50 protein-coding genes and 1 tRNA gene (1 of these 51 running past the window's edge) are annotated in these 56,282 nt (G+C 70.0%); 27 read left to right on the forward strand and 24 right to left on the reverse strand.

Annotated elements, in window-relative coordinates; translation table 11 throughout:
• The 5 genes from BLT59_RS26180 to BLT59_RS26200 form a co-directional block, all read right to left on the reverse strand.
• A partial coding sequence (locus tag BLT59_RS26180) for a KUP/HAK/KT family potassium transporter (protein ID WP_244514158.1) occupies nt 1–482 on the reverse strand: 482 nt, incomplete at its 3' end.
• 268 nt (nt 483–750) lie between these two features.
• Nucleotides 751–1,623 carry a carboxylating nicotinate-nucleotide diphosphorylase gene (gene nadC, locus BLT59_RS26185; RefSeq protein WP_091787875.1) on the reverse strand — a complete coding sequence of 291 codons (873 nt, stop codon included), beginning with the start codon at nt 1,621–1,623 and terminating at the stop codon, nt 751–753.
• A complete protein-coding gene (locus BLT59_RS26190) occupies nt 1,620–3,143 on the reverse strand; it encodes an L-aspartate oxidase (RefSeq protein WP_091787878.1) in 1,524 nt (507 codons plus the stop codon). The genes nadC and BLT59_RS26190 overlap by 4 nt, the downstream gene beginning before the upstream one ends.
• On the reverse strand, nt 3,140–4,156 hold the full coding sequence (gene nadA / locus BLT59_RS26195) for a quinolinate synthase NadA (protein ID WP_091787996.1): 1,017 nt from the start codon (nt 4,154–4,156) through the stop codon (nt 3,140–3,142). Before nadA ends, BLT59_RS26190 begins: the two co-directional genes overlap by 4 nt.
• Nucleotides 4,157–4,293: 137 nt before the next feature.
• On the reverse strand, nt 4,294–5,118 hold the full coding sequence (locus BLT59_RS26200; RefSeq protein WP_091787881.1) for an aldo/keto reductase: 825 nt from the start codon (nt 5,116–5,118) through the stop codon (nt 4,294–4,296).
• Nucleotides 5,119–5,424: 306 nt separating this feature from the next.
• On the opposite strand from BLT59_RS26200, the gene paoA reads away from it, so the two are divergent.
• The 4 genes from paoA to BLT59_RS26220 all read left to right on the forward strand — a co-directional run bounded on the left by paoA (nt 5,425) and on the right by BLT59_RS26220 (nt 10,943).
• On the forward strand, nt 5,425–6,075 hold the full coding sequence (paoA, locus tag BLT59_RS26205) for an aldehyde dehydrogenase iron-sulfur subunit PaoA (RefSeq protein WP_091787884.1): 651 nt from the start codon (nt 5,425–5,427) through the stop codon (nt 6,073–6,075).
• Nucleotides 6,076–6,085: 10 nt separating this feature from the next.
• A complete protein-coding gene (locus BLT59_RS26210) occupies nt 6,086–7,060 on the forward strand; it encodes an FAD binding domain-containing protein (protein ID WP_091787886.1) in 975 nt (324 codons plus the stop codon).
• Between the two features lie 21 nt (nt 7,061–7,081).
• Entirely contained in the window at nt 7,082–9,304 is a 2,223-nt protein-coding gene (locus BLT59_RS26215; RefSeq protein ID WP_091787889.1) for a xanthine dehydrogenase family protein molybdopterin-binding subunit, read from the forward strand.
• Between the two features lie 97 nt (nt 9,305–9,401).
• Nucleotides 9,402–10,943, forward strand: coding sequence for an acetate--CoA ligase (locus BLT59_RS26220; RefSeq protein ID WP_091787891.1), 1,542 nt, complete (start codon nt 9,402–9,404; stop codon nt 10,941–10,943).
• Nucleotides 10,944–10,955: 12 nt separating this feature from the next.
• Here the strand turns inward: BLT59_RS26220 and mgtE are convergent, their stop codons facing one another.
• The gene (gene mgtE / locus BLT59_RS26225; protein WP_091787893.1) at nt 10,956–12,326 is read right to left on the reverse strand and encodes a magnesium transporter; all 1,371 of its coding nucleotides are present in this window, start codon (nt 12,324–12,326) and stop codon (nt 10,956–10,958) included.
• Nucleotides 12,327–12,761: 435 nt separating this feature from the next.
• Between mgtE and pqqA (BLT59_RS26230) the strand changes: the two genes are divergently transcribed.
• Both pqqA (BLT59_RS26230) and pqqA (BLT59_RS26235) read left to right on the forward strand, forming a co-directional pair.
• Complete coding sequence (gene pqqA, locus BLT59_RS26230; RefSeq protein ID WP_007559223.1) at nt 12,762–12,851, forward strand: pyrroloquinoline quinone precursor peptide PqqA; 90 nt, start codon at nt 12,762–12,764, stop codon at nt 12,849–12,851.
• 78 nt (nt 12,852–12,929) lie between these two features.
• Nucleotides 12,930–13,019 carry a pyrroloquinoline quinone precursor peptide PqqA gene (gene pqqA, locus BLT59_RS26235; protein WP_007559225.1) on the forward strand — a complete coding sequence of 30 codons (90 nt, stop codon included), beginning with the start codon at nt 12,930–12,932 and terminating at the stop codon, nt 13,017–13,019.
• A 418-nt stretch (nt 13,020–13,437) separates the two neighbouring features.
• Here pqqA (BLT59_RS26235) and BLT59_RS26245 read toward each other — a convergent pair whose 3' ends face one another.
• Entirely contained in the window at nt 13,438–14,685 is a 1,248-nt protein-coding gene (locus BLT59_RS26245; protein WP_091787899.1) for a NupC/NupG family nucleoside CNT transporter, read from the reverse strand.
• A gap of 57 nt (nt 14,686–14,742) precedes the next feature.
• Nucleotides 14,743–15,405, reverse strand: coding sequence for a TetR/AcrR family transcriptional regulator (locus tag BLT59_RS26250; protein ID WP_091787902.1), 663 nt, complete (start codon nt 15,403–15,405; stop codon nt 14,743–14,745).
• 102 nt (nt 15,406–15,507) lie between these two features.
• Between BLT59_RS26250 and BLT59_RS26255 the strand changes: the two genes are divergently transcribed.
• The 3 genes from BLT59_RS26255 to BLT59_RS26265 are packed head-to-tail and all read left to right on the forward strand — an operon-like array spanning nt 15,508 to nt 18,718.
• Nucleotides 15,508–16,353 (forward strand): SDR family NAD(P)-dependent oxidoreductase, encoded by an 846-nt coding sequence (locus tag BLT59_RS26255; protein WP_091787905.1) that lies wholly within the window; start codon nt 15,508–15,510, stop codon nt 16,351–16,353.
• A complete protein-coding gene (locus BLT59_RS26260) occupies nt 16,353–17,255 on the forward strand; it encodes an alpha/beta hydrolase (protein WP_091787908.1) in 903 nt (300 codons plus the stop codon). The genes BLT59_RS26255 and BLT59_RS26260 overlap by 1 nt, the downstream gene beginning before the upstream one ends.
• Nucleotides 17,252–18,718 carry a flavin-containing monooxygenase gene (locus tag BLT59_RS26265; RefSeq protein WP_091787911.1) on the forward strand — a complete coding sequence of 489 codons (1,467 nt, stop codon included), beginning with the start codon at nt 17,252–17,254 and terminating at the stop codon, nt 18,716–18,718. Before BLT59_RS26260 ends, BLT59_RS26265 begins: the two co-directional genes overlap by 4 nt.
• A 13-nt stretch (nt 18,719–18,731) precedes the next feature.
• On the opposite strand, the gene BLT59_RS26270 is transcribed toward BLT59_RS26265, so the two are convergent.
• Nucleotides 18,732–19,385, reverse strand: a complete 654-nt coding sequence (locus BLT59_RS26270) for a protein-L-isoaspartate O-methyltransferase family protein (protein WP_091787914.1) — start codon at nt 19,383–19,385, stop codon at nt 18,732–18,734.
• 398 nt (nt 19,386–19,783) lie between these two features.
• Here BLT59_RS26270 and BLT59_RS26275 point away from each other — a divergent pair, with 398 nt between their 5' ends.
• Both BLT59_RS26275 and BLT59_RS26280 read left to right on the forward strand, forming a co-directional pair.
• A complete protein-coding gene (locus BLT59_RS26275; protein ID WP_091787917.1) occupies nt 19,784–21,061 on the forward strand; it encodes a PQQ-dependent sugar dehydrogenase in 1,278 nt (425 codons plus the stop codon).
• The gene (locus BLT59_RS26280) at nt 21,061–21,648 is read left to right on the forward strand and encodes a c-type cytochrome (RefSeq protein WP_091787920.1); all 588 of its coding nucleotides are present in this window, start codon (nt 21,061–21,063) and stop codon (nt 21,646–21,648) included. The genes BLT59_RS26275 and BLT59_RS26280 overlap by 1 nt, the downstream gene beginning before the upstream one ends.
• 171 nt (nt 21,649–21,819) lie before the next feature.
• On the opposite strand, the gene BLT59_RS26285 is transcribed toward BLT59_RS26280, so the two are convergent.
• Nucleotides 21,820–22,587 (reverse strand): MOSC domain-containing protein, encoded by a 768-nt coding sequence (locus BLT59_RS26285; protein WP_175544136.1) that lies wholly within the window; start codon nt 22,585–22,587, stop codon nt 21,820–21,822.
• 198 nt (nt 22,588–22,785) lie between these two features.
• On the opposite strand from BLT59_RS26285, the gene clpB reads away from it, so the two are divergent.
• Nucleotides 22,786–25,410: an ATP-dependent chaperone ClpB gene (clpB, locus tag BLT59_RS26290; RefSeq protein ID WP_091787926.1), complete on the forward strand. Its 2,625-nt coding sequence runs from the start codon at nt 22,786–22,788 to the stop codon at nt 25,408–25,410.
• A 122-nt stretch (nt 25,411–25,532) separates the two neighbouring features.
• Here the strand turns inward: clpB and BLT59_RS26295 are convergent, their stop codons facing one another.
• The 4 genes from BLT59_RS26295 to BLT59_RS26310 form a co-directional block, all read right to left on the reverse strand.
• The gene (locus tag BLT59_RS26295; protein WP_091787929.1) at nt 25,533–26,441 is read right to left on the reverse strand and encodes an inositol monophosphatase family protein; all 909 of its coding nucleotides are present in this window, start codon (nt 26,439–26,441) and stop codon (nt 25,533–25,535) included.
• Nucleotides 26,438–27,013 (reverse strand): NUDIX domain-containing protein, encoded by a 576-nt coding sequence (locus tag BLT59_RS26300; RefSeq protein WP_091787931.1) that lies wholly within the window; start codon nt 27,011–27,013, stop codon nt 26,438–26,440. Before BLT59_RS26300 ends, BLT59_RS26295 begins: the two co-directional genes overlap by 4 nt.
• 7 nt (nt 27,014–27,020) lie before the next feature.
• Entirely contained in the window at nt 27,021–27,728 is a 708-nt protein-coding gene (locus tag BLT59_RS26305) for a glutathione binding-like protein (protein WP_091787934.1), read from the reverse strand.
• A 103-nt stretch (nt 27,729–27,831) separates the two neighbouring features.
• Nucleotides 27,832–28,782: an SMP-30/gluconolactonase/LRE family protein gene (locus tag BLT59_RS26310; RefSeq protein ID WP_175544137.1), complete on the reverse strand. Its 951-nt coding sequence runs from the start codon at nt 28,780–28,782 to the stop codon at nt 27,832–27,834.
• Between the two features lie 343 nt (nt 28,783–29,125).
• Between BLT59_RS26310 and BLT59_RS26315 the strand changes: the two genes are divergently transcribed.
• Nucleotides 29,126–29,202 (forward strand) — tRNA-Pro (locus BLT59_RS26315).
• A 25-nt stretch (nt 29,203–29,227) separates the two neighbouring features.
• Nucleotides 29,228–29,539, forward strand: coding sequence for an ETC complex I subunit (locus BLT59_RS26320; RefSeq protein WP_091787937.1), 312 nt, complete (start codon nt 29,228–29,230; stop codon nt 29,537–29,539).
• Between the two features lie 16 nt (nt 29,540–29,555).
• Here BLT59_RS26320 and BLT59_RS26325 read toward each other — a convergent pair whose 3' ends face one another.
• Together BLT59_RS26325 and BLT59_RS26330 are read right to left on the reverse strand one after the other, a co-directional pair.
• Nucleotides 29,556–30,014, reverse strand: coding sequence for a nucleoside deaminase (locus BLT59_RS26325; protein WP_091787939.1), 459 nt, complete (start codon nt 30,012–30,014; stop codon nt 29,556–29,558).
• A 64-nt stretch (nt 30,015–30,078) separates the two neighbouring features.
• Nucleotides 30,079–31,146, reverse strand: coding sequence for a spore photoproduct lyase family protein (locus BLT59_RS26330; protein WP_091787942.1), 1,068 nt, complete (start codon nt 31,144–31,146; stop codon nt 30,079–30,081).
• Nucleotides 31,147–31,452: 306 nt separating this feature from the next.
• Here BLT59_RS26330 and BLT59_RS26335 point away from each other — a divergent pair, with 306 nt between their 5' ends.
• Nucleotides 31,453–33,366 (forward strand): putative bifunctional diguanylate cyclase/phosphodiesterase, encoded by a 1,914-nt coding sequence (locus BLT59_RS26335; protein ID WP_244514155.1) that lies wholly within the window; start codon nt 31,453–31,455, stop codon nt 33,364–33,366.
• 42 nt (nt 33,367–33,408) lie between these two features.
• Here BLT59_RS26335 and BLT59_RS26340 read toward each other — a convergent pair whose 3' ends face one another.
• Nucleotides 33,409–33,645, reverse strand: a complete 237-nt coding sequence (locus BLT59_RS26340) for a hypothetical protein (protein WP_091788002.1) — start codon at nt 33,643–33,645, stop codon at nt 33,409–33,411.
• A 337-nt stretch (nt 33,646–33,982) separates the two neighbouring features.
• Between BLT59_RS26340 and BLT59_RS26345 the strand changes: the two genes are divergently transcribed.
• From BLT59_RS26345 to BLT59_RS26360, 4 genes are all read left to right on the forward strand, one after another.
• Nucleotides 33,983–34,747: a collagen-like protein gene (locus BLT59_RS26345; RefSeq protein ID WP_244514156.1), complete on the forward strand. Its 765-nt coding sequence runs from the start codon at nt 33,983–33,985 to the stop codon at nt 34,745–34,747.
• A 421-nt stretch (nt 34,748–35,168) separates the two neighbouring features.
• Nucleotides 35,169–36,779: a TolC family outer membrane protein gene (locus BLT59_RS26350; RefSeq protein ID WP_091787947.1), complete on the forward strand. Its 1,611-nt coding sequence runs from the start codon at nt 35,169–35,171 to the stop codon at nt 36,777–36,779.
• 197 nt (nt 36,780–36,976) lie between these two features.
• Complete coding sequence (locus tag BLT59_RS26355) at nt 36,977–37,522, forward strand: PopZ family protein (RefSeq protein WP_091788008.1); 546 nt, start codon at nt 36,977–36,979, stop codon at nt 37,520–37,522.
• 113 nt (nt 37,523–37,635) lie between these two features.
• Entirely contained in the window at nt 37,636–40,353 is a 2,718-nt protein-coding gene (locus BLT59_RS26360) for a valine--tRNA ligase (RefSeq protein WP_091787949.1), read from the forward strand.
• Between the two features lie 194 nt (nt 40,354–40,547).
• Here the strand turns inward: BLT59_RS26360 and BLT59_RS26365 are convergent, their stop codons facing one another.
• The gene (locus BLT59_RS26365) at nt 40,548–40,913 is read right to left on the reverse strand and encodes a hypothetical protein (protein ID WP_091787951.1); all 366 of its coding nucleotides are present in this window, start codon (nt 40,911–40,913) and stop codon (nt 40,548–40,550) included.
• A gap of 328 nt (nt 40,914–41,241) precedes the next feature.
• On the opposite strand from BLT59_RS26365, the gene BLT59_RS26370 reads away from it, so the two are divergent.
• Nucleotides 41,242–42,765: a Do family serine endopeptidase gene (locus BLT59_RS26370; RefSeq protein WP_091787953.1), complete on the forward strand. Its 1,524-nt coding sequence runs from the start codon at nt 41,242–41,244 to the stop codon at nt 42,763–42,765.
• A gap of 126 nt (nt 42,766–42,891) precedes the next feature.
• Here the strand turns inward: BLT59_RS26370 and BLT59_RS26375 are convergent, their stop codons facing one another.
• The 6 genes from BLT59_RS26375 to hpnA form a co-directional block, all read right to left on the reverse strand.
• Nucleotides 42,892–43,590, reverse strand: a complete 699-nt coding sequence (locus BLT59_RS26375; RefSeq protein WP_091788011.1) for a phosphorylase — start codon at nt 43,588–43,590, stop codon at nt 42,892–42,894.
• Nucleotides 43,591–43,823: 233 nt separating this feature from the next.
• Nucleotides 43,824–45,821, reverse strand: coding sequence for a squalene--hopene cyclase (gene shc / locus BLT59_RS26380; protein ID WP_091787955.1), 1,998 nt, complete (start codon nt 45,819–45,821; stop codon nt 43,824–43,826).
• Nucleotides 45,822–45,863: 42 nt separating this feature from the next.
• Nucleotides 45,864–47,165, reverse strand: a complete 1,302-nt coding sequence (hpnE, locus tag BLT59_RS26385) for a hydroxysqualene dehydroxylase HpnE (protein WP_091787957.1) — start codon at nt 47,163–47,165, stop codon at nt 45,864–45,866.
• Complete coding sequence (gene hpnD / locus BLT59_RS26390; protein WP_091787959.1) at nt 47,165–48,016, reverse strand: presqualene diphosphate synthase HpnD; 852 nt, start codon at nt 48,014–48,016, stop codon at nt 47,165–47,167. The genes hpnE and hpnD overlap by 1 nt, the downstream gene beginning before the upstream one ends.
• Nucleotides 48,013–48,909, reverse strand: a complete 897-nt coding sequence (gene hpnC, locus BLT59_RS26395; protein WP_091787961.1) for a squalene synthase HpnC — start codon at nt 48,907–48,909, stop codon at nt 48,013–48,015. Before hpnC ends, hpnD begins: the two co-directional genes overlap by 4 nt.
• On the reverse strand, nt 48,906–49,934 hold the full coding sequence (hpnA, locus tag BLT59_RS26400; RefSeq protein WP_091787964.1) for a hopanoid-associated sugar epimerase: 1,029 nt from the start codon (nt 49,932–49,934) through the stop codon (nt 48,906–48,908). The genes hpnC and hpnA overlap by 4 nt, the downstream gene beginning before the upstream one ends.
• Nucleotides 49,935–50,576: 642 nt before the next feature.
• Between hpnA and rpsF the strand changes: the two genes are divergently transcribed.
• From rpsF to BLT59_RS26435, 7 genes are all read left to right on the forward strand, one after another.
• Nucleotides 50,577–51,038 carry a 30S ribosomal protein S6 gene (gene rpsF / locus BLT59_RS26405; RefSeq protein ID WP_020090632.1) on the forward strand — a complete coding sequence of 154 codons (462 nt, stop codon included), beginning with the start codon at nt 50,577–50,579 and terminating at the stop codon, nt 51,036–51,038.
• Nucleotides 51,039–51,041: 3 nt separating this feature from the next.
• Nucleotides 51,042–51,293, forward strand: a complete 252-nt coding sequence (rpsR, locus tag BLT59_RS26410; protein WP_007561044.1) for a 30S ribosomal protein S18 — start codon at nt 51,042–51,044, stop codon at nt 51,291–51,293.
• Between the two features lie 128 nt (nt 51,294–51,421).
• A complete protein-coding gene (locus BLT59_RS26415) occupies nt 51,422–52,447 on the forward strand; it encodes a DUF2232 domain-containing protein (protein WP_091787967.1) in 1,026 nt (341 codons plus the stop codon).
• A gap of 42 nt (nt 52,448–52,489) precedes the next feature.
• Nucleotides 52,490–53,062 carry a 50S ribosomal protein L9 gene (gene rplI / locus BLT59_RS26420; RefSeq protein WP_091787970.1) on the forward strand — a complete coding sequence of 191 codons (573 nt, stop codon included), beginning with the start codon at nt 52,490–52,492 and terminating at the stop codon, nt 53,060–53,062.
• A 411-nt stretch (nt 53,063–53,473) separates the two neighbouring features.
• Nucleotides 53,474–54,961: a replicative DNA helicase gene (locus BLT59_RS26425; RefSeq protein ID WP_091787973.1), complete on the forward strand. Its 1,488-nt coding sequence runs from the start codon at nt 53,474–53,476 to the stop codon at nt 54,959–54,961.
• A 133-nt stretch (nt 54,962–55,094) separates the two neighbouring features.
• Nucleotides 55,095–55,544, forward strand: coding sequence for a cupin domain-containing protein (locus tag BLT59_RS26430; RefSeq protein WP_091787976.1), 450 nt, complete (start codon nt 55,095–55,097; stop codon nt 55,542–55,544).
• 10 nt (nt 55,545–55,554) lie between these two features.
• Nucleotides 55,555–56,282, forward strand: partial view of an SMP-30/gluconolactonase/LRE family protein gene (locus BLT59_RS26435; RefSeq protein WP_091787979.1) — the 5' portion only. Its footprint extends 175 nt past the window's final position; only the first 728 of its 903 coding nucleotides appear in the window; the start codon lies at nt 55,555–55,557; its stop codon lies off the right edge, out of view.

A 56,282-nucleotide genomic window follows, 5' to 3' on the forward strand; every position in this document is an offset into this window, starting at 1 on the left:
CCGAACACCCGGCCGATGGCAGCCACGCCCTTGTGCTGGACCAGGAACAGGCCGACCAGGATCACCAGCGTGATCGGCACGACGAACGGCCCGAGCGCCGGCGCGTCGACCTTCAGGCCCTCGATCGCCGACAGCACCGAGATCGCCGGCGTGATCGCCCCGTCGCCGTACAGCAGCGCCGCCCCCACCAGCCCGACCACCAGCAGCAGCGCCTTCCACGTGCCCGGCCGGGCATGCCGCGCGCCGAGCAGCGCCAGCATGGCGACGATGCCGCCCTCCCCGCGATTGTCCGCGCGCAGGATCAGCACCGCGTATTTCAGCGACACGATCAGGATCAGCGACCACAGGATCAGCGAGACCGCCCCCGTGGCCGCCGCCGGCACGGCCGCGCCGCCGGCCGTGGCCGCCTTCACAGCCTCCTTGAACGCGTAGAGCGGGCTCGTGCCAATGTCGCCGTACACAACACCCAGCGCGCCGAGCATCAGCGCCCCGCCGGGCCCGTGGCGGACCGCACCGGGCTTGCGCGCCACCGGAGCCGCCGGAAGATCGACCGCCGGGGCAGCCGTGGAATGCAGGGCTTGGCTCACGGGCAGATCCGATCGGTGGATTCGCGGTCCCGCGAAACCCTAGCAAGTCAGTCGCGCGGCGATAGACTCAGGACTTCTCCGATGCGACCACGACGAAGACCTGTCACCCGAACGTGATGACAGTGAAACGACGGCAGGCGCCGGTGAGCCCGGCGCCCGCCGGTCAGGCGGCGTCCAACCCCAGGTCGATGATCGCGGCCGAGTGGGTGATCCAGCCGCAGGAGATCAGGTCGACGCCCGACGCCGCGACCGCGCCCACCGTCTCGCGGGTGATCCGGCCCGAGGCCTCGGAGAGCGCGCGGCCGTCGATCATCGCCACCGCGCGGGTGAGCTGGTCGGGAGTCATGTTGTCGAGGAGCACGGCGTCGATCCCGACCGAGAGGGCCTCGTCCAGCTGCTCCAGGCTGTCGACCTCGCACTCGATCTTCACGAGATGGCCGGCCCTGGCCCGGGCGCGCGCGATCGCCGGCACGATCCCACCGGCCACCGCCACGTGGTTGTCCTTGATCAGCACCGCGTCGTCGAGGCCGAAGCGGTGGTTCGAGCCGCCCCCGGCCCGCACGGCGTGCTTCTCCAGGGCGCGCAGGCCCGGCGTGGTCTTTCGGGTGCAGACGATCGAGGCCTTGCCGTGCGGGCGGGCCGCCTCGACGAGGCCGTGCGTGGCGGTGGCGACGCCCGACATGCGGCAGAGCAGGTTCAGGGCCACGCGCTCGGCGGTGAGGATCGCCCGGGCCGGGCCTTCGAGGCGCAGCACCACGTCGCCCGGAGCGACGCGCGCGCCGTCGCCGCGCTCGACGGTGACGCTCACCGCCGGATCGACCAGCGCGAACGCGATGGCGGCGGCGTCGGTGCCCGAGATGACGCCGTCCTGGCGGGAGGCGATCACGCCGCGCATCCGCGCGCCCGGGGGCACGATGGCGTCGGTGGTGATGTCGCCCGCCCGGCCGAGATCCTCCAGCAGGGCGGCGCGCACCACCGGCTCGACCAGGAGCCGCGGCAGGGGCAGGATCTCGTCTGAGAGGACCGATCGGGTCATGGCGTCAGGGCCTCCTCGGCGGCCGCCCGGCCGCGCTCCGCCGCCCGGAGATCGGCCAGCGTGGTCTCGGTGTGGGTCGCGGCCACGAGATGCGGATGGTCGCTGCGCCAATGGGCGCCGCGGCTCTCCCGGCGCTCCAGCGCGCCGCGGGCGATCATCAGCGCCACCAGGGCCGCGTCGCACGCCTCCGCCTCGGGCGCGAGCGCGGCCACCGCCACCGCGAGACCGGCGGCATCGCGGACGACGCCGACTTGGCGCTCCATCAGGGTGCGGATCGCCGGCAGGTCGCCGGAGCTGCGGGCCTTCACGGCCTGGGGCACGATGGCCGCCGGCGGCGGCGCGTCGAGCCCGTCGGCGATGAAGCGCGCATAGGCGAGCCCCTCCAGCAGCGAGTTGCTGGCGAGCCGGTTGGCGCCGTGCAGGCCCGTGGAGGAGACCTCGCCGCAGGCGTAGAGGCCCGGCACCGAGGTGGCGCCGTGCGCGTCCACCTTCACGCCGCCCATGTGGTAATGCGCCGCCGGGCGGACCGGGATCGGCTGCACGGCCGGGTCGATCCCCGCAGCGGCGCAGAGACCCGCCACCGTCGGGAAGCGCGTCGGCATCGCGGCGCCGAGCGCACCCCGCGCGTCGAGATAGACGGTACGGCCCCGCTGCAGCGCCTGGAAGATGCCGCGGGCGACCACGTCGCGGGGGGCGAGGTCGCCGCCGCGGATTCCGGCCATCACGGGCGCGCCGGTCTCGTCGATCAGGCGGGCGCCCTCGCCGCGCAGGGCCTCGGTGGCGAGCGGCATCGGGTCGGCGCCGGCCGCGATGGCGGTGGGGTGGAACTGCACGAATTCCATGTCGCGCATCACCGCCCCGGCCCGGGCGGCGAGCGCCAGCCCGCGTCCGACCGCGCCCGGCGGGTTCGTGGTCGCCGCGTACAGGGCGCCGACGCCGCCGGTGGCCAGCACCACGGCGCGGGCCGGGATGCGGAACAGGGCGCCGTCGCGCTCGGCGACGACGCCCGCCACAGCCCCGTTCGAGTCCCGGAGCAGGTCGCAGGCGCGCGCCGTGACGATCTCGACGGAGGGTGCGGCCAGCACGGCCCTGACCAGCCCTTCGAGGACGCGCGCGCCGGTGGCATCACCGCCGGAGCGGACGATGCGGCGGCGGCCATGCGCGGCTTCGAGCCCGAGCGCGAGAGCGCCGTCGTCGGCCCGGTCGAACGGCACGCCGATCCGCACCAGCCAGTCGATCAGCGCGGGGCCCTCCTGGGCAACGCGGAGCGCGACGTCGGGCTCGGTCAGCCCGGCGCCGGCCGCCTCCGTGTCGGCGGCGTGCAGCTCGGCCGCGTCGTCAGCGCCGACCGCGGCGGCGATACCGCCCTGCGCCCAGCCGGTGGCGGTTCCGAGACCGAGGGGGGATGCGGTGACGAGCGTCACCGGGCGGGGGGCGAGGCGCAGCGCGACGCTGAGACCCGCGACGCCGCCGCCGACCACGACGACGCGGTCCGCAGTGTTCCGGGCAAAGGCGTTCATCGCGTGCGCACCTGGAGCATGCGCTCCACCGCCGCCCGGGCGCGGTCGGCGAGCGCCGGATCGACCGTGACCTCGTGGGTCATCGTCTCGAGCGACCGGCGGATGTTGCGCAGGCTCATCCGCTTCATGTGCGGGCACATGTTGCAGGGCTTGATGAACTCGATATCGGGATTCTGGGCCGCGATGTTGTCGGCCATCGAGCATTCGGTGACGAGCACCACCTGCTTCGGCCGCTTCTCGACGACGAAGTCCATCATCATCGCGGTGGAGCCGGAGAAGTCCGACTCGGCCACCACGTCCGGCGGGCATTCCGGGTGCGCGATGACGGTGACGCCGGGGTAGCTGTCGCGGACGTCGCGGATATCGGCCGGCGTGAAGCGCTCGTGGACCTCGCAGTGGCCGGCCCAGGTCAGGATCTCGACCTCGGGGATCTCGGCCTGGACATTCTGCGCCAGGAACTCGTCCGGGATCATCAGCACGCGGGGGGCGTTCAGCGACTTCACCACCGCGACGGCGTTCCCGGACGTGCAGCACAGGTCCGACTCGGCCTTCACGGCCGCCGAGGTGTTCACGTAGGTCACGATCGGCACGCCCGGGTACTTGGCGCGCAGGCCGCGCACGTCCGCGGCGGTAATCGAGTCGGCCAGCGAGCAGCCCGCACCCATGTCGGGGATCAGCACGGTCTTGCTCGGGTTCAGGAGCTTCGCCGTCTCGGCCATGAAGTGGACGCCCGCCAGCACGATCACGTCGGCATCGACGTTCACCGCCTCGCGGGCGAGCGCGAGGCTGTCGCCGACGATGTCGGCCACCGTGTGGAAGATCTCGGGCGCTTGATAGTTGTGCGCCAGGATCACGGCGTTGCGCTCGCGCTTCAGGCGCAGGATCGCCTCGATGTCCGGCGCCAGTGCCGGCCACTCGATCGCGGGAACGTGCCGGCTGACACGCGCGTAGAGGTCCGGAAGCGGCAGGCCCGGGATGGGCGTACGGGAGACGGGTGCAACGGTCGCCGCCATGGCGTCCTCCATTATGCTCAGTTTGAGCATTGTGCCGTCTAACTTATGAGGCCCGGGGACGCCTGTCTAGATATGCTAGCTGTGAGCATAAATCTTTTGCGGTGCGATGTTATGCTGCGCCGCCGAAGGCCGACCGGTCAGCAGAAGGTGGCGGGGTCGGGCCCGATCCGGCCGTCGGGCCGGTCAAGAGCAGCGATGTTCTCCATCTCGTCGGCGCCGAGCTCGAAATCGAACAGGTCGATGTTCTCGAGGATGCGCTCGGGCCGGGCGGTCTTCGGGATGGCCACGCAGCCGATCTGCACCTGCCAGCGCAGCACTACCTGGGCGGGGCTCTTGCCGTGGGCTTTGGCGATTGCACCGATCACCGGGTCATTCAGCTCCTTGCCCTGTCCCAGGGGACTCCAGGATTCGGTCACGATGCCGTGACGGGAATCGTCGGCGCGCGGCGCCTTACGCTGGAAGCGCGGGTGCAGCTCGATCTGGTTCACCGCGGGCGCCACCCCGGTCTCGCCGACGAGGGTGGCGATGTGCTCGGGCGTGAAGTTCGAGACGCCGATCGACTTCGCCCGCCCCTCCTCGCGCAGCTGGATCAGCGTCTTCCAGGTCTCGACGAACAGGCGCCGCTGCGGGCACGGCCAGTGGATCAGGTAGAGATCGACATAGGACAGGCCGAGTCGCTGCAGGCTCTCGTCGAAGGCGCGCCGTGTTTCGTCGCGGCCCTGACGATCGTTCCAGAGCTTCGTGGTGAGGAAGATCGCGTCCCGGGGCACCTGCGCGTCGCGGATGCCGCGGCCGACGCCGGCCTCGTTGCCGTAGACGGAAGCGGTGTCGATCAGGCGGTAGCCGGCCTTGAGTGCCCGGCCGACCAGGTCCGGCGCCTGCTCGTCCGAGAGTTGCCAGCAGCCGTAGCCGATCTGTGGGATGCGGCGCCCGTCGTTGAGCGGCAAGGTCGGGACGGCCATGAGGAAAGCTCCGGTGACATTGTCCGATCAACCCAAACGCCCGCAACGGGACGCGTTCCGAGGCGCCGCCGTCTGTGCGAGCAACGCGAAGCAATCCAGCGGCGCCACGGTCACCGATGTCGCGCTGCCCTGGATCGCTTCGCGTTGCTCGCGATGACGAACTGCCTCTGTCCAGCGCGCACATCAGCGAAGCCGCGGTGAACGGGCGCAGTCTGGACCGGATCTAATCCATCGAACTGGACGTTGGCACACCGGATTCCAGACTGCGTCGCGCCGTGATGCGTTGCGCATGGGCGGGATAGCAGCATGACAGACGCGACTCCGAAGAAGCCGTTCGCCTTGACGCGGCGGGCCGTGGTGGAGGGCTGCGCCGCGGCTGGGGCGCTCAGCGCCCTGGGCTTCCGGCCTGCGCCCGCGGCGGCGGCCTCAGGCGACCCGGCCCCGCAGACCATGCCGGTGCGGCTCACGATCAACGGCCAGCCGCACGATCTCGTCCTCGACACGCGCACGACGCTGCTCGACGCGCTGCGCGAGCATCTGGCGCTCACCGGCACGAAGAAGGGCTGCGATCACGGCCAGTGCGGCGCCTGCACGGTGCTGGTGGACGGAAGGCGGATCAATTCCTGTCTGACGCTTGCGGCGATGCACGAGGGCGATCAGGTCACCACGATCGAGGGGCTCGCGGACGGCGAGAAGCTCCACCCGATGCAGGCGGCCTTCCTGGAGCATGACGGTTTCCAGTGCGGCTACTGCACGCCGGGCCAGATCTGCTCGTCGGTCGGCATGCTGAGCGAGGCCAAGGCCGGATGGCCGAGCCACGTCACCGAGGATGTCGCGTCGACCCCGACGCTCAGCGACGCCGAGATCCGCGAGCGGATGAGCGGCAACATCTGCCGCTGCAGCGCCTACCCCAACATCGTCGCGGCAATCCGCGACACCGCCGCCAGCAACCTCTGAGGGGGCGGACATGAAGGCTTTCACCTACGAGCGTCCGGCAACGGTCCAGGACGCCGCCAGGCTCGCGGCCGAGCGGCCGAACGCCAAGTTCATCGCCGGCGGCACCAACCTCCTCGACCTGATGAAGCTTCAGATCGAGACCCCGGCCACGCTGATCGACGTCAACAGGCTGCCCCTCGACAAGGTCGAGGCGACGCAGGCGGGTGGCCTGCGCGTCGGCGCGCTCGTGCGCAATTCCGATCTCGCCGCCGATCCGCGCATCCGGAAGGACTATGCCGTGCTGGCGAAAGCATTGCTGGCCGGTGCCTCGGGCCAACTGCGCAACAAGGCGACCACCGCCGGCAACCTGCTCCAGCGGACGCGGTGCTACTACTTCTATGACACGGCGATGCCCTGCAACAAGCGCGAGCCGGGCTCCGGCTGCTCGGCCATCGGCGGGTTCAACCGGATCATGGCGGTGGTCGGCGCGAGCGAGGCCTGCATCGCCACCAACCCGTCCGACATGGCCGTCGCCATGCGGGCGCTGGACGCCACCGTCGAGACGATGAACCCGGACGGGCAGACGCGGACCATCTCGATCGCCGATTTCCACAAGCTGCCGGGCGACACCCCGCAGATCGAGACGGATCTCCGCAAGGGCGAGATCATCACCGCCGTCACGCTGCCGAAGCCGGTGGCCGGCACGCATATCTACCGCAAGGTCCGCGACCGGGCCTCCTACGCCTTCGCCACCGTGTCGGTGGCCGCCGTGATCGCTGGTGGCGAGACCGGTAAGCCGACCGCGGCGCGCCTCGCCTTCGGCGGTCTGGCGCACAAGCCCTGGCGGGTCGCCGAGGCCGAGACCGCCCTGGTGCAGACCGGCTCGGCGGATTCCGCTGCCGACGCGGTGCTGAAGGGCGCCCGCGGCTACGGCAGCAACGACTTCAAGATCCCGCTGACCCGGCGGACCCTGCGCGCCGTCGTGGCGCAGGCGACCCGCGCGTAAGAACGCCGAAGGACCGTCCCCATGGAGATGAACCAGCCGATCGGCCGGACGCCCCTCGACGACCGGCCCGACGGGCTCGTCGGCAAGCCGCTGAACCGGGTCGAAGGCAAGCTCAAGGTCACGGGCCACGCGCCCTACGCCTACGAGACCCGGGCGCTGAAGAACCCCGCCTACGGCTTCATCGTGCCGGCGACGATCGCCTCCGGGACGATCCGGTCGATCGACGCGGAGGCCGCCCGCAAGGCGCCGGGCACGATCCTGGTCCTGACCCATGAGAACGTGCCCGAGCAAGGCGAGAAGAAGGAGCAGGTCTGGCCGCAGCTCCAGGGGACCGAGGTCAGGTTCTACGGGCAGCCCGTCGCCTTCGTGGTGGCCGAGACCTTCGAGCAGGCCCGGGCGGCCGCCATGCTGGTCAAGGTCCGGTACGATGCCGGCACGCCCAAGGGCGTGCTCAAGGACAACCTCGCGGCGGCCTATGAGCCGAAGCCGGTCAACTCGCCGCCGGATTCGAAGCTCGGCGACTTCGACGCCGCCTTCGCGGCCGCACCGGTGAAGCTGGACGTGGAATACGTCACGCCGAACCAGATCCACGTGCAGATGGAGCCGCACGCCACCATCGCGTCGTGGGAGGGCGACGGCGTCGTGCTGCACACGTCCAACCAGATGCCGAACCGGGGGCAGAAGGCCCTGGGCTCCGTCCTGAAGCTGCCGCCCGAGAAGGTGCGGATCGTCAGCCCCTATATCGGCGGCGGCTTCGGCGCGAAGTTGCAGGTCCAGCCGGAGGCGACCCTCGCGATCCTGGCCTCGAAGGTCATCCAGCGCCCCGTGAAGGTGGCGCTGACCCGGCAGCAGGAATTCCACGTCGCGACCCACCGCACCGACACGATCCAGCGGATCCGGCTCGGTGCCGACACGGAGGGGCGCCTCTCGGCGATCAGCCACGAATCCTGGTCCGACACCGCCGAGGGTGACGGCTTCTTCGAGACCTCCGCCAACGTCACCCGCTCGCTCTACGCGGCGCAGAACCGCGTGACGCGCCACCGGCTCGTGAACCTCAACATGCCCATCGCCTCGTCGATGCGTGCCCCCGGCGAGGCGGTGGGTCAGCTCGCCTTCGAATGCGCCATGGACGAGCTGGCCGAGCAGTTGAAGGTCGATCCGATCGAGCTGCGTGTGCGCAACGAGCCGGCCGAGGATCCCGAGAAGAAGGTGCCGTTCTCCACCCGCCAGCTCTTGCCCTGCATGCGCGAGGGCGCACGCCTGTTCGGCTGGGACAAGCGGCAGGCGGCGGGCAGCCGGCGCGAGGGCAACTGGTTGGTCGGCATGGGCATGTCGGCCGCCGCCCGCCTCAACCCGCTGATGCCCTCATCCGCCAAGGTGCGGATCGGACCGGACGGCGTGCTGGTCGTGCGGATGGCGATGACCGATCCCGGCACCGGCACCTATACGATTCTCACGCAGATCGCCGGCGAGATGCTGGGTCTTCCCCCCGAGCGCGTCCGGGTCGAGATGGGCGACACCGATTTTCCCTTCGCGGCGGGCTCCGGCGGCTCGTTCGGCGCCGCCTCGGCGGGCTCGGCCCTGTATGTCGCCTGCGATAACCTGCGTCAGGCCCTGCTCAAGGCAGGCGACCTCAATCCCGACGGCGCCACGTTCCGCGACGGCGCGGTCACGTCCGGCAATCGCACCGAGGCACTCACCGACCTCGCCGGCTCGGGCCTGGAGGCGGCGGGCGAGATCAAGCCCGGTGAGATGAAGCAGAAATTCTCCCAGTATTCCTACGGCGCCCACTTCGCGGAGGTCGGCGTCGACGCCGATACCGGCGAGATCCGACTGCGCCGGATGCTCGGGGTCTTCACCGGCGGGCGCATCCTCAACGCCAAGACCGCCCGCAGCCAGGCGATCGGCGGCATGACCTTCGGCGTCGGCGCGGCGCTGATGGAGGATGCGGTGGTCGATCCGCGCTACAGCTACTTCGTCAACCACGACATGGCCGAGTACCACGTGCCGGTCCACGCCGATCTCCCGGAGATCGACGCGGTGTTCCTGCCAGAGCTCGACGACAAGGCGAACCCGCTAAAGAGCAAGGGCCTCGGCGAACTCGGCATCTGCGGTGCCGGCGCTTCACTCGCCAATGCGATCTACAACGCCACCGGGATCCGCGTTCGCGAATACCCGCTGACGCTCGACAAGATGCTGAAGGGTTTCGAAGAGCAGGAGAGTCAGGCGCAGCGGCGGACGTGAATCCGGAGCCGCGCTCGCGGCAGCACGTCACCCAAGGTTGACGGAACCACGCCCAGGCGGGACACCCGGCCAAAAGCCCGAAAGCGGGGAGTGCCCGGTGCCCGACAGCCTGTCCGACGACCGCCATCCGCCCGCGCGGTTCAACGCCGCGCGGTACTGCCTCGCCGAGAACGCGCGTCTGCGGCCCGACAAGACGGCCCTCCTCCTCATCGGGGACGGCACGGCCGATCGTCTCAGCTTCGGCGCGGTCGAGCAATCGGTGCGCGCCATCGCGGCGGGCCTGCTCGGGCTCGGCCTGAGGCGCGGCGACCGGGTGATGATCCGGATGGGTAACGAGGCCGATTACGTCCTGGTCTATTTCGGCGCCTTGGCCGCCGGCCTCGTGGCCCTGCCCTCCTCGCCGCAGCTGACCGAGGGCGAGGCGGCGTTCCTCATGGAGAATTCCGGCGCGGCCGCCGTGGTGGTCGGCAGCGGCTGTGCTCTCGCGCCCGAGCCCCTGGGCGACCGCCTCCTCCTCGACACCGCCGCCATCGCCGCCCTGAAGGCCGGCCCAAAGCTGCCCGACTACGCCGACACGGCCGCGGACGACCCGGCGATGCTGATCTACACCTCGGGCACGACCAGCCGGCCGAAGGGTGTGCTGCACGCCCACCGCGCCGCCTACGGCCGCCGGCCGATGCTCGACCACTGGCTCGGGCTCACCGAAACCGACGTGATGCTGCATGCCGGCACCATGAACTGGACCTACACGCTGGGTGTCGGCGTGAGCGATCCGTGGTCGGTGGGCGCCACCGCGGTGCTCTATAACGGCCCGCGCGACCCCGCCGTCTGGCCGCGGCTGATCGCCGAGTACCGCGCCACCCTGTTCGCCGCCGTCCCGACCCTCTACCGGCAGATCCTCAAATACGGCGATCTGGGCGCGCACGACCTGTCGAGCCTGCGCCACGGCTGCACGGCGGGCGAGCCGCTGCCGGTGGAGCTGCTCGACGCCTGGACGCATGCGACGGGCAAACCGCTCTACGAGGCCCTCGGGATGAGCGAGATCTCGACCTACATCTCCAGCGGCCCGACCATCCCGGTGCGGCCGGGCTCGCCCGGCAAGCCGCAGCCCGGCCGGCGGGTGGCGATCCTGCCCGTCGCGGGCGAGCCCGTGCCCTTGGCGGTGGGCGAGACCGGCCTGCTCGCCGTCCACCGCTCGGAGCCCGCCCTGATGCTCGGCTACTGGAACCGACCCGAGGAGGAGGCCGAGGTCCTGCGCGGCGACTGGTTCACCGGCGGCGACCTCGCCCGGCTCGACGAGGACGGCTACCTCTGGTTCGAGGGCCGCAACAACGACCTGATGAAGGCGATGGGCTACCGCGTCTCGCCCAACGAGGTGGAGGTGGTGCTCGCGGCCCATCCCTCCGTGGCGGAGGTCGGCGTGGCCGAGTTGCCGGTGCGCGCCGACGTCACGGTGATCTGCGGTTTCGTGGTGCTCCAACCCGATGCCGAGCCCGACGCGGCGGCGCTGCTCGCGTGGTGCGCCGAACGGCTCGCCGCCTACAAGCGGCCGCGGGAGATCAGATTTCTCGACGCGCTGCCGAGGACGGCCAACGGCAAGGTGCAGCGCAAGCGGCTGGTCGAGGCTGTGGCGGGGTAGAGCGGCGCCGCGCTACAGCAGCGTCCCGCGCAGGATCAGCAGCGCCACTGAGAAATAGATGACGAGCCCGGTGACGTCGACCAGCGTCGCCACGAACGGCGCCGAGGCGGTGGCCGGATCGAAGCCGATCCGCTGGAGCAGGAACGGCAGCATCGAGCCGGCGAGCGAGCCGAACGTCACGATCCCGACGAGCGCCGCGCCCACCGTGGCGGCGACCAGCGGCCAGTGCTCGCCGTAATCGTAGAGGCCGAGCTTCTGCCACGCCACGATCCGGATCACCGCGATCACGCCGAGGATCGCGCCGAGGAAGATTCCGGTCGGCAATTCGCGCAAGGCCACCCGCCACCAGTCGCGCAGGCGGATCTGGTGGAGCGCCAGCGCCCGGATCAGCAGCGAGGTCGCCTGCGAGCCGGAATTGCCGCCCGAACTCATGATCAGCGGGATGAACAGCGTCAGGACGATCGCCTTTTCCAGCTCCCCCTCGAAGCCCTGCATGGCCGAGGCCGTGAGCATCTCCGACAGGAACAGCGCGCAGAGCCAGCCGGCGCGCTTCCGGATCATCGTGAAGAAGCCGATATCCATGTAGGGCTCGGGCAACGCTTCCATGCCGCCGAAGCGCTGCACGTCCTGCGTCTGCTTCTCGATCATCGCGTCGATCATGTCGTCGACGGTGACGATGCCGATGACGTGGCCGACCGCGTCGACCACCGGCAGCGCCAGAAGGTCGTACTTGGAGATCAGCCGGGCCGCCTCCTCGCGGCTCGCGGTCGGCGACACGGCGAGCGGCCGCCGCCCCGGCGCGACGCTGAGCACGTTGTCGGCGGGATCCCCGGAAATCAGCCGGCGCAGCGGCACCGCCTTGGTGAGCGCGCGGGTGCGCGGGTCGAGCACGAAGATCGCGTAGATCGTCTCGCGGGTCTTCTCGACGTGGCGGATGTGCTCCAGGGTCTGGCCCACCGTCCAGGTGCCCGGAACGGTGACGAACTCGGTCGTCATCAGCGAGCCCACCGTCTCCTCGCCATAAGCCGAGAGCCGGTCGACGGCGCCGCGGGTCTCGGCATCGAGGCGGGCGCGCAGGTCGGAGCGGCCGGGCTCCTCGATCTCGCGGAATACGTCCGTGACCCGGTCGGCTGACATGCCCGACAGGTAGGCGGCAACCCGGTCCCGGGGCAGCATCTCGATGATGTCGGCGGCGCAGTCGAGTTCGGGCTGGTCCAGCACCTCGACCGCCCGCTCCATCGGAAGTCCGAGCAGGATGGCGGCGGCGACCTCGGGCGCTTCCTCGTTCAGGGCCTCGACGATGTCGGGCGCCCGTTCGTCTGACAGGCGTGCGGCCAAGACGGAGGGATCGACTCGCGTGTCGAAGGGCGCGATCTCGTTCATGGCCTCGCCTCGTGGGTTACGAGGCGACGCGTCGCCGGTCATCCTAGGTCAGGGCCGTGGCCGGCCGCCGCGTCGATCGCCCCGCGGCCAGGCCTTTCAGCGGCTCAGGCGGGATGACGGCGCGTGGCTGGGCACGGCAGGCACGATCGGTCGGGCACGTCGCTTCGCGGGTCGCTGCTGGAATGGGAGCGCGGCCTCGTCCATGACAACGTCGCGCGGGTGCGTCGTGCGCCCGCGCAAAGGGCCCGTCAAGCCGAAAGCGCGCCTGTGCGCAGCCGATGCTGAACGGCGCCCCGCCGGGTGGCCACACGGCCACGGCGGCGTGCGACCCGGCCCGCTCCCGGGCTCCATATGAGAAATATAAGTGTTGTGCTCGCTTGTATTGCGTCCAAGATATTGCCTATATGGATCTCACCAACCGCGAGGAGAAACGCCATGGCCTGGTCCGCCCCGATCGTGTCCGAGATCTGCGTCGGCATGGAAGTCACCAGCTACGAGTCGGCTGAGATCGACACGTTCAACTAAGTCGCGCACCGTCCGGAGCGCTTCGCTCCGGCCTCAGCGACCGCTTTATCCATCGCTTCAATCTACCTGGAGGAAATCATGGCTTGGTCCGCTCCCGTCGTCTCCGAGATCTGCGTCGGCATGGAAGTCACCAGCTACGAGTCGGCTGAGATCGACACGTTCAACTGAGACGTCGACACGGCTTGTTCGAGCGCCGCTTCTTCCGAAGCGGCGCTTTTCTTTTGCGTTCTCGGGATAAGCCGCACCGCAGCCCGATGTGCTGCACCGAACCTGTGTCGCTGAACCGCCATAGCGCCATCCGGGGCCGCGGAGCGAACGAGGACAGGTCTGGCGGACGCAGCACCTGCGACCGATCCGGCAAGTCCACTCTGCCCGATCACCGGCGCGCCAGCGCCGCGCTGCGTGGAGCGCCTGGACGCCGCCTTCCTCACGCCCCTCTGGCATGATTCCGGTCGCGTCGACGCCGGGGCGCTGCTGCGCCCCGCCGTCGTATGGATCGGATCGATCCTCGACCGCTTCCTGCCGGTGCCGAAGCACGCGCGTCCGAAGGCGCTCCCGTTGGTGGCACGGAAGCGCAGCGGATCCCTCAGGCGACGAACAGCCCCGCGATCGCTGCGCTCGTAAGGTTCGACAGCGTCCCCGCCAGGATCGCCCGCAGGCCGTAACGGGCGACCTCGGAGCGCCGCTCGGGGACGAGGCTGGAGAAGCTCGCGAGCTGGATCGCAATCGAGGCGAAATTGGCGAAGCCGCACAGGGCGAAGCAGACGATGGCCTGCGCGCGCGGCTCCAGGGTGCCGGCCTTCAGGACCGGCGACAGGTTGGCATAGGCCAGGAACTCGTTGAAGGCGAGCTTCTGGCCGATCGCGCCGCCCACCAGGGTCGCCTGGTCCCAGGGGACCCCGAGCAGCCACGCCAGCGGGGCGAGCGCCCAGCCGAGCACGGCCACGAACGAGGCGGCGGGATACCCGAACCATCCGCCCAGTGCGCCGAACAGGCCGTCCGCCAGAGCGATCAGCCCGACGAAGGCGATCAGCATCGCCCCCACCGAGACCGCGACCGCCAGCCCCTTCTGGGTGCCGTCGGCCGCCGCCTCGATGATGTTGGCCGCACGCGTCTCGCCGAACTCCACCCGCGTGGTGGCGATCCGGGTCGGCTCCGTGGAGGGCATCAGGATCTTGGCGTAGACGAGTCCCCCCGGGATCGCCATCACCGAGGCCGCGAGCAAATAGGTCATCGGCACGCCGAGGGCCGCGTAGCCCGCCAGGATCGATCCCGCCGTGGACGCTGCGCCGCTCGACATGACGGCGAACAATTCGGCGCCGGTGAGCAGGGCGAGGAACGGGCGCAGGGCCACGGCGATCTCGCTCTGGCCGATCGCGATGGTGATGACCGCCGAGAACGACTCGATCGGCGAGGTGCCGAGAATCCGCCGGAGCACCGCGCCGAGCCCTCGGGCGAGCACCTGCATCACGCCGAGATGGTAGAGCACGCCGATGAGCGCGGAGACGTAGAGGATCTGCGGCAGGACCCGCAGCGCCAGGATGAAGCCCGAGCCCCCGAACAGTTCGAACATCTTCGGCTCGACGAGGCCACCGAACAGGAAGGCCGTACCGCGGTCACCGTAGGACAGCACCGCCACGACGCCGTCGGCGGCGGCCGCCAGCGCCGCCCGTCCGGCAGGAAGGAACAGCACCGCTGCGCCGAGGCCCACCTGCAGCGCCAGACCGGTGAGGATGACGCGGGGGCTGATCGCCCGCCGGTTCGTCGAGAACAGGAGGGCGACGGCGAGCAGCACCAGAAGGCTGAGGCCGGCATGGATCAGGCGGTCGAGCATCGCGTCCTTCGGGTCCGAGCTTGGCCGGAGCGTATGGAAGGTTCGGGCCAGAGGCCGTCAGTCCGGGCGGTCGGGCGCGAGATAGGGCGCGAACAGGTCGCGGACCTGCGCGAAGCCCCAGTCGCGGTCGGCCTCGGTCAGGGTCGTACCCCCCTGGAGGCGGTGGCTCATCCAGTGGCTGGACACGATCCAGGCATTGTCGATGAGCCGCCCGAGGGCGTCCGGGCCGATATGAAGCCGCCCTGCCCGCACGGCCGCCTGGAAGACGCCGCGGGCCAGCGCCTGGGTCTCGGCCCGGAGCGCATGGACCCGCGGACGCAGAGCCGGGGCGATCTCCACCATGGCGATGCCGTCGCGGTAGATGCAGCAATAGCGCCAGATCAGATCGAACCACGCCCGCTGGTAGGCGAGCAGCGCCTCCGGCGCCGCGGGGTCGGCAGGCATCCGGCCCGCGACCGCCAGGGCCTCGGCCTCGAAGGCCCCGAACACGGCCTCGACCAGGCCGCTCTTGCGTGGGAAATGGTACTGCAGATTGCCCTCGCGGATCCCCGCCGCCGCCGCGATCTCCGCCGTGGTGACATGGCCGAGTCCGCGGGCGTTGAACAGCGCGAGGCTTACTGCGAGAATCCGCGTGCGCGTGTCCGGGCTCGGCGCCGCACCACCGGTCCGCGGGCCGACCTCCGCACCGAACTCGATCCTGCGGCCCGCGCCCCGCTTCATGACCCCGTCCCCGTCTAGGGTGTTCACCCTAGACAATCCGGCCGGCCGGGACTATCCCCCGATGGACGTCCGATCCAGGTCGGCGACACCGGGGGGCGCGGTTTGGCACAGCGGTTCCAGCTCGCGGGGGCGGTTGCCCTGATCACCGGCGCGGCCAGCGGCATCGGCGCGGCCCTCGCCGAGGGCCTCGCCGCGAAGGGCTGCAACCTTCTCCTGCTGGACCGGGACGAGACCGGCTTGGCGGCCACCGCCGCGAAGATCCGCGGCGTTGCGGTCGAGAGGCGGGTCCTCGATCTCACCGATGCCGAAGCGATCCGCCTCCTGCCGGACTGGGTGGCGGAGCGGTTCGGGCACCTCGACCTCCTGATCAACAATGCCGGCGTCGCCCTCGGCGGCCGGTTCGACGAGACGCATCTCGACGATTTCGAGTGGCTGCTCGACATCAACCTCCGTGCCGTCGTGCGGATGTGCCACGCCTTCCTGCCGATGCTGCGCGCCCGCCCAGCGGCCCAGATCGTCAACCTGTCGAGCCTGTTCGGGCTGATCGCGCCGCCCGGCCAGGTCGCCTATTGCACGAGCAAGTTCGGGGTGCGCGGCTTCTCCGAGGCCCTCCGGCACGAATATGCCGGCACCGGCCTCGGGGTGACGGTGGTCCATCCGGGCGGCGTGGCCACCGCGATCTCGCGCAACGCCCGCGGCCGGCGGCCCCCGAGCGATCCCGAGGCGGCCAAGCGCGCGGCCGTGGAAGACGAGAAGGCGCGGGAGGCGTTCGGCAAGCTGCTGACGCTCGCGCCCGCGGATGCCGCCGCCGCGATCATCCGCGGAATCGAGACTCGATCCCCCCGGATCGTCGTCGGCAAGGACGCCAAGAACGCCGCTCTGATCCAGCGGCTGATGCCGGTCAGCTATTGGAAGACGATCGTGCGCCTGTCCGGCGGGACCCTCTGATGGCAAGTCTGCGCGCGTATCTCGGGGCCTACATGGTCCGCAGCCGCGTCCGGGGCCCTTTGTCCCGCGCCCGCGACGCGGCCGCGTTCCGCCGGATCTTCGAGGCGCCGGCCTTCCCGGATCCCAAGGGCGTGACCTACGAGCCGGGCCTCGTCGGCGGCGTCAAAGGCGAGTGGATCCGACCGAAGGCGGGTCCCGGCCGACGGATGCTCTACATCCATGGCGGCGGCTTCATCGCCTGCTCACCCCGGACGCACCGCCCCGTCACGGGTGCGCTGGCGAGCCGCGGCTTCACGATCTTCGCGCCCGATTACCGCCTCGCCCCCGAGCACCCGTTCCCCGCCGCGGTCGACGATGTGGCGGCGGTCTGGGCGGCGTTCAGCGCGGACGGGGCGGCCTGCGTGGCCGGCGAATCGGCTGGCGGCAACCTCGCCCTCGTTCTGATGGCTGAGGCCCGCACCCGGCGCCTGCCGATGCCCTGGGCGGCGGCCCTGTTCTCCCCCGCCACGGATTTCGTGTCGGAGGGCGGGTCGCGGGTCACCAATGCATGGCGCGACGCCATGTTCGATCCGCAGGCGCTTGCGGCGATCCGGCCGATGTATCTGGGCGATGCCGATCCGGCCGACCCACGGATCTCGCCGATCTACGGCGACCCGACCGGCTTCCCGCCGCTGCTGTTCCATGTCGGCGCCCGCGAGGTCCTGCGCGACGATTCCGTTCGCATGGCCGAGCGGGCCCGGGCGGCCGGCGTCGAGACCGAGCTCAAGCTCTTCCCGGTCGTGTCCCACGCCTGGCAATTCGCGGCCAGCATGCTGCCGGAGGCGCGGACGTCCCTCGACGAGGCCGCGGCCTTCCTGAACGCGCACGCACCACACGCCCCGTCCGGGAGCCCCCTGCGATGACCGAGCCCGCCTCCGAGATCCTGGCCGTCCTGATCGTCGGCGCCGGCTTCTCGGGGCTCGCGATGGCAATCCGCTGCCGGCAGGCGGGTATCGGTCCGCTGCAGGTGATCGAGAAGGCCGACGGAATCGGCGGCACGTGGCACGACAACACCTATCCGGGGGCGGCCTGCGATATTCCCTCGCACCTCTACTCGCTGTCCTTCGCTCCGAAAGCCGATTGGAGCCGGATGTACGCGCCGCAACCGGAGATCCTGGCCTACCTGCGGGAGACCGCCGAGCGGAACGGGCTGATGCCTCTGATCCGGCTCGGGACGACGTTCAGGGGTGCGACCTGGGACGAGACGCGCGGCCTCTGGCAGGTGGAAACGGACCGCGGGCCGATCCTGACGCGGGCGATCGTCTCGGGCATGGGCGGCCTGCACCACCCGGCCTACCCGGACATACCGGGCCGTGACGCCTTCGCGGGCGCGGCCTTCCACACGGCGGCCTGGGACCATTCCGTCGACCTTACCGGCAAGCGCGTCGGCGTCATCGGCACGGGGGCGAGCGCGATTCAGGTCGTGCCCGAACTCGCCAAGGTCGCCGCACAGCTCACGCTGTTCCAGCGCACGCCGCCCTGGATCATGCCCAAGCACGATCACGCCATTCCCGAAGGCGCGAAGGCGCGCTACCGGCGCCTGCCCCTGGCCCGTCGGCTCGAACGGGCCCGGCTGTTCTGGCTGCACGAGGTGCGCGCCTTCCTGGGCTTCACCAAGGTCTCGAAGCTCACGGGACAGGCCGAGGCGCTCGCCCGCCGGCATCTCGCGAAAGCCGTGACGGACAAGGACCTGCGGGCGAAGCTCACGCCCGATTACCGGCTCGGCTGCAAGCGCGTCCTGATCTCCGACGACTATTATCCGACGCTCCAGCGTCCGAACGTCACCCTGGAAACGGACGGCATCGCCCGGATCACCGAGACCGGCCTCACCACGGAAGCCGGACGGAGCCACGACCTTGACGTGATCGTCTACGCCACCGGGTTCGACGTCACCGCGACTTTCGCGCGGATGCACCTCGTCGGCCGCGACGGCCTGCGGCTGACGCAAGCTTGGTCCAATGGGATGGGGGCCTATCAGGGCATCACGGTCGCCGGGTTTCCCAACTACTTCATGCTGCTCGGGCCCAATTCCGGCCTCGGCCACAACTCGGTCGTGTCGATGATCGAGATCCAGGTGCAGCACGTGCTCGACTGCCTGCAGACCTTGCGGACGGGCAACCGGGCCATCGAGGTGCGGCCGGAGGCGCAGGCGCGCTTCCTCGACCGGATCCGCAGCCGGATGGCCGACAGCATCTGGCAGGCCGGCGGCTGCCGGAGCTGGTACCTCGACGCGAGCGGACGCAACACGACGCTGTGGCCGGACTCGGTGATGGCGTACCGCCGGAGTGCGCGACGCGCCCGCCTGTCGGATTATCGATTGGGGTGAGCGGGACGGGTCCTCAGAACGCGAAGCCGGCTTCCGCCGCGAAGGCCTCGAGACCGGGCAGCGAGGCGTCGAACAGCGGGCGCGCGCCGAAGGCATCGCCGGCGCGCACGAACAGCGTCACCTTGGCGTTGCGGTGCGGGCCCATCACACAGACGAGACGGCCGTCATCCTTGAGCTGCTCCAGGAGGGCCTGCGGCCGGACCTCGACGCGACCGTTGATCAGGATCACGTCGAAGGGCGCCTGCTTGGGCGCGCCGGAGGCGATCGGGCCCTCCACCACCTGGGCGGTGGCGCCGAGGCGGGCGCGAGCCTCGGCGGCGAGATCGGGGACCGATTCGAGGGCGGTGACCTGCGCGCCGAGATGCGCCATGATCGCCGCCGCGTAGCCGGTGCCGCTGGCGACGTCGAGGGCGGCGACACCCGGCCGAACCCGGAGGGCCTGGACCATCCGCGCCAGCACCATCGGCGCCGGGAGGCAGCGGGTCTCTCCGGCTCCGTCGCCGAAATTCAGGGTCTGGTCGATATACGCGAAGGCCTCACGGCCCTTGGGCACGAAGGCCTCGCGCTTTACGGTGTCGAAGGCGTCGAGCACCGTGTTGTCGTTCACGTCGAAGGTCCGCAACTGGCAGTCGACCATCATCCGCCGCGCCTGCGCGTAATCGATCATCGAACCGTGTCCTCGAAACGGATCGGAACGCCGCATCGGCCGGGCTCCGGCCCGCGGCCGGCATCCCCGGCCAAGCCTAAGCTTCCCGGACGGGGGGCGTTTTCGGAGATCGTCGGCCAAAACGCAAGGCGAGGGTACGTGTCGAACGTCGGGTTGGCTCCCGGCCCATCGCCATTCCGGCTGACGACGGAGCGAAATGCGACGCTTCCGGCACGGTGTCGACAGACGGCTTTCAGCCCCTCGATCGCTCGCCAAAGCCGTCACTCGGCGTCGTGTTACGTCGGCTGCGCGCTGTCGCGCTCGCGTTCATCCGACGGGTCGCGCCATTGGCGCGGATCGGTGAATAATGAGTTCAGCATAAGCGGCCGGCCGAGCACCGGTTCGCATCGGGAGACACCATGACGCCGATCCGCACACCGACCGTCGCCGGTTCCCTCGCCGTCGCCCTCGCCTGCCTGGGCCTCGGGACGGTGGGATCTTACGTCGCGCACGCACAGGAGACCCCCGCATCCGCGGCGCCGCCGGCGAGCGTGAAGGCGGTCGAACGCGGTGACGCCCTCTACGGCCGCCCCGAAGGTGGTGCGGCCGCGAAGCTCGCGCCCGTCGCGGGGCCGCCGCTCGCGACCGCCCCGGCCAAGCTGCCGCTGGACAAGCTCAAGGTGCCGGAAGGCTTCCACGTCGAGGTCTATGCCAGCGGCCTCGCCAATGCCCGCGAGATGACCCAAGCGCCGGACGGGACGCTGTATGTCGGCACCCGGACCGTGGGCAAGGTCTACGCGGTGCTGCCGGAGGCGGGCCAGGACGGGAAGCGCGTGGTCAAGACCATTGCGTCGGGCCTGCACCGGCCGAACGGCGTCGCCTTCCATGACGGCGCGCTCTACGTCGCGGAACTCTCGAAGATCTGGCGCTACGACGACATCGCCAACCACCTCGACGGCGCGGCGAAGCCGACCCTGGTCTACGACGACCTCCCCAAGGACGAGGCGCATGGCTGGAAGTTCATCGCCATCGGGCCCGACAACAAGCTCTACGTGCCGATCGGGGCACCGGGCAACATCCTGATGCCGCCGGACACGCACGCGCAGATCCGCCGGATCGACCTCGATGGCAAGAACGCCGAGGTCATCGCCCGCGGCGTGCGCAACACGGTCGGCTTCGACTGGAACCCGAAGACCAAGCAGCTCTGGTTCACCGACAACGGCCGAGACTGGGTGTCGGAGGACATCCCGAACGACGAGCTGAACGTCGTCACCGAGCCGGGCAAGCAGCATTTCGGCTACCCGTTCTGCCACCAGGGCACCTTCACCGATCCGGAATACGGCTGGGGCCATTCCTGCGCGGAATTCACCGCGCCGGCGGCGCTCCTCGGCCCCCACACGGCGTCGCTCGGCCTGCGGTTCTACACCGGCACGCAGTTTCCGGACGCCTACCGGGATGCGATCTTCGTCGCGCGGCACGGGTCCTGGAACCGCACCGCCAAGCTCGGCGGCGACGTGGTCGTGGCCAAACCCGGATCGGACGGCAAGATCGCCTCGGTCGAGCCGTTCCTGACCGGCTTCCTCCAGGACAACAAGTATGCCGGCCGTCCGGTCGATGTTCTCGTCGCCAAGGACGGATCGCTGCTCGTCTCGGACGATTACAACGGCGCGATCTACCGCGTCAGCTACGGCAAGTGATGCGCCGATCGTCACGGGCGATCCGGGGATTGGGACCCATCCTCGGCACGGTGCTGGCGGGTGCGGCGCTCGCCGCGCCCGATGCCGCGATGCAGGAGCGCCTCGCGCCCTGCATCGGCTGCCACGGGGCCGGCACCTCCGGAACCGAGGGGGTGCCCTCCCTCGGCGGTCAGCTCCCGGACTACGTGGTCACGCAGCTCTTCCAATTCCGGGAGAAGCAGCGCGAGGCGCCTCCCATGAACGACGTCGCCGCCGGGTTCTCCGACGACGATCTGCGGGCCTATGCCGATGCGGTGGCGACCCTGCCGCCGCCCAGCCGGTCCGGACCGGCCGCCGATCCGGCCCTGGCCGAGCGGGCCCAGGGGCTCGTCGCCAAGCACCAGTGCAATTCCTGCCACGGCTCCGACCTTGCCGGCCGCGACGCGATTCCGCGGATCCGGGCGCAGCGGGAGGATTATCTCGCCAAGGCGCTCGCCGGCTACAAGTCGAACGCCCGGCCGGGCTACGACCCGGCCATGAACGAGGTCGCGCAGGGGCTCAGCGAGGGCGACATCGCGGATCTGGCTGCCTACGTGTCGCGGCTCTGACGGCGCTGTCGTCAGACCACCATCCATGACCTCATCCTGAGGTGCCGAAGCGCGACGGAGGCTTCGAAGGAGGCCTCCGGTTCACGGGTCGTCCCTGGAGACCGCCTCCGAGGCGGCTGCGCCGCACCGCACGATGAGGGGATCGGGTTGGACGGTCGCCGCGAGCGCGTGTCACACCACCCGCAGCGCATCGCCTTTCAGCAGCGCGCCGCCGGCGATCACCTCGGCGTAGACGCCGAGGTCGCGATGACCGAGGCGCGCGTCGAGGGTCCAGGGGATGTCGCAGTCGCGCATGCCGCTGACCGGGTCGACGTTGGTGGCCGCGCAGCGCACGGTCCGCTTGGTGATCTTGAGCCGCAGCCCGCTCGGCGCCTCGACCACCTGCCCGACCATGTCCAACTCGGCGAAGGGCGCGAGCCCCTCGACCAGCAGGTTGCCGCGGAAGCGCAGGGGATCCACGGGCCTGCCGATGTAATCCTCGACCGCCGCCACGCTCGCGCGGTTGATCACCGACACGTAGCCGGTCGGCGAATCCGTGAAGCGGTATTGCGGCGGGGCGGCGAGGACCTTCGGCTCGCCGCGCAGGCTCTCGGGGACGAAGAGCCGCATCAGATCCGCCAGGCCCGCGCGCCCGGCCTCGGTGTCGAGGCGGAAGGCCTGCGCCTCGCCGGAGCCCTCCACGGTGAGCGTCGCCGTGGCATCGTCGTAGCGGGTGCGCAACCGGGCCAGGGCCTCGTCGCGCATGAGCATCAGGTACTTGGTCTTGGGCTGGTGCCGAGGCGCGACCTCGTTGAAGCCCGAGGGGCCGTTCTCGATGGCATAGAGCCGGTCGCCCGGGAAGAAGCCGCTGGTCTCCAGCTCCGCCCGCTCGACGGGTTCGGGGCTCAGGCCCTTCACCGGATAGCGATACAGGGCGCTGACATGAATCAATGCGGTCATGCGCGGAGCGTGGCCCTGAATTGATCCGTCGCGCAAGAGCTTCACCGCCCCTTGTGGTGCCCAATTGCAACACCACATCGGGTCTACCGGCGGCCACCACGGCGCCGGGGCCCTCGCGCGGCGGATAGCCGGAGGGCGACGTTTCGGTGGCGCCGCGCCTCTCATCGGGCGGCGGATGCCGGTACGGGAGGGTTGTGCATGAACTTTGAAAAATACACCGAGCGCGCTCGCGGCTTCGTGCAGGCGGCTCAGAACCTCGCGATGCGCGAGGGACATCCCCAGCTTCAGCCGGGTCACCTGCTCAAGGTGCTGCTCGACGATCCGGAGGGCCTGTGCGCCGGCCTGATCGACCGCGCCGGCGGACAGTCGCGCGTGGCCCTGGCCCAGACCGAGCAGTGGCTCGCCAAGCAGCCGAAGGTCTCCGGCAACGCCGCCGCCCCGCAGGCCACGCGCGAGTTGATGCGCCTGTTCGACACCGCCGAGAAGGCCGCCGAGAAGGCGGGCGATTCCTACGTCACGGTGGAGCGGTTGCTCCTCGCGCTCGCCGTCGAGAAGGATTCCGAAGCCGGCCGCGCGCTCCAGGCGGCGGGCGTCACCCCCGCCTCGCTGAACGCCGCCATCAACGCGCTGCGCAAGGGCCGCACCGCCGACAACGCCTCGGCCGAGAACGCCTACGACGCGCTGAAGAAGTATGCCCGCGACCTCACCGAGGCCGCCCGGGAGGGCAAGCTCGACCCGGTGATCGGCCGCGACGAGGAGATCCGGCGGACCATCCAGGTCCTGTCCCGGCGCACCAAGAACAACCCGGTCCTCATCGGCGAGCCCGGCGTCGGCAAGACCGCGATCGTCGAGGGTCTGGCCCTGCGCATCGTCAACGGCGACGTGCCCGAATCCCTGCGGGACAAAAGCCTGCTCGCCCTCGACATGGGCGCGCTGATCGCCGGCGCGAAGTATCGTGGCGAGTTCGAGGAGCGGCTGAAGGGCGTGCTCTCCGAGGTCACGGCGGCCGAGGGCGGGATCATCCTGTTCATCGACGAGATGCACACGCTGGTCGGCGCCGGCAAGGCCGACGGGGCGATGGACGCCTCGAACCTGCTCAAGCCCGCGCTCGCCCGGGGCGAGCTGCACTGCGTCGGCGCGACCACGCTCGACGAGTACCGCAAGCACGTCGAGAAGGACGCGGCGCTCGCGCGGCGCTTCCAGCCGGTCTTCGTGTCGGAGCCGACCGTGGAGGACACGGTCTCGATCCTGCGCGGGTTGAAGGAGAAGTACGAGCAGCACCACGGCGTGCGCATCCAGGATGCGGCCCTGGTGGCGGCCGCGACGCTGTCGAACCGGTACATCACCGACCGGTTCCTGCCCGACAAGGCGATCGACCTCGTCGACGAGGCCGGCTCGCGCCTGCGCATGCAGGTCGATTCCAAGCCCGAGGAGCTCGACAACATCGACCGCGAGATCGTCCGGCTGAAGATCGAGGCCGAGGCGCTCAAGAAGGAGACCGATTCCGCCTCCCGCGACCGGCTGGTCCGGCTGGAGAAGGAGCTCGGCGACCTGGAGGAGCGCTCGGCGGCGATCACCGCCCGCTGGAAGGCCGAGAAGGACAAGCTCGGCACGGCCGCCGGCCTCAAGAAGAAGCTCGACGAGGCCCGCAACGAGCTGGCGGCGGCGCAGCGCCAGGGCCAGTACCAGCGCGCGGGCGAGCTGGCCTACGGGGTGATCCCCGGGCTGGAGAAGCAGCTCGCCGAGATCGAGGCGAAGGCGGAGAACGGGCGCGATACGATGATGGAGGAGGCGGTGACGCCCGCCCACATCGCCGGGGTGGTCTCCCGCTGGACCGGGGTGCCGGTGGACAAGATGCTGGAGGGCGAGCGCGAGAAGCTACTGGCCATGGAGGAGGCGCTGTCCAAGCGCGTCGTCGGCCAGCGCGAGGCGGTGGAGGCGGTCTCGACCGCGGTCCGGCGCGCCCGGGCCGGGCTGCAGGATCCGAACCGGCCGATCGGCTCGTTCATGTTCCTGGGCCCGACCGGTGTCGGCAAGACCGAGCTGACCAAGGCTCTGGCCGGCTTCCTGTTCGACGACGACACGGCGCTCGTGCGCATCGACATGTCCGAGTACATGGAGAAGCATGCGGTCGCCCGGCTGATCGGCGCACCTCCGGGCTATGTCGGCTACGAGGAGGGCGGCGCGCTGACCGAGGCCGTGCGGCGGCGGCCCTACCAGGTTGTGCTGTTCGACGAGGTCGAGAAGGCGCATCCGGACGTGTTCAACGTGCTGTTGCAGGTTCTCGACGACGGGCGGCTCACCGACGGGCAGGGGCGGACGGTCGACTTCCGCAACACGCTCTTGATCATGACCTCGAATCTCGGGGCCGAGTATCTGGTGAACCAGCCCGCGGGCCAGGACACCGACGCGGTCCGCGACGAGGTGATGGGCGTGGTGCGGGGGCACTTCCGGCCGGAATTCCTGAACCGGGTCGACGAGATCATCCTGTTCCACCGCCTCGCGCGGTCGGAGATGGGGGCGATCGTGGAGATCCAGCTCGGGCGCCTGCAGAAGCTGCTGGACGATCGCAAGATCACCCTGGAGGTCGACGAGGAGGCCAAGAACTGGCTCGCCGACAAGGGCTACGACCCGGCCTACGGGGCGCGGCCGCTGAAGCGGGTGATCCAGAAGAACGTCCAGGATCCCCTGGCCGAGCTGGTCCTGTCCGGCAAGGTCCACGACGGCGAGACGGTGCCGGTCAGGGTCGGCCCGATGGGCCTGATGATCGGCGACGTTACGGTCGGCACCGAGCGCCGGCCGGTCAACGCGACGCTGAACTGAGCGGTTCGTCGGCGACGACGAGAAGGGGCGGCGCGCCACATCGTGGTGCGCCGCCCCTCTTTTCATGCCTCTGAAGCGAGGGCTGTCATACGGTTTCCGTTAGTTCTGGCTGAGTCCGGACCTCAATCAAGGCGCTCGACGCGCCGGATCGCCCGCGCCAGATCGGCCGCCTGATTTCGATCCCGACAGATCAGCCAGAGGTCGTCATGGGCCGACAGCTCCGCGTCGAACAGGTCGGCGAAGGCGGCCGGCGGGTCGCCGAGGTCGGGCCAGTGGAACAGGCGGAAGCCGAGCGCCTCGAACAGGGGCAGGATCGGGCCAAGGTCCCACAAGCGGTTGTTGCTCAAGGTCGCGTCGAGGCGTCCAGTGGCCAGGAGCGCGGCGTCCGAGATCGCGCCGCCCTCGCTCCAGGGGAACCAGCCGCGGCCGTAATCCAGGATATAGCGCTGCGCCGTGACCGACAGCCAGCCGACATGGCCGGTCCGGCGCTCCGACCGCTCGAGCGGCCGCAACGCCGCAACCATGCGGCCGCCGCGTGTCGGCGCCCAGAAGGCGCGGCCCGCGCTCGCCGCCAGAAGGATGCCCTCCGTCGCCTCCGCGGGTACGCTCCGGGCCGGCTCCGAGCGATCCTCGTTCCAGGCCGGAAGGCTCATCACGCAGGCCCGGGGCCAGCCGGCGCGGCAGGCCGCCACCATCACGCCCCAGCCTGACAGGCCGCCCGCGAAGGGCCGGGTGCCGTCGATCGGGTCGCCCACGAAGGTCCAGGTCTCGCGGGCAAGCATCGCCCGGGCCGCCGCATGCCCGAGATCCTCCGCCGTCTCCTCCTCGATCAGGTCGGGGCCGAACCGCGCGTGCAGCAACCGGCTGACGGCGAGATCGGCCTCGGTCAGGGCCTGGCCGAGATCCGGGCCCTTGTTGCTCATCGCAAGGCCGGTCGCCCGCATGGCGAGGGCCAGCGGCGCCGCCTCCTCGGCGAAGGCGAGCATCTGCGCGAAGACATCGGATTCGGGCGTGGCGGGCGAGATCGTCATGCGGCGAACAAGGCGGGGGCGCGGAGCATCAGGGCCTGAACCAAGACCAGGGTCTTGAGGTCGGGCAGGCGGCTGGTGCGGGCCTGATCGGCCAGCGCGGCCAGCGGCACTTCCACGACAAGCACCTGCTCGCCCTCAGCGTGAAGCCCTCCACCGGACCCAACCCGGTCGGCCGATTCGTAGGGCGCGAGGTAGAGCCAGAGACGTTCGGAGGAGACGCTCGGCATGCTGTAGGCGTGGGCCACCGGCTCCAGCCGTCGCAGGCGCACGCCCGCTTCCTCCATCGCCTCCCGGATCGCCGTCGCCTCCGGCGCGCCCCCGTCGAGGCCACCGGCCGGGGCTTCGTCGAACTCCGCCGATTCGCCCCAGAAGGCCGGCCCGACCCGCGCCTGCCGCACGAGCAGCGCCATGCGCCGCTCGGGATCGTAGGGCAGCACGCAGGCCGCCTGCCCGTGATCCTCCAGCGCGCGCCGCACGGTGCTGCCATCCTGCAGCGTCAGCGTGGCGATGCCGAAGGTGTTCCAGCCGCGGTGGAGCACCTCCAGCGGCAGCGCAGGCACGGGCTCGGTCATGACCAGCTCAGCGCTTCGTATTGGTGGCGGTCTGGCCGAACATCACCTTCTTGGCGTCCTCGCTCATGGTCTTGCCGAAATCCGGATTGACCTCCGGCGCGCGGGCATAGGCTGCCTTCGTGGCGGGCCGCTCGGCGATCGCCGTGAACCAGCGCTTCAGGTTCGGGTGCTCGTCGAGGTTCTGGCCCTGCTTCTCGTACGGCACGATCCAGGGATAGCAGGCCATGTCGGCGATGGAGTAATCCGCGCCGGCGACGAAGGCGCGGTCGGCCAGCCGCCGGTCGAGCACGCCGTAGAGCCGGTTGGTCTCATTGACGTAGCGCTTGATCGCGTAATCGATCTTCTCGGGCGCATATTGCGAGAAATGGTGGTTCTGGCCGAGCATCGGCCCGAGACCGCCCATCTGCCAGAACAGCCATTGCAGCACCTCCGCCCGACCGCGCAGGTCGCCCGGGATGAAGCGCCCGGTCTTCTCGGCGAGATAGAGCAGGATCGCCCCCGACTCGAACAGCGAGACCGGCGCGCCGCCACCCGCCGGCTCGTCGTCGACGATCGCCGGCATGCGGTTGTTGGGGGCGATCCTGAGAAAATCCGGATTGAACTGCTCGCCCTTACCAATATTCACAGGATGGATTCGGTAGGGCAGCCCCGTTTCCTCGAGAAACATCGTGATCTTATGGCCGTTTGGCGTCGGCCAGTAGTGGAGTTCGATCATCGGCTGGTGTCCCGCTATGCCCCCGGCGGACGGGAAGTGGGCCGCCGTGGCGCTCCGGTCAAGCATGCCGCCGACGGCACGGTCGGGCCGGCTTCTCTCGGCCTCATCCGCCGGCGCAGCCCTGGACGTCGACGTAGACCGCATAGAGCGACTGGCTCGCCGCCATGAACAGACGGTTGCGATGCCGGCCCCCGAAGCAGAGGTTGGCGCAGCGCTCCGGCAGGCGGATTCGGCCGATCGCCCGGCCCTCGGGGTTGAACACCATGACGCCGTCCAGGGCGTCGTCGCCCATGCCCCAGCCGCACCAGAGATTGCCGTCGACATCGCAGCGGAGACCGTCCGGCGTGCCCGGCCCGGCGTCGATCAGCACCCGCCGATCCCGGAGAGCGCGGCCGCCGACCACGTCGTAGGCAACGATCCGCCGGGTCGGCCGCCCTCGCGATTCCACCAGGTAGAGCACGCGGCCGTCGGGGGAGAAGCACAGGCCGTTGGGACCGGCGAGATCGGAGGCCACCGCCTCCAGCACGCCACTGACCGGATCGAGCCGATAGACGTTCTGCGGGAGTTCGGGTTCGGCGCGCGCGCCCTCGTAGAAGCCGCCGATCCCGAAGGGCGGATCGGTGAACCAGACCGCCCCGTCGGCGGCGGTCACGACGTCGTTCGGCGAATTGAGCCGGCGGCCCTCGAACATGTCCGCCAGAACGGTGATCGCGCCGTCATGCTCGGTCCGGGTGACTCGACGGCCCCCGTGCTCGCAGGTGACGAGCCGCCCCTGCCGGTCCCGGGTGTTGCCGTTCGCGAAGCCCGACGGCTTCCGGTAGAGGCCGACCGCCCCGCTCTCCTCGTCCCAGCGCAGGATGCGGTCGTTCGGGATATCGCTCCAGAGCAGGTAGCGGCCGTCGCCGAACCAGACCGGTCCCTCACACCAGCGGAATCCGGTGGCGAGGCGCTCGACCGCCGCGTTGAACACCCGGTAGCGGGCAAAGGTGTCGTCGAGGATCTCGACGGCCGGGTCGGGATAGCGCGGGCTCGGTGTCCACACGGGAAGGTCCATGTCGCTCGCCGCGATCGTCACGGTTTCGGGCCGGGCCGGCAAGAGCGACCCTGAGGCCCGAAGCATGTCGCGGCGGTGACGAGGACCGGAACCTTCCGGCGCGGCGATCCGAAACGCGCCATCCTCCGCCCCCCAGTAGTGGCAGGCGCCGGTTCGTCAGCAGGCAGGCCCGGCCCTCGTCCCGTTTCAAACGGTACAGCGCGGCGATTTGTCTGACAAGTCGGGGGATTCTTGCCCGTGCGATGCGGGTTGCCGCGGGTGACGGCACCTCGGCGCGCGGAACCGGCGACGCGTCTTGCAGGGGAACGGCGGAACCGCTACGGCATTGAGGCCGTGTGGCAGTCGGGGTGTGGCGCAGTCTGGTAGCGCACCTGGTTTGGGACCAGGGGGTCGTAGGTTCGAATCCTATCGCCCCGACCATTCGATCAGGAGCTTGTCGAATCCGATGCCGAGCGCCCGCATCTTCCGTCCGTCTCGGGATGCCACGCAGTCGGGCCTCGCCCGCACCAAGCAGTGGATCCTGGAGTTCGACCGGACCAGCCCGCGCGAGATCGATCCGCTGATGGGTTGGAACGGATCCTCCGACATGCTTCAGCAGGTGCGCCTGGAATTCGACACCGAGGAGGAGGCCGTGGCCTACGCGAAGCGCGAGGGCATCGCCTTCCGCGTCGAGCAGCCGGCCAAGCCGGTCCATCGCAAGGGCCTGTCCTACTCGGATAACTTCAAGTTCAACCGCACGGCGCCGTGGACGCATTGAGACCGGCGGAGCCGGCTCACGCCCTGCGGCGCGCCTTCCAGGCAGCGTAAGGGGAATCGCCTTCTGGCCGTATCTGGCTGATCCGCATCGGCTGCGCATCGAGCGGCTGGCAAAGTTCCGCATAGATCGTGGCGCTGCCGGCGCCATGTTCTGCGGCTTCCTCGGCCGAGAAGGCGAAATAGCCTTCCGTGAAGCCGGCGAGCCGCATCGCGGCGTGACACATCGGGCACGGGCGCCCGCTCGCATACATCACGCAGTCGCCGAGGTCGCGGCGGCCGAGCAGCCGGCTCGCCTCACGCAGCGCGACCATCTCGGCATGGGCGCTCGGATCGTTGGTGGCGTGCACCCGATTGGCCGCGCGGACCAGCACGGCGCCGTCCTGCACGATCACAGCGCCATACGGGGCACCGCCGGCCTCCACATTGGCCGCGGCAAGGGCGACCGCCTCGCGGATATGATCCTCGTGCGTCGCCATGGCCTGATCCCCCCTGCGCTGGCGCGGCAACGCCGGGCGCAACGGGAAGTTCAGCGAGAGGCGCTCAGAATGCGTAGCGCACCGTGCAATAGGGCATCGATTCCGCGAGGAGCGCCTTGAACCGGGCAAGCCATCGGCCCTTCCAGCCGGACCGGTAGCGCAGGTTGAGGCCGCCGCCTTCCGAAACCTTCGTCTCCTGGATGTCCGGGCGCCAGAGCAGGTCCTCGGCCTTCGGGTGCCAGCCGAGATTGACCGCATGCAGATCCGCATTGTGGGTCAGCATGATGATCTCGCACTTGAGCTGCGCCTTGGCGGCGTCCGACAGCGTGGCGTCGATCTCGGCGAACAGCGCCCGCCAGTCCTCCTCCCAGCCCTCGTAGAGGATCACGGGCGAGAAATTGACGTGGACCTCGTAACCGGCGGCCACGAAGTCGTCGATGGCGGCGATCCGCTCCGGGATCGGGGCCGTGCGCACGTCCACGATCCGGGCGATCCGCGCGGGCATGAGCGAGAAGCGGATGCGCGTCTTGCCCTGCGGGTCGTAGGCGAGGAGATCGCGGTTCACGGCCTTGGTGGCGAAGGAGGCCTTGGCGTTGGGCAGAGCGCGGAACAGCGCGACCAGGCTGCGCACGCCGTCACTCACCGCGGCGTCCACCGAGAGGTCGCCGTTCTCGCCGATGTCGTAGACCCAGTATTCCGGATCGATCGGATCCGGCTCCGACAGGCGCCCCTGGCGTCCGGCATGCCGGGTGATCGCCGCGCAGGCCTGCTCGACGTTCACGAATAGCGAGATCGGATTGGAGAAGCCCTTGCGGCGGGGCACGTAGCAATAGGCGCAGGCCATGGCGCAGCCGTTGGAGGTCGAGGGCGCGATGAAATGGGCGCTGCGGCCGTTGGGCCGCATGGCGAGGCCCTTCTTCACGCCGAGGACCAGGGTCGAACGCTTGATCCGCACCCAGTCCTCCACCGATCCCGCATTGCCGTGGAGTTCCGGGATGTTCCAGTGCGACGGCACGACGATGCGCTCGGCTTCGGCAAAGCGCGTCAGGATCTCCCGGCCGAGCGGGAAGTCGCCGACCGCAGGTTCATGGTAGATCGTCCGGATATCGAGAAGATCGCGAGTCAGGGCCATGGAGGATCCGGGGCCCGAAGACGGCCCGGTCGACGATATGGTGCGCCCGGACGCGGCCGGAATGTCTTGCGACCTGTCGTCCTGCCCCGGCCGACGCCCGGAGCGTTCACGACGGCATGCCGTTTTCGCTGATCGTTCAACGTTATCTTACGATTCCCTGTCATGAGTCCCTCAGCTTCGAGTGGACGTACGATGATCGTTCGGGACCAGGAGAGATCTGAGCCGGAACCGCCCGGTCCCGGCGAATCTCTCGACCCTGCGGTTCCGAGAAGGGACGCGCTGATCCGGCGGGACCAGCTGGATGCCATGCGCGGGAGCGTGCTGGCCGCCATCCCGGTCAACATGCTTCTCGGACTGGCGAGTCTACTGGTCGCCTATCACAGCGGGCATGCGACCGCGGGGGCCGTCTGGTTTGCGGCATCGACCAGCGTCAATCTCCTGCGAATCACCTTGTGCCGGATCCCCTGCCTCGGCCTGGCGCTGACCGCGGACATGACGCCGAGCCTCGCCGCACATGCCGGACGCTCCATCGACAGGCGGCTGCGCGCCTTCACGGCTGCGGCGTTCCTGTCCGGCGTGGTCTGGGCCTGCCAGCCGCTGCTCTGCGAGGGCTACACCTCCGCGCAGGCCCTGTTCTATCTCGCGATCACCTGCGGCGTGACCGCTGGCGCGGTGACGCACGGGACCGCGTATGCCCGCATCCCGCTCAGCTTCATCGTGATGCCGTTGCTGTCGGTCGCCGTCTGCCTTGTCCTGACCGGTGACTTCGACCGGAACTGCCTCGCAGCCTGCGTCATCCTCTACTTCTTGGCCCTGACGCACACCGCGTTCCGGAGCGAGGCCGTGTTTCGCGACGCGAGCCGGCTCAAGAACGAGGCCCACGCCCTCGCCCGATCGCGCGCCGAGGCGCATGCCAGCGCCAGCGCCCTCGTCGATGAGATGCGGTGGCGCGCCACGCATGACGACCTGACCGGCCTTCTGAACCGCGCGGGCCTTCTGCAGGCGACCGAGCATCGGCTTCACACCGGCACGCTCAGCCTGCTGATGCTCGACCTGGACGGTTTCAAGTTCGTCAACGATGTCTACGGACACAAGGCGGGCGACCGCGTGCTCGTGGAGGTCGCCCGTCGGCTGAGCGGTGCGCTGCCGGAGAACAGCCTTGCGGCCCGGCTCGGCGGCGACGAATTCGCCGTGCTGTACGATCCCGCCACGTCCGGCGTGCCCCACAGCGTCATGGCGGCGACTCTGATCACCACGGTGGCACAGCCGTTCGAGGGTTTCGACGCGGGCCGGCTCGGTGTCAGCATCGGCGTTCATGACGGTCCGGAGCCCGGCCTGACCGAGATGCTGAGCTGCGCCGACGAGGCGCTCTATGCCGCGAAGGCGACCGGCCGGAACCGCTTCCGGGTGTTCGACCACGGCCTGCGCGAGCGGCTGCAGATGCGGCGCGATCTGGAGCGCGACCTGTCGCAGGCCCTGGTCGAGAATGCCCCGAAGGTCTGGTTTCAGCCGATCTACGCCGCGGATGGCCGCATCCTGGTCGGGCTGGAGGCGCTGGTCCGATGGGAGCATCCGCGCCTCGGCTGGATCGCCCCGCCGGACCTGATCGCCGCCGCCGGGATGGCGGGCCTCACCGAATCACTGTTCCGCTACATCCTCGAGCGGGTCACCGCGATGCTGGAGATCCTGCATCGCCGCGGCCTGCAGGGCGTGCGCGTGGCGATGAACGTCTCACCGCGGGAGATGGCGCAGGTACCGGTGGACGAGATCGTCATCGAGCGTCTGACGCTTCTCGGCCTGCCGCCCACGATGCTGGAGATCGAGATCACCGAGGAAACCGCCCTCGATATCGGTGTGGTCCAGAGCAAACTGCAGGCTCTGTCCCGCGCCGGCATCCGGGTCGCCCTGGACGATTTCGGCATCGGCTACTCGTCCCTCTCATCGCTGCGGCAGCTCAAGGCGGACCGGATCAAGATCGACCGGAGCTTCGTCACCGGGCTCGGATCGAGCGACGACAAGCGCGGGCTCGTCCTCGCCGTCCTCGGTCTCGGCCGTCTGCTGGGTCTCGACGTGGTGGCGGAAGGGGTCGAATCGGCCGAGGACCTGCACATTCTGCAGGCGATGGGGTGCCCGTTTCTGCAGGGCTACCACCTCGGGCGCCCGATGCCGGTGGAAGCCCTGGAGGCGACCCTGCTCACCACGCGCATCGCGGCGGCCTGAAGAGACGGTTTTGCGAAGGGAACTCGGGGCCGCTCGACCCGCTCAGAAGCGCTCCAGATCCGCCGGCCCGCGACCCAGGAGCCTGCGCGCCGCCGCGTACCACAGGCGGTCCGGCAGCCGGTAGAGCCACACCAGGGCCAGGACGAGGGCCAAGCAGCCGGCGATCGTCAGCAGGAACAACCAAGCCAGAGCTTCGAGGATGAACCCCGGCTTCGGTCCGGACTCCGTCCGGTCGTACCAGAGCGGATCCGTGTCCCAGGCCGGATCGTTCTCGTCCACGGTCGAACCCTCCACAGCGAATCCGACGCGCGGCCCCGAGGCGCTCGCAAGGCGCCGGCCGCCGGATCGCCGGGATCGATCGCGGCGCGGACATCCGCGCTGGTCCGTCGGGCCCATCCGAATTGAGCGCACCGCTCCTCGATCCCGCGCGGCCTGCGACGGCCCGAACCGGCCCGGCGTCGGCACGCTACAGGCCTCATCGCGGGGTGGCCGAATACCCAATTCGGACTACGCCGGTCGGCCAGCCGCGTTTTTCCACACCCAACTTTCTCAGCAATTTATTGCTTAGTTTGCGGAGTATGGCATTCTGACTGACGAAAAGACTGCGTGACCCGCCATGAGATCTGTCAATCGCCTGCGGCGCAAGCGCACTGCGCTCTGGTCGATTCTGGCCCTGTCGGCCGCCTGTCCGGTGCCGACCCAGGCGGCCGACATGCGTATCGAGGCCGCCAAGATCACCGGCGGCGACCTCTGGATCATCGGCTACGCCGACGATCCAGGCGTGGAGATCACGCTGGACGGCCAGTTCCCGCAGCGGACCGACAACCGAGGCTATTTCGAGTTCCGCGTCGTCTACCATCCGGCCAGCTGCATCGCGACGCTGCGGACGCCGAAACAGACTCGCAGCATCGTCGTCGGCGAATGCGGCCAGCAGGCTCCCGGCCTCGTCGGCCCGGCCGGGCCGGCCGGGCCGCGCGGCGAGATGGGTCCGCGCGGCGAGGCCGGGCCGCCCGGCGAGCGGGGCGCGATGGGACCGCCCGGACCACCCGGGCCGCAGGGCCCCGCCGGCGAGCAAGGCCTCGCCGGACCGCCGGGCCCGCCGGGTCCAGCCGGCCCGCGTGGGCCTGCCGGCCTGATCGGCGCGCCGGGGCTGATGGGTGCCACGGGCCCGGCCGGGCCGCCCGGGCCACCCGGGCCCCGGGGGCAGCAAACGCCCCCGGTCGCAGCGCCGAAACCGAAGCCTCCGCCCGCCTTGACGGGATCGGTGCCCAGGCACCGCCCGGCGGCGCGCCCGCCCCGTGACCCTGAGCCTGATCCCGCCCCCTACAACCCACAAGATCTCGAGCCGGATGCGGGCGGCGGGGGGATGGATCGGTACTAAGAGCAAGCCGGCCCGGCGGGCGCGACGCCCGATCCAGCGGCCGCGTGAGGGCGTCGGTCGTCGCGCGCCAGTCCGACGCCTCGATCACATTCTTCCGTCCTCGCAAGCAGGCGATAGTCTCTGATGCGACGCATTTATAAAACTAGACAGTTCAATACGCGTACGCGCCGCACAGCGATCGCAGGGTGTGTCACCTTAATGCCCCAACGCGGCACATTTCGACGCCGCACCCACGCCGAGGCGAGCCAAGACGTCCGGTTTGCGCTAAGCGTGACGGTGGGGCGGGCTTGATCGGAGACGGGCGAAACGCCGTACCTTGGCCGTTTTCGTCTCGGACATCCGGACCGAAAGAGACCGCAAGGGCTTGTTCATCGTGACACGACGTCCACCAGCAAGTTGTCCGACGTTCCGCCTGGCCGGGATGGTGTCCGGGCTCGCGATGCTGGCAGCCATGCCGGCCTCCGCCGAGACCCTGGAGAGCGCCCTCGCGAAGGCCTATCAGGGCAACCCATCCTTGAATGCCGGTCGCGCCGGGGTGCGCGCGATCGACGAGAACGTGGCGATCGCGCAGTCCGGCTACCGGCCGACCGTCAGCGTCAACGCCGCGATCGGCGTCCAGTACCTTCAAACGCGCTCCTCCAGCAGCGTCGCGTCCGCGGGCACCGCCAGCACGGCGGCCACCAGCGGCGCCTCTTCCCTCGGAACGACAGGCGGCGGCCTTGGAACGGCAGGCGGCGCGACAACCGGCGTCGGGACGACGGGGGTTGGGACCACGGGTATCGGAACCACGGGCGTCGGGACCACGAGCGTCGGGACCACGGGTACCGGAACATCCGGGTCCGGAGCGGGCGGTGGGGGCCTGTCCGAGGGCGCCACGTCCGACATCGCCAGCCAGGTGATCACCTCCAAGCGGACGACGCGCACCACCTACCTGCCCAGCTCTGCCAGCCTGAACGTCACGCAGACGATCTTCAACGGCTTCCAGACCGACAATCAGGTCCGCCGGGCCGAGTCGCAGGTCTACAGCCAGCGCGAGAGCCTGCGCTTCACCGAGCTGACCGTGCTCTACAACGCCGTTCAGGCATACATGAACGTGCTCAGCAACACGGCCACGCTGGAGCTGAACCGGAACAACGTCGAAGTTCTGGAAGAACAACTCCGCCAGACGCGGGACCGGTTCAACGTCGGTGAGGTGACCCGCACCGACGTCGCGCAGGCCGAGGCGCGGCTGGCCGGCGCGCGCTCGCAGGTGAGCACCGCCGAGTCCAACCTGCGCACGAGCATCGGCGTCTACCGGCAGAATATCGGCGTCGAGCCGCGCCAGCTCGCGCCGGGTCGGCCGCTGGACCGGTTCGTGCCGCGCAATCTCGACGCGGCCATCGCCATCGGCCTGAGCGAGCATCCGCAGGTCGTTTCGGCCGTCCACAATGTCGATTCGTACGAAGCCCAGGTGAAGGTGCTGGAAGGTCAGCTCGCTCCGCAGCTCAGCCTGCAGGGCTCCCTCAGCCAGCTCTACGATCAGAACGGCCCGAATCAGAGCTTCTTCGTTGGCTTCGTCGGCGGCCGGCTCTCCATCCCGATCTATGAGGGCGGCCAGACCTACGCGCAGATCCGGCAGGCCAAGGAATCGGTGGGCCAGGCCCGAATCCAGGTCGACCAGATCCGGGATCAGGTCCGCGCCCAGATCGTCGATTTCTGGGGCCGGCTGGAGGCCGCCAAGGCGCAGGTCATCGCCGCCCAGGCCCAGGTCCAGGCCAACGAGGTGGCGCTGAACGGCGTGCGCGAGGAGGCCCGCGTCGGCCAGCGCACGACCCTCGACGTGCTCAACGCGCAGCAGGAACTGCTGAACTCCCGCGTGAGCCTCATCGTCGCCCAGCGTGACCGCGTGATCTTCTCATACGGCGTGGTTCAGGCGATCGGACAACTGACCGCCCGCTTCACGGCGCTCCCGGTCGAATATTACAGCGCCAAGGTCCACTACGATCAAGTCAAGGACCTGTGGTTCGGCCTGCGCACGCCGGACGGTCGCTGAGGGCTTTTCCACGGGGAGTGTGTTGCGGGCGCGCTTGCCGCCATGAAACGGCATGGAATACTGATTGAACATCGATCCATTCGGATCGCTTTCCAGTCTCCCATGCCCGAGTGCGCCTGCCTATGAGTGCAGCAAGCCCCAAGATCCCGGACACGAAACTCCAGGACAAGGCTGCCGATAAGGCGCACGAGCCTTCGATGGAAGAGATCCTCGCCTCGATCCGGAGGATCATCGCCGACGATCAGGCGGCCAAGCCGGCCGATGTTCCGGCCCCTGCCCCGGAGCCCGAGGACGTGCTCGACCTCGCGGAGGCCGCCGAGCCTGTGATGCGCCCGCGCATCGTGGAGCCGGAGCCGGAGCCGGAACCTGCTCCGGACCTGCTCGATTTCGATGCGATCGACTTCGAGGACCCGGTCACAGCCGCGCCGGAGCCGGAGCCGGAGCCCGAACCGATCCCGGAGCCGCCTGCCCCGCCGCCCCCGCCCCCGGAGCCCGTGCTCCAGGTCGTGCGCGCGCCGGAGCCGGGGCCGGAGGCGCTGGTCTCCCCGGCGACCGATGCCAGCGTCAGCGGCGCGTTCAACCTGCTGGCCCATACGGTGCTGACGCAGAACGCCCGGACGCTGGAGGATCTCGTCAAGGAGATGCTCCGGCCGATGCTGAAAACCTGGCTCGACGACAACCTTCCGGCCGTAGTCGAGCGGCTGGTGCGCGCCGAGATCGAGCGGGTCTCACGCGGGCGCTGAGCCGGCAGCCTGGGTACGGCGGCCGCGGGTCGCCGTCCGCGTGTTGACGGGAGCGGCGTGACGGTCGAAAGCGGGGCCAATCCCGTTTGGACAAGCGCCGGCCCGTACCCGCGATGATGGACAAGACCTTCGAGCCCGCCTCCGTCGAGGCGCGGATCTCCGCCGCCTGGGTCGAGGCGGACGCCTTCCGTGCCGGCCGCCCCGAACGCGCCGGGGCTCCGCCCTACTGCATCGTGATCCCGCCGCCGAACGTGACGGGCTCGCTCCACATGGGGCATGCCCTCAACAACACGCTGCAGGACATCCTCTGCCGCTTCGAGCGCATGCGCGGCAAGGACGTGCTCTGGCAGCCCGGCACAGACCATGCCGGCATCGCCACCCAGATGGTGGTCGAGCGGCGGATGATGGAGCGCCAGGAGCCCGGCCGCCGCGAGATCGGCCGCGCGGCCTTCGTCGAGAAGGTCTGGGCCTGGAAGGCGGAATCCGGCGGTGCGATCGTCAATCAGCTGAAGCGTCTGGGTGCCTCCTGCGACTGGTCCCGCGAGCGCTTCACCATGGACGAGGGCCTGAGCCGGGCCGTCCTGAAGACCTTCGTCGACCTGCACCGGCAGGGCCTGATCTACCGCGACAAGCGGCTGGTGAACTGGGATCCGAAGTTCCAGACCGCGATCTCGGACCTGGAGGTCCAGCAGATCGAGACGAAGGGCCATCTCTGGCACTTCGACTACCCGGTGGTGGACGAGGCGGGCACCGAGACCGGCACCGTCATCACGGTCGCGACCACGCGCCCCGAGACGATGCTGGGCGATACCGGCGTTGCGGTCCATCCCGAGGACGAGCGCTACACGGCACTCGTCGGCAAGCGCGTGCGCCTGCCGCTGGTCGGCCGCCTGATCCCGATCGTGGCCGACACCTACTCGGATCCCGAGAAGGGCACGGGCGCGGTCAAGATCACCCCCGCCCACGACTTCAACGACTTCGACGTCGGCCGCCGCCACGGACTCGGCCTGATCAACGTCCTCGACCCCGAGGGCCGGATGCTGCTCGACGGCAATGCCGATTTCCTCGACGGCGTCGCGCCCGAGGCGGAGGCCCTGGCGCTCCACGGGCTCGACCGGGCGCAGGCCCGCAAGGAGGTCGTCGCGCTGATGGAGGCGCGCGGGCGCCTGCGCGCGATCGAGCCGAACACGCACGCGGTCCCGCACGGCGACCGCTCGGGCGTGGTCATCGAGCCCTACCTGACCGATCAGTGGTACGTGAACGTCAAGCCGCTCGCGGAGCGCGCCCTCCAGGCGGTGCGCGACGGGCAGACCAAGTTCGTGCCCGAGAACTACGAGAAGATCTTCTTCCAGTGGCTCACCAACATCGAGCCGTGGTGTATCTCGCGCCAGCTCTGGTGGGGCCACCAGATCCCGGTCTGGTACGACGAGGCGGGCGGCATCTTCGTCGCCGAGAGCGAGGAAGAGGCGCTGGCCGCGGCCGCGGCGCAGCACGGCCGGCCGGTCACGCTCACCCGCGACGAGGACGTCCTCGACACGTGGTTCTCCTCGGCGCTCTGGCCGTTCTCGACCCTCGGCTGGCCGGACGCGACCCCGGAGCTCGCCCGCTACTATCCGACCAACACCCTGGTGACCGGCAAGGACATCCTGTTCTTCTGGGTCGCCCGAATGATGATGATGGGCCTGCACCTCACCGACCGGGCGCCCTTCGACACGGTCTACCTGCACACCCTGGTGCGGGACGCGTCGGGCGCGAAGATGTCGAAGTCGAAGGGCAACGTCGTCGACCCGCTCGAGCTGATCGATCAGGTCGGCGCAGACGCCCTGCGCTTCACCCTCTGCGCGCTCGCCGTCCAGGGCCGCGACATCAAGCTGTCCACCGATCGCGTCCAGGGTTACCGCAACTTCGCGACCAAGCTCTGGAACGCCGCCCGCTTCGCCGAGCTGAACGGCTGCGGCCTCGATCCGGCCTTCGATCCGCGTTCGGCCACCGGGGCGATCAATCGCTGGGCTCTGACCGAGGCGGCCCGCGCGGTCGAAGAGGTCACGGGCGCCCTCGAGGCCTTCCGCTTCAACGACGCGGCTGCGGCCGCCTACCGCTTCGTCTGGAACATCTTCTGCGACTGGTATCTCGAACTCGCCAAGCCCGTGCTCCAGGGTGAGAGCGTCGATCCCATGATCAAGGCGGAGACGCAGGCGAGCGTGGCGTTCCTGATCGATCAGGTCGCCAAGCTGTTGCATCCGTTCATGCCCTTCCTCACGGAGGAGCTGTGGGCGATCAAGGGCGCCGACCGGCCGGAGCGCGGCCTGCTGACCCTGGCCTCCTGGCCGGAACTCGGCGGCCTCGCCGACGCGGCCGCGGAGGCCGAGGTCGGGTTCGTGGTCGATCTGGTCAGCCAGATCCGCTCGGCGCGGTCTGAGACCAATGTCCCCGCCGCGGCGCAGATCCCGCTGGTGATGGTCGGCGCCGCACCTGAGGTCCGCGCGCGGGTCGAGGCGTGGCATGACACGCTCCTGCGCCTCGCCCGGCTGTCGGAGATCACCTTCGCGGACACGCCGCCGAAGAACTCGGTCCAGCTCCTGGTGCGCGGCAGCGTCGCCGCGCTGCCGCTGGAGGGCGTGGTCGACCTCGCCGCCGAGGTCGCGCGCCTGAAGAAGGAGCAGGGCAAGGCGCAGGGCGAGATCAAGAAGATCGACGCCAAGCTCGGCAACGCCGACTTCGTGTCCCGTGCGCCCGAGGAGATCATCGAGGAGAACCGGGAGCGTCGCGAGAGCGAGGCGGCGCGGCTGGTGAAGATCGAGGAGGCCCTGGCCCGGCTCAGCGGGGACTGAGCGCCGGTTCACGGCACCTCTGAAGCTGCGCCCCGATCCTGAGGTGCCGGAGCAAGGCTCCTCAGGATGCGGGTGGGTGTGCCATCACCGTCGGGGCGCGCCCGGCGTCGGGCGGTCACACGGGGGCCGGATCGGGGCGCAGCCGCTGACGGCGGTCGCGCCGGCGTCGATGTCTCCTGTCCGGGAAGCCGAGATCACCGGCGGGTACCGAGGGTACCGGTGAAGGCCTTGGGGGTCCCCCAGCTCGCGGACGACGTGTCGATCGGGCTCCAGAAGCCTTCCCGCGACGCGCCGTGGGGATGCGTAGAATAGTCCGGCGGGACATACCCTCCCGCCTGGTTCCAATGCCCGGGCTTCAGGTTGGTCACCGCACGGTCCGCACGCCCGTCATCGTAGCGGCGCGTATCGATGTCGTACATCTTCCTGGAAACGCCGCGCGCTGCGTGATCTGTTACGATGGAATTTGCGTCAAAGTAGTCACGGTAGTCCGTGTAGGACTCGACCGCCATCGCGCCGACAGTCGACCCGAAGAAGATGGCGGCCGCCAACAGCGTCTTCATCGCACCCCCTCCACCCAGACATTGGCCTCTGGCAGCACCGGGATTTGCGCCGGCCTGCCGAACTGAGCGGGATTGTAGGCAGACTCTGGGGAAGCGCGGTGCCGGACGGCACAAGCCTGGGCCTTTCCCACGTCGCAGAGGGCGGACGCGGCCGGTCGACGGAAGGCGGCCGTCAGAACCGCGATGGCGCTCGGCGACCATCCGGCCACCTGTCCGAACCGTAATGTGACCGCCACTCCTGGGTCAGGGGCCATTCCCTAGACAGATCCCATCGACCGCCGCGTGAGCCGGCGTCGTCCCGATCAGTCCCGAGAGGTTTCAGATCCCCATGACCGAGACCCGTCCCTCAGCCCGCACCTCGCGCCGTGCCCTCGCCTCCGTGGCCGCCGCCGCGCTGATCGCCGGCGGCGCCATCGGCAGCGGATACCTGCCGACTGCCACCCCGGCCTATGCGCAGGCTCTCCCCAAGTCGCCGATCGAGGCCCCCGAGCATCCGCCGGGCTCGTTCGCCGGCATCGTCAACAAGGTCAAGCCGGGTGTCGTCTCGGTGAAGGTGAAGCTCGACGACTCGGCGAGCAGCGACGACGAGGACGGTCCGAGCCAGGGTCGCAACCTCCAGAACGTACCGCCGCAGCTGCGTGAGTTCTTCAAGCGCTTCGGCCAGAATGGTCCCGGCGGCATGCAGCCCCAGCACCAGGGCCCGCGCGGCGCGGTCGGCTCCGGCTTCATCATCTCGGCTGACGGCTATGTGGTCACCAACAACCACGTCGTCGACCATGCGAAGACCGTGCAGGTGACGCTCGACGACGGCCGCACCCTCGACGCGAAGGTCATCGGCAAGGATTCCAAGACCGACGTCGCCCTGCTGAAGATCACCGAGGGCTCGAACTTCCCCTACGTGCAGTTCGGCAAGGCCGCGCCGCAAGTCGGCGACTGGGTGGTGGCGATCGGTAACCCGTTCGGCCTCGGCGGCACCGTCACCGCCGGCATCGTCTCGGCCCGCGGCCGCGACATCGGCGCCGGCCCCTACGACGACTTTCTGCAGATCGATGCCCCGATCAACAAGGGCAATTCAGGCGGGCCGACCTTCAACGTCAACGGCGAGGTCGTCGGCGTGAACACCGCCATCGCGTCTCCCTCGGGCGGCAGCGTCGGCCTCGCCTTCGCCATCCCCGCCGAGACCGTGCAGGCGGTGGTCGACCAGCTCCGCACCGACGGCAAGGTCGCCCGCGGCTATCTGGGCGTCCAGATCCAGCCCGTGACCCAGGACATCGCCGAGGGTCTCGGCCTCGACAAGGCCAAGGGCGCTCTCGTCGACCACGCCGAGAACGGCACTCCGGCGGCCAAGGCCGGCCTGAAGGCGGGCGACGTGATCGAGAAGGTCAACGGCGACACGGTGGACAGCGCCCGCGAGCTGTCGCGCAAGATCGCCGGTCTGAAGCCCGGCGCCAAGGTCGAGCTGAGCTACCTGCGCGGCGGCAAGTCCGACACCGCGACGGTGACGCTGGGCGCGATGCCGTCCGACGGTACCAAGGTGGCAAGCCGTGACGAGGATTCCAGCAACGGTCAGCCGCGGCTCGGCCTGCAGCTCGCACCGGCCGGCGATGTCGGCCTATCGGATCAGGGCGTCGCGGTGGTGCAGGTCGATCCGGACGGACCGGCGGCCGCCAAGGGCATCGAGGCGGGCGACGTGATCCTCGACGTCGGCGGCCAGAGCGTGTCCCGTCCGGCGGATGTCGCGACGCAGATCCGGGCGGCCGAGTCGAGCGGACGCAAGGCCGTGCTGATGCGGGTGAAGAGCGGTAAGGGCCAGACCCGGTTCGTGGCGGTCTCGCTCAACAAGGCCGGCTGAGGCTGGCTCCTCCCGGCGCGGGGCCCCTCCCCGCGCCGTCTCGTGGTGACCTCCGACTGGCGCCGGCCGAACAGGCCGGCGTTTTTGTGGGCGGACACGGACCGCCTGTGCGAACGCGGCGGCGTCTCAGCACTCCGGAACCGGGATCCCCAAACCCGGCCCGAGCCGGGCCCGACACCGTCCGAGCGCCGCGAAGGCGGCATTCGAATCCCGGGCGAGGCGCATCAGGTCTCCCAGCCGCGCCCGGCCCCGCGCGAAGGCGAAGAACACCGCGGCGATGTCGGGCTCGCCGTCCGGCGTGAGCGCCGAAGCCGCGAAGGCCGGCAGGGCCTGGTCGGCCGGATCGCAGATCACGCGCACGGCCGCGAAGGGCAGGCCGTGCCGGCCCGCGAAGGACGCGGCCACGTGCGATTCCATGTCGACCGCCGCGGCGCCGGTGGTGGTCCGCAGGTCCGTCTTGCCGTCGACCGCGAGCACCGCGGTGTCGACGCCCGCCAGATCCGCCGGGATCACCCGCGGCCCGACGCCGGACAGGAGGTTGAGGAGCGTCGCCGACAGGTCGAGATCGGCGGCGCGACGGCCCTCCTCGCTCACCACGCCGGTGCCGACCACGACGTCGCCGGGCTTGAGCGACGGATCGAGGCCGCCCGCGATCCCGAAGCTGATCACCGCCCGGCAGGCGGGCGGCACGCGGGCCTCGAGGATCTGACGGAGCCGGTGGGGATTGCCGCCGGCTCCCACCGCCTCGACCCCCTCCCCTGCCGCCATGCGACGCTCGCGGGCGAGGCCGGTGACGGCCAGGACGGGTGCAGCGGGATCGATCATGGCGCGCTGGTGGACCAGTCCGGCGAGGTCCGCAAGCAGGCGCGATCGCCGGGGCGGAGTCGCGGGCGGATCCGGCGCCGGGAGCGGCTTGTCCGGTCCCGCAGGATCGCTGTCTGAGATAGCCACGTGTCGGGTACCGGGGCTCGCGAAGCGGCGTTCGGGACGGTCGAGCGCGCTGCGATCCGGCGGGGCGGAGCCGGCCCTGCGGACCGGCCCCAGAACGTCACAGGACGTCACATGCCGAACTGGACGCGCCGGCTGTTGCCACGCTTCAGGTTGCGGTAGCGGGCCATGGCCCAGAGGGGGAAGAACTTCGGGTAGCCGTGGTAGCGCAGGTAGAACACCCGCGGGAAGCCGGTGGCGGTGTAGCGCTCCTCTTTCCAGAACCCGTCCGCACCCTGCGTGCGGGTCAGGAAGTTGATGCCCCGGGTCACGGCTGGGTCGTCGACCGCACCGGCCGCCATCAGCGCGAGCAGCGCCCAGGCGGTCTGCGAGGCCGTGGACGAGCCCGCCTCGAAGGCCGGGTCGATCTTGTACGAGGAGGCATCCTCGCCCCAGCCGCCATCCGGGTTCTGGATGCGGATCAGCCAGTTCACGGCCCGCTGGATGCGGGGATCGGCGGAATCGACACCCGCGGCGTTGAGGGCGCAGAGCACCGACCACGTGCCATAGATGAAGTTCATGCCCCAGCGGCCGTACCAGGAGCCGTCCTCCTCCTGGTCGTTCAGGAGGTAGTTGACGCCGCGGTCCAGCGCCCGGGAGGTCTCCCGGGTCTCGCCGAGCTGGGCCAGCATCCCGACCACGCGGGCGGTCACGTCCGCGGTCGGCGGATCGAGCAGCGCGCCGTGATCCGAGAACGGGATGTGGTTGAGATACATGTGGTTGTTGTCGGCGTCGAACGCCGCCCAGCCGCCATCCTCCGACTGCAGCCCCTCGACCCATTCGCGGGCGCGGGCGATCGAGGCCTTGTAGTCCGGCATGCCGGCGACCAGCCCGTGCTGGTGCATGGCCCGGTCCATCGCCATCACCACCACGGCGGTGTCGTCGAGGTCGGGGTAATGGGCGTTGGCGTACTGGAACGCCCAGCCGCCCGGCCGGACCTTCGGCTTGCGGGCCGCCCAGTCACCCACGATGTCGAGCACCTGACGGGGCTTCAGCCAGTCGAGCCCGGCGCGGGCCTGGGCCTCGGCCTCGGGGCCGCCGGCCTCGAGCAGCGCGTGGCTCGCGAGCGCCGTGTCCCAGACCGGCGAGACGCAGGGCTGGACATAGGCCTCGTCGGCTTTCTCGACGACAAGCTTCTCGATGGCGTCGCAGGCGACGCGGACCTGCGGATGATCGGGCCGGTAGCCCATCACCTCGTACATCAGCACCGAATTGACCATGGCGGGGAAGATCGCCCCCAGGCCATCCTCGCCGTTCAGGCGCTCGCTGACCCAGGCGCGGGCCTTCTCCATGGCGCGCTGCCGGCGCTTGCGCGGCATGTGGTTCTCGACCCGCTGCAGCACCCGGTCGATGAAGCCGAAGATCGGCGTCCACGGCCACGTGGCATGCGGGGAACCGGGCCAGGAGCGCACGCTCTCGGGCGGCGTCACGAACAGCTCCTGCACGCTGACGCCGCGCGGGTTTCGGGCCCGGGGCTTGGTCGCCTGGAGCACGAACAGCGGCACCACGGTGGTGCGGGCCCAATAGCTGATCTTGTCGAGGTGGAACGGGAACCACTTCGGCAGGAACATCACCTCGACGGGCATCACCGGCACGGCACGCCAGGGCACCTCGCCGTAGAGGGCCAGCATGAAGCGGGTGAACACGTTGGCATTGGCCGCGCCGCCGCGGGACAGGATGCCCTCGCGCGCCCGGCGCATGTGCGGCGCCTCGATATCGTCGCCGATCATCTTGAGGGCGAAATACGCCTTGACCGTGCAGCTCATGTCGAACGGCCCCTCGTGGACGAGGGCCCAGCCGCCATGCCGGCCCTGGGTGCGCCGGAGGTAGTTGCCGATCTTGGCCTCGAGGTCGCCGGGGACCTGCGTGCCGCGGAAATGGTGGAACAGGATGTACTCGGACGGAATCGTCGCATCCGCCTCGAGCTCGAAGCAGATATGCCCGTCGTCATGCGCCAGGGCGGTCAGCGCGCGCGTCGCCTGGGCCACGCCGCGCTCGACATCCTCGAGCGAGATCCCCTGCGTCTTCGAGCGCTGCAGCGCCTCGACTTTGCTTACGGCCTCTCTCATAGTCCTCGCCTCGAACGACCGCCTCGCGGCGGACGCCATGCCTCAAGCTGCGCCGCGCGCCCAGGTTCCGGCACGCACGGCAGATCCCGCACGCAAGGAACGTGCGGCCGTCTGACCCGAGCGGATCGCTCCCTCGATCGTCGACGGCAGGCCGGTCGCGGTCCAGTCGCCTGCCAGGACGAGATTTTCGTAGGCGGTTTCAGCCTTCGCGCGCCGCGCGGCTTCCGCCGGGGTCGCCGCAAAGGTTGCACGCTTCTCCTTTACGATCTGCCAGCTGGGCAGGTCCGGTGCAAGGTTGCACAACTGTGTGATCTCGGCCCAGATCTGCCGGGCGAGGTCTTCGCGAGGTACGTCGAGAAGCCGATCGGCGCCGCTGATCGTCACCGAATACCGGTCCGGATAGGCGAAAAGCCACTCTGTCAGGCTGTTGACCACGCCGAGGACGAGGGGGCTTCCGGGCTTCGGCACCATCGCGAAATGCGCGTTCACGATGGAGCGGAATTCCGTCGGGGCGAGGAGACCGGGCAACACTTCCCGGGCTACCCAGGGCGGCAGCGCCAGCACGACGCCGTCCTCCGGGCCGAGGCTCTCGGCGCCGTCGGAGAAGACGAGCTGCCCGACCCGGCCGTCGGCGAACTCGAGCGCGCGCAGGCGACGGCCGAGGCGGATTTCGCAGCCGCGGGCCGTGAGATAGCGAATCGCCGGGTCGACGAAGGCGTAGGACAGGCCTTCGACGGCGACGAGCGGCCGGCAGGCCTTCCCGCCGGCGCCCAGGGTCTCGCGCAGGATCCGCGCCGCCAGCCCGACATCGCTGTCGCGGGGCTCGGTGTTGAGGGCGGCCAGCAGAACCGGATGCCAGAGGCGCCGGTAGAGCGTGCCTTCGCAGGCCATGTGGGCGCCGATGGTCCCGCCCGCACCTTCGGCCTTGCCGGAAGCCGCGCGCAGGATGCCGAGGGGCGCCAGGTAGTCCCGCGCCCGGGTCCCGGGGACGCGGCGCGCCGGGCTCATCACCCACCAGGGCAGCCGCCCGGCATTGGGGCGCAGCCGCCAGCGCTCGCCGGTCTTCAGGTCGGCGAAATCGAACTCCGCCACGTCCGGACCGACCAGGGCGTCGGCCGGCGCGCCGATGGTCCTGAGGAAGCTCAGGGAATCGGCATTGCCGGACAGCAGCAGGTGGTTGCCGTTGTCGATCGTCAGGCCGAGGGCCGGATCGTAATACGAGCGGCAGCGGCCGCCGGCCTGCTTGGCGGCCTCGTGCAGAACAACCCGGGCCCCGGATTCCGCGAGAGCGACGGCCGCGGAGAGGCCGGCCAGGCCGGCGCCGACGACGTGAACGGTGCCCATCAGATCAGGCCGTGCCGGAGGACGACGCCCAGCAGCGCGAGTTTGCCGGGCTTCACCCGGGCGCGGGGCATTGCCCAGCCGCGTTCGAGAACCGCCTTCAGGTAGAGGTGATAGGCCGCCGCCATCAGCCGGGCGGCCTTGGTCGCCTTGCGGGGGCTGCGCCGGATGATCTCCCAGGTCGCCTGATAATGGTCCTCAGCCTCGCGGGCGAGGGAGATGCAGACCTCGCCGATGCGCGGGTGGCTGATCGCCTGGACCGGCGTCGGGTCGGTGAGGCCGATCGCCTGGAGCTTCTCGCGCGGCAGGTAGAGGCGGCCGCGCTCGGCATCCTCGTCGATGTCGCGCAGGATGTTGGTGAGTTGGAGTGCGCGGCCCTGGTGCCACGCCAGCCGGATGCCGTCCGCCTCCGGCATGCCGAAGATCCGCACCGACAGCCGGCCGACCGCGCTCGCGACCCGGTCGCAATAGAGGTCGAGGGTCTCGGCGTCGGGCGCGACGATGTCCGCGACGGCGTCCATGGCCATGCCGTCGATGACCGCCTGGAAATCCTCGCGCTTCAGGCCGAAGCGGCGCACGGGCTCCACGAGGTCGCGCACGCGCGGGGCCGGGCGGCCGGCATAGAGCGCATCGATATCGGCCCGCCAGCGGTCGAGCTCGACCTGCCGGACGGCCCGGGTCCCGCCGTCGTCGGCGACGTCGTCGACGGCGCGGCAGAAGGCGTAGACGGCGTACATCGCCTCCCGACGCTCCTTCGGCAGCAGGCGCATCGCCGTGTAGAAGGAAGAGCCGGCGGCGGGCAGGGCCGGAGCGGCGCTCTCTTGGTCCTGGGCGGGCGAGGCGGTGGCAGTCACGAGCGGATTCCTTGAGCCGCGGCCCGGACGGTCCGCCCGCGGAAGGGCCGACGCGCCAGGGTGGCGGCGACGCCGCCCAGCGCCGTCAGGGCGAAGGCGGCCTTGCCGTGGTGGACCTTCTCCGAGAGCGGGTCGCGCTCCAGCAGGCCACGGCTCAGCACCACGGCGAGCCGGTGGATCGCGGCGATCTCCAGCGACAGGCGCAGGTCGTCGATCAGGTCCGGCAGGACCGCGCCCTCGTCGAGCAGGTCCAGGCATCTCTGCGCCAGCTCACGGATGACGGCCCGGAGCTGGGGCGGCGCCTTGGCCTCACCCAGCATCGCCACGGTGGCGCCGTGGCGGTCGAGGCAATCCTGCGGGAGGTAGACCCGGTCGAGGGCGGCGTAATCCTTGCCGCAATCCTGAAGGTGATTGATCACCTGGAGCGCCGCACAGATCGCGTCGGAGGCCCTGTAAACCCGCGCCGGATCCTCGCCGTGCACGTCGAGAACGAAGCGCCCCACCGGCATGGCCGAGTAGCGGCAGTAATGGATCAGCTCGTCCCAATCCGCGTAGCGGCTCTTGTGCGCGTCCATGCGGAACGCGTCGAGGAGTTCCAGGGCGTGCCGCGGCGGCAGGCCCCGGCCGGCGAGCTCGCGCTTCAGCGGCTCCGCCTCGGGATCGGACGGGCCGGCGCCGGTGAGCGCATCCGCCAGCTGATCGAGGAGCGCGATCTTGCGCTCGGGCGACAGCGCGGCATGGTCGGCCACGTCGTCGCCGGCGCGGACGAAGTTGTAGAATGCCAGGATCGCACCCCGATGGCGCCGGTGGATCAGGTGCGAGGCGACGGGGAAGTTCTCGTCCTGATGCCCCTTGCCGGAGCGCGTCGCGGTGGCGGATTCGGGGGTGCTCATGCGAGGTAGCCCGCTTCTCGGAACCACGTGATCGCGTCGGACAGCCCCTCGCGATAGGGCCGCGCCGTGTAGCCGAGCTCGGCGCGCGCCTTCCGGTCCGAGAAGAACATCCGGTAGCGCGACATGCGGATGCCGTCGATCGTCGCGAAGGGCTGCTTGCCGGTGACCCGCGCGGCGAGCTGCGCGAAGAACGCCACCGGGTAGACGGCGGCCCGCGGCAGGCTCACGGTCGGTGGCTTGCGCCCGACCATGCCGGCGATGTCGGCGAGCATCTGCGACAGGAACACGTCCTCGCCGCCGAGGATGTAGCGCTCGCCGATCCGCCCCTTGCGGAGCGCCAGGAGGTGACCGTAAGCCACGTCATCCACGTGGGCGAGGTTGAGGCCGGTATCGACGAAGGCCGGCATCTTGCCGAGCGCGGCCTCTTGGATGATCCGCCCGGTGGGCGTCGGCTTGACGTCGCGCGGGCCGATCGGCGTCGACGGGTTGACGATCACCGCCTGCAGCCCGTCGCGGGCGACCATCTCCTCGACCACCCGCTCGGCCACGACCTTGCTGCGCTTGTAGGCACCGATCGCGGTCTCGGGCGTCAGCGGCATGGTCTCGTCGGAGGGCGTCACGCCGTCGGCCGGCGGCTTGATCGTCGCGACGCTCGACGTGTAGACGACCCGCTCGACACCGGCCTCCAGGGCCGCGCGCATCATGAGGCGCGTGCCGTCGCGGTTGGTGCGGACGATCTCCTCCATGTCCGGTGCCCAGAGCCGGTAATCGGCCGCGGCATGGATCAGGTAGCGCTGCCCGCGCATGGCCGCCGCCACGGCGGCCGGATCGCGCATGTCGCCCTCGGCGATCTCGACATCGGTCCAGGTCAGGTTCCGGCGGGGGCTCGACGCGCGCACGAGGATGCGCACCGGGAAGCCGGCCCGGCGGAAGACGTCGACCAGGGCGGAGCCGAGGAAGCCGCTCGCGCCGGTGATCAGCACGGGACCGACCTCGGACGGGCCGGAAGCTGGGGCCTCTGCCATTACAGATCTGGAGGATTACCAAAACCGGTGCGGCTGGGGGTCCCCGGCCGCGCCGCGCTTGTGTCATCGAACGGCCCGAGCGGCAAGCTTCGGCGGTGCGGGACAGCCCCCGGCGGCGCGGCGCGACCGGGCGCGCCCGCCTCCGCATCGGCCAGGGTTCGGCTCCGAAGCGGGCGGATATGCCGATCCGCGCATGCATCGCCGCCGCCCCGCTCTGTCGTCCTGCGGCTGCGCAGTGGACGGCGGGATCCAGACATCCCGACGCGCAAGATCTTGCGCCGACAATGGTTCTGGATTCCGGGCTTGCCTCCGATGCCCTGGACGACGCTGCGTCATCGGGCATCGAACACCGACACAGGACGGCCGCGCGCTTCGACGACGGGCGCGGCGACCTTGCCAGCTCTGAAAAAACCGACTATGCGCCGCCCCTCGCGTTCGCTCCGGCCGGGGGCTGAACGGACGGTGCCGCTTGCGGCACAGGGCTCTCCCAGATCCCGTCGTCCGGTGTCTCCGCCTTCGATCAACCGCTCGGGCCTGAAAATCGGCTCGAAGGGCTTGGCGCCGACCGTATCGCGAGATGAACCGGCCCGAATCAACCGCCATCCGGCGGCCGGGCTCCTTTTGACGATGAAAGGCCCGACGATGCCTCTCTACGAGCATGTGCTCTTGGCCCGCCAGGACGTGACGTCCCAGCAGGTCGAGACGATGATCGACACCTACAAGGGTGTGATCGAGCAGAACGGTGGCCGTCTCGAGAAGATCGAGATGTGGGGCGTGAAGTCCCTCGCCTACCGGATCAAGAAGAACCGCAAGGCGCATTTCGCGCTCCTCAACATCGACGCCCCGCCGGCCGCCATCGCCGAGATGGAGCGCCAGATGCAGATCTCCGAGGACGTGCTGCGCTTCATGACCATCCGGGTCGAGGAGCTCGATTCCGAGCCGTCCGCCATGATGCAGAAGCGCGACCGCGACGACCGCAAGGATCGCGAGCGCGGCCGTCGTCGCGATGACGAGGGCTTCGGTGGTGGCGGCTTCGGCGGCGACCGGGGTGACCGCGGCGATCGCGGTGATCGCGGCGAGCGCAGCTTCGGCGGGGAGGGCTAACCCATGGCTTTCGGTGCTGGTGCGGGCGGCGGACGCCGTCCCTTCTTCCGTCGTCGCAAGACCTGCCCGTTCTCCGGCGCCAACGCGCCGAAGATCGACTACAAGGACGTCAAGCTCCTGTCCCGCTACGTGTCCGAGCGCGGCAAGATCGTGCCGTCGCGGATCACCGCGGTCTCGGCCAAGAAGCAGCGCGAGCTCGCCCAGGCGATCAAGCGCGCCCGCTTCCTCGGCCTGCTGCCCTACGTGATCAAGTAGGCTCTCGAAACCCGCCGGCCCGGCATCTGCCCGGGCCGGTCCTCGCAGAGGGCGGCTCGCGCCGCCCGATCGTTGGGGCGCATGGTCGCCTCTAACCCTGCCGCAGAGGCAGCGGGACAGCGGATTTCATGGCACAGCATATCGGCATCGGTATCGGCGCGGGCCTCGTCTCGGCACTCCTGTTCGGGGTGCTGCTGAAGGCGACGCCGCTGGCGATCCTGCTCTACCTCGTGGCGCCGCTGCCGATCCTGATCGTCGGTCTCGGCTGGAGCCACAAGGCCGCGCTCGCGGCCGCTGCCGCCGGCAGTCTCGCGCTGATGCTGGCGATCGCCCCCTTCATGGGGCTGGCCTTCGCGGCCTATATCGCGCTGCCCGCCTGGTGGCTCGCCTATCTCACGCTCCTCGGACGCGAGACGCCCGCCGGCCTCGAATGGTACCCGACCGGCCGCCTGCTCGGATGGATCGCCGCCACGGCCGCCCTCGCCTTCATCGCCATCGCGGTCCTGTCCTCGCCGAACCACGCCGCCTTCGACGCGCAGCTGCGCGGCCTGGCCCAGACCCTGGTCCAGACGCGACTGCCCGCCGCCCGCCCGGCCGCCGACGCCCGACCGGCCGACGCGCCGGCGGCCGATGCCGGCCAGGATGGCGCGGCCGCACCCGATCCGGCGCCGCAGGCCGGCACCGATCCGGCCGATGTCACGCGGGCCGAGGTCGCGGATGCCCTCGCCCGGGTGGTCCCGGCCTTCGCGGCGAACGGCCTCGCCCTGCTGCTGGCCTTCTACCTCTGGGCGTCCGCCCGGATCGTGAAGATCTCCGGCCGCCTGCCACGGCCCTGGCCCGACATCCCCTCCACCGCCATGCCGCGCACGGCGCTCGTGGCGGTCGCGGCGGCCGTCGCGATGTGCTTCGCCCCGGGCTATGTCGGCGTGTTCGGCGTCGCGCTCCTCGGCGCGTTCAGTGCGGCCTTCGCGCTTCAGGGGCTCGCCGCCTTCCACGACCGTTCGCGCGGCCGGCCGGGGCGCGGGCTGATGCTGTTCGGCATGTACCTGATCCTGTTCGTGACCCAGGGCATCGCCCTGGTCGCCCTCACCCTGTTCGGCCTTGCCGACACAGCCCTCGACCGCCGACGTCCCAAGGACAATCCGGCGCCGTGAGACCCCGGCCTCAAACGGCCGACCACCTGAAGGAGAAAGACCATGGAAGTGATCCTGCTCGAGCGCGTGGCCAAGCTCGGCCAGATGGGCGAGACCGTGAACGTCCGTCCGGGCTTCGCCCGCAACTTCCTGCTCGCCCGCGGCAAGGCCCTGCGCGCGACGGAAGCCAACAAGAAGCATTTCGAGTCCCAGCGCGCCCAGCTCGAGGCCCGCAACCTCGACCGCAAGAAGGACGCCGAGGCGGTGGCCGAGAAGCTGAACGGCCAGAGCTTCATCCTGATCCGCCAGTCGGGCGAGACCGGCGTGCTCTACGGCTCCGTCTCGACCCGCGACCTCGCCGAGGTCGTCGCGAAGGAGGGCTTCACGGTCGACCGCGGCCAGTTCACCCTGAACCAGCCGATCAAGACGCTGGGCCTGCACACGGTCCCGGTGGTGCTGCACCCCGAGGTTGAGGTCGAGATCACCGTCAACGTCGCCCGCAGCCCCGAGGAGGCCGAGCGTCAGGCCCGCGGCGAGTCGGTCACCGAGCGCGAGGCGTTCAACCTCGACGACCTCGGCCTCGAGGTCGGCATGGCGCTCGCCGATGCCGGCGAGGGTGCCGACGACCGCGGCTGACATGTCGCCGATGGTCCGACCGGCTTCGCGGCCGGTCGGACCTGCGAACCATGAACTGGCCAGGTCCCGGACCAGGCTCAGCTTCGCTCCCGCGGTCCGGGCTCGCAGCGCCGGCGGAACGCGACCCGGGATCCCGCGCATGGCACGCCGGGGCGCAAGTCCGCTCGGCACAGTCCCCAACCCTGTATACCGGTGAACACTGGGGACGAGCGGCCCCGAGACTTGACACGTTCCAGTTTTGTTCCAGCATGGACGCCCGCCCCTCGCGAGAGTCGGCGGGCGTCCGCTTTTCCGCGCCCCGGCCCGGGAGAACCGGCCGTCGGCTAGGCTTCGGTAACCATACCGGGGCCAAGGTCGTGCGGTGTGATCCTGGCGCGCCCGCCGCGGCGCCTGATACGGAGTCGTCCGCCGATGGCCCTGCCCAATGCGCTCACGGCCAAGCTCGAGACCGTGCAGGCCGAGTACCGCGTCGCCCCGCACAACATCGACGCCGAGCAGGCGCTGCTGGGCGCCATCCTGGTGAACAACGACGCCTATTACCGGGTGTCGGACTTCCTGCTGCCCGAGCACTTCATGGAGGATGCCCACCAGCAGATCTTCACGGTGGCGGCGTCGCTGATCAAGGCCGGCAAGCTCGCCACGCCCATCACCATGAAGACCTATCTGGGCGACGCCGATTTCGGCGGCCAGACGGTGATGCAGTACCTCGCCCGGCTGGCCGCCGACGCCACCACGGTGATCAACGCCGGCGAGTACGGCCGCACGATCTACGACCTCGCCATCCGCCGCCGGCTGATCACCATCGGCGAGGATCTGGTGAACGGCGCCTACGAGGCACCCGTGGAGGAATCGCCCCGGGACCAGATCGAGCACACCGAGCGGCGGCTCTACGAACTGGCCGAGGCCGGGCGCTACGACGGCGGCTTCCAGAAATTCTCGGACGCGCTCACCGCCGCGGTCGACATGGCCGCCAAGGCCTACCAGCGCGACGGCAAGCTCTCGGGCATCGCCACCGGCCTGTCCGACCTCGACAACAAGCTGGGCGGCCTTCAGCCCTCCGATCTGATCATCCTCGCGGGGCGCCCGGCCATGGGCAAGACCTCGCTGGTGACCAACATCGCCTTCAACATCGCCAAGGCCTATCGCGGCGAGAAGCAGCCCGACGGCGTCACCAAGACGGTCAATGGCGGCATCGTGGGCTTCTTCTCCCTCGAAATGTCGGCCGAGCAGCTCGCGACCCGTATCATCGCCGAGCAATCGGGCGTCCCCTCCTACAAGATCCGCCGCGGCGACATTCGCCCGGAGGACTTCTACAAGATCACCGACGCCGCCCGGGACATGCAGACGATCCCGTTCTACATCGACCAGACCGGCGGCATCTCGATCGCGCAGCTCGCCGCCCGCGCCCGACGCCTGAAGCGGCAGAAGGGCCTCGACCTGCTGATCGTCGACTATCTCCAGCTCCTCTCGGGCTCCGGCAAGCGCAGCGACAACCGCGTGCAGGAGATGACCGAGATCACAACCGGGATGAAGGCTTTGGCCAAGGAGTTGGCTGTGCCGATCATCGGCCTGTCCCAGCTCTCCCGTCAGGTCGAGAGCCGCGACGACAAGCGACCGCAGCTCTCGGACCTGCGCGAATCGGGCTCGATCGAGCAGGACGCCGACGTGGTGATGTTCGTGTTCCGCGAGGAATATTACGTCGGCAACAAGAAGCCCCGCGAAGGCACGGAGGAGTTCTTCGCCTGGGAAGCCGAGATGCAGCGCGTCCACGGCAAGGCCGAGGTGATCATCGGCAAGCAGCGTCACGGTCCGACCGGGACGGTGGAGCTGCAGTTCGACGCCAACATCACCCGGTTCTCGAATCTCGCGCAGACGGATCGGATCCCCGAGCAGATGTGACGGCGCGGGGCGCCCGCGGTTCAGGTCTCGGAACAGTGTGTCGGCCGTCCTGATCGCCGAGCATCCGCGTGCGAACCATCGCCAAGCCCGGCCGTTGTGGGAGGACGAGTGTCCCGCCGCGGCAGGAGCGACGATGAGCGAGCCGACCCCTCCGAAGATGCCCTACTGGCACGTCTACACCGACGCGGAGGGGGTGAGCCGCCAGGCGCTGTTCCACCTCGAGCGCTTCAAGTTCGAGGGGATCAACCCTGAGACTGCGCCCCAATGGAACGACAAGATGGATCCGGCGCCCTCGGTCGTGACCTTCACGGTCCTGCCGGTGGGCTGGGTCGGCGAGTGGCACGAGAACCCGCGGCCGCAATGGATCGCCATCCTCTCGGGCCGCTGGTTCGTCGAGACCATGGACGGCCACCGGGTCGAGATGGGTCCGGGCGAGCTGATGATGGGCGAGGACCAGAACACGAAGGTGCGCGACGGCAAGAAGGGCCATCTCTCCGGCACGGTCGGCGACGAGCCCTGCACGATGATCGTGACCGGCCTGCGGGTCGAGCCGACGGTGAACCGGCCCGGGCGCTTCAAGTAGGCGTCGGCCGATGGACGGTTTCGAACTCACGCAGCCGCGCTTCAAGGGCTACGTCCTGCCGAACGCGCCGCTGCAGAAGCTCGCCGAGGGTTTCCGCTGGACGGAAGGTCCGGTCTGGTTCGGCGACCGCGACGAGCTGCTGTTCTCGGACCTGCCCAACAACCGAGTGATGCGCTGGTCGGACTCGGCCGGCCTCAGCGTCTACCGGGAGGCGGGCGACTTCGAGAACGGCCACGCCCGCGACCGGCAGGGACGGATGCTGTCCTGCTCGCATCGCGGCCGGCGCATCCACCGCACCGAACTCGACGGCCGTATCACCGGCCTGGTCGAGCGCTACCAGGGGCGGAGGCTGAACTCGCCCAACGACATCGTCTGCAAGTCGGACGGGACGATCTGGTTCTCGGATCCGCCCTACGGAATCCAGACCGACTACGAGGGCGGCAAGCAGGAATCCGAGCTGCCCGCCGCCGTCTACCGCTTCGACCCCCGCGACGGCTCGCTCCGGGTGGTGGCCGACGATTTCCAGGGACCGAACGGGCTCTGCTTCTCGCCCGACGAGCGCAGGCTCTACATCGTCGAGACCGGGCTGCAATTCGACACCGACCCCCTCCAGCACGTGCGCGTGTTCGACGTGGCCGACGACGGCAGCCTGTCCGGCGGCGCGGTGTTCTGCACGATCGCGCCGGGCAACGCCGACGGCATCCGGTGCGACGAGCACGGCAATGTCTGGTCGAGCGC

The sequence above is a fragment of the Methylobacterium sp. UNC378MF genome, assembly GCF_900103195.1.
Classification (GTDB): Bacteria; Pseudomonadota; Alphaproteobacteria; order Rhizobiales; family Beijerinckiaceae; genus Methylobacterium.

Coding starts and splice junctions, on each gene's coding strand:
- nadC (WP_091787875.1), bottom strand. CDS start 1,623: ATGACCCGATCGGTCCTCTCAGACGAGATCCTGCCCCTGCCGCGGCTC.
- BLT59_RS26190 (WP_091787878.1), bottom strand. CDS start 3,143: ATGAACGCCTTTGCCCGGAACACTGCGGACCGCGTCGTCGTGGTCGGC.
- nadA (WP_091787996.1), bottom strand. CDS start 4,156: ATGGCGGCGACCGTTGCACCCGTCTCCCGTACGCCCATCCCGGGCCTG.
- BLT59_RS26200 (WP_091787881.1), bottom strand. CDS start 5,118: ATGGCCGTCCCGACCTTGCCGCTCAACGACGGGCGCCGCATCCCACAG.
- paoA (WP_091787884.1), top strand. CDS start 5,425: ATGACAGACGCGACTCCGAAGAAGCCGTTCGCCTTGACGCGGCGGGCC.
- BLT59_RS26210 (WP_091787886.1), top strand. CDS start 6,086: ATGAAGGCTTTCACCTACGAGCGTCCGGCAACGGTCCAGGACGCCGCC.
- BLT59_RS26215 (WP_091787889.1), top strand. CDS start 7,082: ATGGAGATGAACCAGCCGATCGGCCGGACGCCCCTCGACGACCGGCCC.
- mgtE (WP_091787893.1), bottom strand. CDS start 12,326: ATGAACGAGATCGCGCCCTTCGACACGCGAGTCGATCCCTCCGTCTTG.
- pqqA (WP_007559223.1), top strand. CDS start 12,762: ATGGCCTGGTCCGCCCCGATCGTGTCCGAGATCTGCGTCGGCATGGAA.
- pqqA (WP_007559225.1), top strand. CDS start 12,930: ATGGCTTGGTCCGCTCCCGTCGTCTCCGAGATCTGCGTCGGCATGGAA.
- BLT59_RS26245 (WP_091787899.1), bottom strand. CDS start 14,685: ATGCTCGACCGCCTGATCCATGCCGGCCTCAGCCTTCTGGTGCTGCTC.
- BLT59_RS26250 (WP_091787902.1), bottom strand. CDS start 15,405: ATGAAGCGGGGCGCGGGCCGCAGGATCGAGTTCGGTGCGGAGGTCGGC.
- BLT59_RS26260 (WP_091787908.1), top strand. CDS start 16,353: ATGGCAAGTCTGCGCGCGTATCTCGGGGCCTACATGGTCCGCAGCCGC.
- BLT59_RS26265 (WP_091787911.1), top strand. CDS start 17,252: ATGACCGAGCCCGCCTCCGAGATCCTGGCCGTCCTGATCGTCGGCGCC.
- BLT59_RS26270 (WP_091787914.1), bottom strand. CDS start 19,385: ATGATCGATTACGCGCAGGCGCGGCGGATGATGGTCGACTGCCAGTTG.
- BLT59_RS26275 (WP_091787917.1), top strand. CDS start 19,784: ATGACGCCGATCCGCACACCGACCGTCGCCGGTTCCCTCGCCGTCGCC.
- BLT59_RS26280 (WP_091787920.1), top strand. CDS start 21,061: ATGCGCCGATCGTCACGGGCGATCCGGGGATTGGGACCCATCCTCGGC.
- BLT59_RS26285 (WP_175544136.1), bottom strand. CDS start 22,587: ATGACCGCATTGATTCATGTCAGCGCCCTGTATCGCTATCCGGTGAAG.
- clpB (WP_091787926.1), top strand. CDS start 22,786: ATGAACTTTGAAAAATACACCGAGCGCGCTCGCGGCTTCGTGCAGGCG.
- BLT59_RS26295 (WP_091787929.1), bottom strand. CDS start 26,441: ATGACGATCTCGCCCGCCACGCCCGAATCCGATGTCTTCGCGCAGATG.
- BLT59_RS26300 (WP_091787931.1), bottom strand. CDS start 27,013: ATGACCGAGCCCGTGCCTGCGCTGCCGCTGGAGGTGCTCCACCGCGGC.
- BLT59_RS26305 (WP_091787934.1), bottom strand. CDS start 27,728: ATGATCGAACTCCACTACTGGCCGACGCCAAACGGCCATAAGATCACG.
- BLT59_RS26310 (WP_175544137.1), bottom strand. CDS start 28,782: ATGGACCTTCCCGTGTGGACACCGAGCCCGCGCTATCCCGACCCGGCC.
- BLT59_RS26320 (WP_091787937.1), top strand. CDS start 29,228: ATGCCGAGCGCCCGCATCTTCCGTCCGTCTCGGGATGCCACGCAGTCG.
- BLT59_RS26325 (WP_091787939.1), bottom strand. CDS start 30,014: ATGGCGACGCACGAGGATCATATCCGCGAGGCGGTCGCCCTTGCCGCG.
- BLT59_RS26330 (WP_091787942.1), bottom strand. CDS start 31,146: ATGGCCCTGACTCGCGATCTTCTCGATATCCGGACGATCTACCATGAA.
- BLT59_RS26335 (WP_244514155.1), top strand. CDS start 31,453: ATGCGCGGGAGCGTGCTGGCCGCCATCCCGGTCAACATGCTTCTCGGA.
- BLT59_RS26345 (WP_244514156.1), top strand. CDS start 33,983: ATGAGATCTGTCAATCGCCTGCGGCGCAAGCGCACTGCGCTCTGGTCG.
- BLT59_RS26350 (WP_091787947.1), top strand. CDS start 35,169: ATGGTGTCCGGGCTCGCGATGCTGGCAGCCATGCCGGCCTCCGCCGAG.
- BLT59_RS26355 (WP_091788008.1), top strand. CDS start 36,977: ATGGAAGAGATCCTCGCCTCGATCCGGAGGATCATCGCCGACGATCAG.
- BLT59_RS26360 (WP_091787949.1), top strand. CDS start 37,636: ATGATGGACAAGACCTTCGAGCCCGCCTCCGTCGAGGCGCGGATCTCC.
- BLT59_RS26365 (WP_091787951.1), bottom strand. CDS start 40,913: ATGAAGACGCTGTTGGCGGCCGCCATCTTCTTCGGGTCGACTGTCGGC.
- BLT59_RS26370 (WP_091787953.1), top strand. CDS start 41,242: ATGACCGAGACCCGTCCCTCAGCCCGCACCTCGCGCCGTGCCCTCGCC.
- BLT59_RS26375 (WP_091788011.1), bottom strand. CDS start 43,590: ATGATCGATCCCGCTGCACCCGTCCTGGCCGTCACCGGCCTCGCCCGC.
- shc (WP_091787955.1), bottom strand. CDS start 45,821: ATGAGAGAGGCCGTAAGCAAAGTCGAGGCGCTGCAGCGCTCGAAGACG.
- hpnE (WP_091787957.1), bottom strand. CDS start 47,165: ATGGGCACCGTTCACGTCGTCGGCGCCGGCCTGGCCGGCCTCTCCGCG.
- hpnC (WP_091787961.1), bottom strand. CDS start 48,909: ATGAGCACCCCCGAATCCGCCACCGCGACGCGCTCCGGCAAGGGGCAT.
- hpnA (WP_091787964.1), bottom strand. CDS start 49,934: ATGGCAGAGGCCCCAGCTTCCGGCCCGTCCGAGGTCGGTCCCGTGCTG.
- rpsF (WP_020090632.1), top strand. CDS start 50,577: ATGCCTCTCTACGAGCATGTGCTCTTGGCCCGCCAGGACGTGACGTCC.
- rpsR (WP_007561044.1), top strand. CDS start 51,042: ATGGCTTTCGGTGCTGGTGCGGGCGGCGGACGCCGTCCCTTCTTCCGT.
- BLT59_RS26415 (WP_091787967.1), top strand. CDS start 51,422: ATGGCACAGCATATCGGCATCGGTATCGGCGCGGGCCTCGTCTCGGCA.
- rplI (WP_091787970.1), top strand. CDS start 52,490: ATGGAAGTGATCCTGCTCGAGCGCGTGGCCAAGCTCGGCCAGATGGGC.
- BLT59_RS26425 (WP_091787973.1), top strand. CDS start 53,474: ATGGCCCTGCCCAATGCGCTCACGGCCAAGCTCGAGACCGTGCAGGCC.
- BLT59_RS26430 (WP_091787976.1), top strand. CDS start 55,095: ATGAGCGAGCCGACCCCTCCGAAGATGCCCTACTGGCACGTCTACACC.